This is a genomic window from Citrobacter sp. Cb004 (genome assembly GCF_030337065.1).
GTDB classification, from domain to species: domain Bacteria; phylum Pseudomonadota; class Gammaproteobacteria; order Enterobacterales; family Enterobacteriaceae; genus Citrobacter; species Citrobacter braakii.
The window spans coordinates 1-57,671 of the sequence record NZ_JAOWCH010000063.1 but is presented as its reverse complement, the minus strand read 5'-3'; the positions used below and the strand labels follow the sequence as shown (position 1 = coordinate 57,671).

45 protein-coding genes (1 of these 45 running past the window's edge) are annotated in these 57,671 nt (G+C 53.3%); 26 read left to right on the top strand and 19 right to left on the bottom strand.

The genetic code is table 11. From position 1 onward, the window contains the following. Positions 1-544, bottom strand: partial view of a ubiquinone-dependent pyruvate dehydrogenase gene (gene poxB, locus OGV65_RS15185; protein ID WP_016156946.1) — the beginning only. 1,175 nt of this gene lie to the left of the window's left edge; 544 of the gene's 1,719 nt are visible here — the first part of the coding sequence; its start codon is at positions 542-544; its stop codon lies beyond the left edge, outside the window. Between the two features lie 152 nt (positions 545-696). On the opposite strand from poxB, the gene OGV65_RS15180 reads away from it, so the two are divergent. Continuing rightward, the gene (locus OGV65_RS15180) at positions 697-1,131 is read left to right on the top strand and encodes a DoxX family protein (RefSeq protein WP_047501022.1); all 435 of its coding nucleotides are present in this window, start codon (positions 697-699) and stop codon (positions 1,129-1,131) included. Positions 1,132-1,203: 72 nt separating this feature from the next. Here the strand turns inward: OGV65_RS15180 and OGV65_RS15175 are convergent, their stop codons facing one another. The 5 genes from OGV65_RS15175 to aqpZ form a co-directional block, all read right to left on the bottom strand. Next, positions 1,204-2,820 (bottom strand): FAD-NAD(P)-binding protein, encoded by a 1,617-nt coding sequence (locus OGV65_RS15175; protein ID WP_047501024.1) that lies wholly within the window; start codon positions 2,818-2,820, stop codon positions 1,204-1,206. Positions 2,821-3,021: 201 nt separating this feature from the next. Further along, positions 3,022-3,990 carry an NADH oxidoreductase gene (gene hcr, locus OGV65_RS15170; RefSeq protein WP_016153658.1) on the bottom strand — a complete coding sequence of 323 codons (969 nt, stop codon included), beginning with the start codon at positions 3,988-3,990 and terminating at the stop codon, positions 3,022-3,024. A 10-nt stretch (positions 3,991-4,000) separates the two neighbouring features. Then, complete coding sequence (hcp, locus tag OGV65_RS15165; protein ID WP_016153657.1) at positions 4,001-5,653, bottom strand: hydroxylamine reductase; 1,653 nt, start codon at positions 5,651-5,653, stop codon at positions 4,001-4,003. A 155-nt stretch (positions 5,654-5,808) separates the two neighbouring features. After that, positions 5,809-6,708, bottom strand: coding sequence for a LysO family transporter (locus OGV65_RS15160; protein WP_016153656.1), 900 nt, complete (start codon positions 6,706-6,708; stop codon positions 5,809-5,811). 142 nt (positions 6,709-6,850) lie between these two features. Beyond that, complete coding sequence (gene aqpZ, locus OGV65_RS15155) at positions 6,851-7,546, bottom strand: aquaporin Z (protein ID WP_003840208.1); 696 nt, start codon at positions 7,544-7,546, stop codon at positions 6,851-6,853. 372 nt (positions 7,547-7,918) lie between these two features. Between aqpZ and OGV65_RS15150 the strand changes: the two genes are divergently transcribed. Continuing rightward, positions 7,919-9,577, top strand: a complete 1,659-nt coding sequence (locus OGV65_RS15150) for an ATP-dependent endonuclease (RefSeq protein ID WP_016153655.1) — start codon at positions 7,919-7,921, stop codon at positions 9,575-9,577. Here OGV65_RS15150 and OGV65_RS15145 read toward each other — a convergent pair. Continuing rightward, positions 9,574-10,524, bottom strand: a complete 951-nt coding sequence (locus tag OGV65_RS15145) for a VirK/YbjX family protein (RefSeq protein WP_286455126.1) — start codon at positions 10,522-10,524, stop codon at positions 9,574-9,576. The two genes, OGV65_RS15150 and OGV65_RS15145, sit on opposite strands and share 4 nt — an antisense overlap. A gap of 160 nt (positions 10,525-10,684) precedes the next feature. Here OGV65_RS15145 and macA point away from each other — a divergent pair, with 160 nt between their 5' ends. Continuing rightward, positions 10,685-11,800, top strand: a complete 1,116-nt coding sequence (gene macA, locus OGV65_RS15140; protein WP_016156938.1) for a macrolide transporter subunit MacA — start codon at positions 10,685-10,687, stop codon at positions 11,798-11,800. Then, positions 11,797-13,743 carry a macrolide ABC transporter ATP-binding protein/permease MacB gene (gene macB / locus OGV65_RS15135; protein ID WP_065554100.1) on the top strand — a complete coding sequence of 649 codons (1,947 nt, stop codon included), beginning with the start codon at positions 11,797-11,799 and terminating at the stop codon, positions 13,741-13,743. The genes macA and macB overlap by 4 nt, the downstream gene beginning before the upstream one ends. A 74-nt stretch (positions 13,744-13,817) precedes the next feature. Here the strand turns inward: macB and cspD are convergent, their stop codons facing one another. Next, the gene (gene cspD, locus OGV65_RS15130; protein WP_003036813.1) at positions 13,818-14,042 is read right to left on the bottom strand and encodes a cold shock-like protein CspD; all 225 of its coding nucleotides are present in this window, start codon (positions 14,040-14,042) and stop codon (positions 13,818-13,820) included. Between the two features lie 323 nt (positions 14,043-14,365). On the opposite strand from cspD, the gene clpS reads away from it, so the two are divergent. Then, positions 14,366-14,686, top strand: a complete 321-nt coding sequence (clpS, locus tag OGV65_RS15125) for an ATP-dependent Clp protease adapter ClpS (protein WP_003036810.1) — start codon at positions 14,366-14,368, stop codon at positions 14,684-14,686. 30 nt (positions 14,687-14,716) lie between these two features. Then, a complete protein-coding gene (clpA, locus tag OGV65_RS15120; RefSeq protein WP_016153651.1) occupies positions 14,717-16,993 on the top strand; it encodes an ATP-dependent Clp protease ATP-binding subunit ClpA in 2,277 nt (758 codons plus the stop codon). A 259-nt stretch (positions 16,994-17,252) separates the two neighbouring features. On the opposite strand, the gene trhP is transcribed toward clpA, so the two are convergent. The 8 genes from trhP to OGV65_RS15080 all read right to left on the bottom strand — a co-directional run bounded on the left by trhP (position 17,253) and on the right by OGV65_RS15080 (position 30,223). After that, positions 17,253-18,614: a prephenate-dependent tRNA uridine(34) hydroxylase TrhP gene (trhP, locus tag OGV65_RS15115; protein WP_006683890.1), complete on the bottom strand. Its 1,362-nt coding sequence runs from the start codon at positions 18,612-18,614 to the stop codon at positions 17,253-17,255. Positions 18,615-18,773: 159 nt separating this feature from the next. Next, the gene (locus tag OGV65_RS15110; protein ID WP_019077150.1) at positions 18,774-19,106 is read right to left on the bottom strand and encodes a YegP family protein; all 333 of its coding nucleotides are present in this window, start codon (positions 19,104-19,106) and stop codon (positions 18,774-18,776) included. A 135-nt stretch (positions 19,107-19,241) separates the two neighbouring features. Beyond that, entirely contained in the window at positions 19,242-19,964 is a 723-nt protein-coding gene (gene baeR, locus OGV65_RS15105; protein WP_019077149.1) for an envelope stress response regulator BaeR, read from the bottom strand. Continuing rightward, positions 19,961-21,364: an envelope stress sensor histidine kinase BaeS gene (gene baeS / locus OGV65_RS15100; RefSeq protein ID WP_016153606.1), complete on the bottom strand. Its 1,404-nt coding sequence runs from the start codon at positions 21,362-21,364 to the stop codon at positions 19,961-19,963. The genes baeR and baeS overlap by 4 nt, the downstream gene beginning before the upstream one ends. Next, entirely contained in the window at positions 21,364-22,776 is a 1,413-nt protein-coding gene (locus OGV65_RS15095; RefSeq protein ID WP_286455125.1) for an MFS transporter, read from the bottom strand. Before OGV65_RS15095 ends, baeS begins: the two co-directional genes overlap by 1 nt. After that, positions 22,773-25,853, bottom strand: a complete 3,081-nt coding sequence (gene mdtC, locus OGV65_RS15090) for a multidrug efflux RND transporter permease subunit MdtC (protein WP_286455124.1) — start codon at positions 25,851-25,853, stop codon at positions 22,773-22,775. Before mdtC ends, OGV65_RS15095 begins: the two co-directional genes overlap by 4 nt. Continuing rightward, positions 25,854-28,976, bottom strand: coding sequence for an MdtB/MuxB family multidrug efflux RND transporter permease subunit (locus tag OGV65_RS15085; protein WP_016153603.1), 3,123 nt, complete (start codon positions 28,974-28,976; stop codon positions 25,854-25,856). Beyond that, a complete protein-coding gene (locus OGV65_RS15080) occupies positions 28,976-30,223 on the bottom strand; it encodes an MdtA/MuxA family multidrug efflux RND transporter periplasmic adaptor subunit (protein WP_286455123.1) in 1,248 nt (415 codons plus the stop codon). Before OGV65_RS15080 ends, OGV65_RS15085 begins: the two co-directional genes overlap by 1 nt. A 279-nt stretch (positions 30,224-30,502) precedes the next feature. Between OGV65_RS15080 and OGV65_RS15075 the strand changes: the two genes are divergently transcribed. Then, positions 30,503-30,562: a type I toxin-antitoxin system Ibs family toxin gene (locus tag OGV65_RS15075; protein WP_109017525.1), complete on the top strand. Its 60-nt coding sequence runs from the start codon at positions 30,503-30,505 to the stop codon at positions 30,560-30,562. A gap of 99 nt (positions 30,563-30,661) precedes the next feature. Here the strand turns inward: OGV65_RS15075 and yegD are convergent, their stop codons facing one another. After that, positions 30,662-32,014: a molecular chaperone gene (gene yegD, locus OGV65_RS15070; protein ID WP_046275425.1), complete on the bottom strand. Its 1,353-nt coding sequence runs from the start codon at positions 32,012-32,014 to the stop codon at positions 30,662-30,664. A gap of 136 nt (positions 32,015-32,150) precedes the next feature. On the opposite strand from yegD, the gene alkA reads away from it, so the two are divergent. Next, positions 32,151-33,020: a DNA-3-methyladenine glycosylase 2 gene (alkA, locus tag OGV65_RS15065; protein ID WP_279265666.1), complete on the top strand. Its 870-nt coding sequence runs from the start codon at positions 32,151-32,153 to the stop codon at positions 33,018-33,020. Here alkA and OGV65_RS15060 read toward each other — a convergent pair. After that, entirely contained in the window at positions 32,988-36,317 is a 3,330-nt protein-coding gene (locus OGV65_RS15060) for a diguanylate cyclase (protein WP_032931985.1), read from the bottom strand. The genes alkA and OGV65_RS15060 overlap by 33 nt on opposite strands. A 315-nt stretch (positions 36,318-36,632) precedes the next feature. Here OGV65_RS15060 and udk point away from each other — a divergent pair, with 315 nt between their 5' ends. The 3 genes from udk to asmA all read left to right on the top strand — a co-directional run bounded on the left by udk (position 36,633) and on the right by asmA (position 39,823). Further along, positions 36,633-37,274: a uridine kinase gene (gene udk, locus OGV65_RS15055; protein ID WP_003036776.1), complete on the top strand. Its 642-nt coding sequence runs from the start codon at positions 36,633-36,635 to the stop codon at positions 37,272-37,274. Between the two features lie 91 nt (positions 37,275-37,365). Then, positions 37,366-37,947, top strand: coding sequence for a dCTP deaminase (gene dcd / locus OGV65_RS15050; RefSeq protein ID WP_016153598.1), 582 nt, complete (start codon positions 37,366-37,368; stop codon positions 37,945-37,947). A 25-nt stretch (positions 37,948-37,972) separates the two neighbouring features. Next, positions 37,973-39,823 (top strand): outer membrane assembly protein AsmA, encoded by a 1,851-nt coding sequence (gene asmA, locus OGV65_RS15045; protein ID WP_279265667.1) that lies wholly within the window; start codon positions 37,973-37,975, stop codon positions 39,821-39,823. Between the two features lie 44 nt (positions 39,824-39,867). Here asmA and OGV65_RS15040 read toward each other — a convergent pair whose 3' ends face one another. Continuing rightward, a complete protein-coding gene (locus OGV65_RS15040; RefSeq protein ID WP_019077138.1) occupies positions 39,868-41,451 on the bottom strand; it encodes a TerC family protein in 1,584 nt (527 codons plus the stop codon). Positions 41,452-42,103: 652 nt separating this feature from the next. Between OGV65_RS15040 and OGV65_RS15035 the strand changes: the two genes are divergently transcribed. The 15 genes from OGV65_RS15035 to cpsG form a co-directional block, all read left to right on the top strand. Beyond that, entirely contained in the window at positions 42,104-43,243 is a 1,140-nt protein-coding gene (locus tag OGV65_RS15035; RefSeq protein WP_029139591.1) for a polysaccharide export protein, read from the top strand. Positions 43,244-43,248: 5 nt separating this feature from the next. After that, complete coding sequence (wzb, locus tag OGV65_RS15030; RefSeq protein WP_016156925.1) at positions 43,249-43,698, top strand: low molecular weight protein-tyrosine-phosphatase Wzb; 450 nt, start codon at positions 43,249-43,251, stop codon at positions 43,696-43,698. Beyond that, positions 43,695-45,857: a tyrosine-protein kinase Wzc gene (gene wzc, locus OGV65_RS15025; RefSeq protein ID WP_046275965.1), complete on the top strand. Its 2,163-nt coding sequence runs from the start codon at positions 43,695-43,697 to the stop codon at positions 45,855-45,857. The genes wzb and wzc overlap by 4 nt, the downstream gene beginning before the upstream one ends. Before the next feature lie 120 nt (positions 45,858-45,977). Beyond that, positions 45,978-46,820, top strand: coding sequence for a colanic acid biosynthesis glycosyltransferase WcaA (gene wcaA / locus OGV65_RS15020; RefSeq protein ID WP_016153592.1), 843 nt, complete (start codon positions 45,978-45,980; stop codon positions 46,818-46,820). Positions 46,821-46,822: 2 nt separating this feature from the next. Next, complete coding sequence (wcaB, locus tag OGV65_RS15015) at positions 46,823-47,311, top strand: colanic acid biosynthesis acetyltransferase WcaB (RefSeq protein ID WP_016156923.1); 489 nt, start codon at positions 46,823-46,825, stop codon at positions 47,309-47,311. After that, positions 47,308-48,525 (top strand): colanic acid biosynthesis glycosyltransferase WcaC, encoded by a 1,218-nt coding sequence (gene wcaC / locus OGV65_RS15010; protein ID WP_286455122.1) that lies wholly within the window; start codon positions 47,308-47,310, stop codon positions 48,523-48,525. The genes wcaB and wcaC overlap by 4 nt, the downstream gene beginning before the upstream one ends. Then, the gene (wcaD, locus tag OGV65_RS15005; protein ID WP_200080112.1) at positions 48,500-49,717 is read left to right on the top strand and encodes a colanic acid polymerase WcaD; all 1,218 of its coding nucleotides are present in this window, start codon (positions 48,500-48,502) and stop codon (positions 49,715-49,717) included. Before wcaC ends, wcaD begins: the two co-directional genes overlap by 26 nt. A 5-nt stretch (positions 49,718-49,722) precedes the next feature. Then, positions 49,723-50,469, top strand: a complete 747-nt coding sequence (wcaE, locus tag OGV65_RS15000; RefSeq protein WP_019077134.1) for a colanic acid biosynthesis glycosyltransferase WcaE — start codon at positions 49,723-49,725, stop codon at positions 50,467-50,469. Between the two features lie 9 nt (positions 50,470-50,478). Continuing rightward, positions 50,479-51,033 (top strand): colanic acid biosynthesis acetyltransferase WcaF, encoded by a 555-nt coding sequence (wcaF, locus tag OGV65_RS14995; RefSeq protein WP_016153587.1) that lies wholly within the window; start codon positions 50,479-50,481, stop codon positions 51,031-51,033. Between the two features lie 24 nt (positions 51,034-51,057). Beyond that, complete coding sequence (gene gmd / locus OGV65_RS14990) at positions 51,058-52,179, top strand: GDP-mannose 4,6-dehydratase (RefSeq protein WP_016156920.1); 1,122 nt, start codon at positions 51,058-51,060, stop codon at positions 52,177-52,179. Between the two features lie 2 nt (positions 52,180-52,181). Beyond that, positions 52,182-53,147 (top strand): GDP-L-fucose synthase, encoded by a 966-nt coding sequence (gene fcl, locus OGV65_RS14985; RefSeq protein ID WP_153690221.1) that lies wholly within the window; start codon positions 52,182-52,184, stop codon positions 53,145-53,147. A 2-nt stretch (positions 53,148-53,149) separates the two neighbouring features. Then, positions 53,150-53,629 carry a GDP-mannose mannosyl hydrolase gene (locus OGV65_RS14980; protein ID WP_286455121.1) on the top strand — a complete coding sequence of 160 codons (480 nt, stop codon included), beginning with the start codon at positions 53,150-53,152 and terminating at the stop codon, positions 53,627-53,629. Further along, the gene (gene wcaI / locus OGV65_RS14975; RefSeq protein ID WP_103766500.1) at positions 53,626-54,852 is read left to right on the top strand and encodes a colanic acid biosynthesis fucosyltransferase WcaI; all 1,227 of its coding nucleotides are present in this window, start codon (positions 53,626-53,628) and stop codon (positions 54,850-54,852) included. Before OGV65_RS14980 ends, wcaI begins: the two co-directional genes overlap by 4 nt. Continuing rightward, the gene (gene cpsB, locus OGV65_RS14970; protein WP_286455128.1) at positions 54,852-56,288 is read left to right on the top strand and encodes a mannose-1-phosphate guanyltransferase; all 1,437 of its coding nucleotides are present in this window, start codon (positions 54,852-54,854) and stop codon (positions 56,286-56,288) included. Before wcaI ends, cpsB begins: the two co-directional genes overlap by 1 nt. Positions 56,289-56,415: 127 nt before the next feature. Beyond that, positions 56,416-57,671 (top strand): phosphomannomutase CpsG (cpsG, locus tag OGV65_RS14965; RefSeq protein WP_286455120.1); only part of this gene is annotated, 1,256 nt, incomplete at its 3' end.

Sequence of the window (57,671 nt, the reverse complement as noted above, 5' to 3'; positions counted from 1 at the left end):
GGAGCGGCGCATGATACCAGTGAGTGCTGGCGCTTTCAGGTGCTGGCTTCAGCGCAACGTCGCCGGGTAATACCACCACGGAGACGCCGCGGTTGAGCACCGCTTTACGCATCGCAATTGCCAGCACCTGTGGGATCTGTTCAGGGCTGGAAACCAGCTCGCAATAGTGGCTACATTCGCGAAACAACTCTTGCGGGTGGGTCTCCTGAAAATAACCGCTGCCTATCTCACTGGATGGAATGTGTGCGGCAATTGCCAGTACCGGGACGTGGTTGCGGTGGCAATCAAACAGGCCGTTAATCAGGTGCAGGTTGCCTGGTCCACACGAGCCAGCGCAGACGGCCAGTTCTCCCGTCAACTGCGCTTCAGCGCCCGCGGCGAAGGCCGCAACCTCTTCATGACGGGTTGGCATCCAGTCAATCGTTCCCATACGATTCAGACTGTCACTAAGGCCATTTAGCGAGTCACCCGTCACACCCCAAATGCGTTTAACGCCAGCTTGTTCAAGTGTTTTAGCAATAAAAGCGGCAACCGTTTGTTTCATGGTTTTCCTTCTCCTTTAATGTGATACCGGTTACAAGTTTAGATGAAGATAATAGTTATGCTTATCATTACCTCTTATTTCCGGCAGGTTTCATTAAGCCTGTATTAAGCGTAGTTTGTTATTGGACATGGTGAAACAAGGAATAAATTCAAATGGTTATAAAACTATTAAATACAGTTAACCGGGTACTGACTCATGAAGATTTTGGCAAGTTTTTGTTACGTATTGCCGTGGGGGGATTAATGCTGTTTCATGGGCTGCATAAACTGTTCGCGGGTATTGATGGCATCGGTGGCATGCTGATAGCGAAAGGTTTCCCCGGCTTTATTGCGTATGGCGTTCTGCTGGGAGAGGTTGTGGCACCGTGTCTGATTATTCTTGGGATCCTGACGCGTCCGGCGGCGTTGGGGCTGGCGTTTACGATGGTGGTGGCATGGCTGATGGTCGGGATGGGTGAAACCTGGTCACTGGATAAAACCGGCGCATGGGCAATTGAAAGTCTGGTGTATTTCTTCATCGGCGCTCTGGCCGTGGCATTTTTGGGCGCGGGGCGATTCTCCGTTGCCGGAAACTCGGCCTGGCGATAGTTTGCCATCCGAGAATCAATACAGAGGCGGGAATGCGTTAACCTATCTCCGCCTCGCCATTAAATCTGGCCGCTAATCCATGTCGACACTGCTCCACAGTTTGTGCCGACGTCTCAGTGCACGTTGCGTCAATGCCTTTGCCATCGCGGTGCCTATTTCAGCGCTAACCACCAACCCCTGAATAAAGGGACGGTCGTGCATCAACCACGGCAGTCCGCCAAAGGCGATGCGGTTGCGGGCGTTTTCCGGCGCTTGCAGCGTGTAATCTTCGCCGATATCCGGGATCTCATCGCCACAGGCCAGCAGTTGATCGCGTAGCGTTGGGAACGGAATATCTTTGCTCTGTAATGCCCGTTGCCCTCGGGCGTCAATGAATACATCAAATTCACTGCGCTGACCGTGGTGGTAAATGACCGTCATTTCCTGCTCATTTGTACGCTCATAATCTTTGCCGAGTGCGAGGATCTCAATCAGCCCGGCATCGTGCAGAGCCAGCAATCGGCGGATAGATTCAGACGGGATTGCCGCATAGTTATCAATAAAGACGCGCGCCAGTCCGTGCCTGAAACGTTTTTCGTCGCGAGCATCAAGATGAGGAACGATCTCTTCAATAACCTCATGGAGGCGCAATAAGGTATAGCGCCAGGCGACGGTATGTTGTTCCTGCTTGTTGCGTTCAACCTCCACCAGGTTACGCCTCGCCCAGTCAAAAGGGTCATGCTTGAGCCTGTCGGCAAAATAGACCTCGGGGAATGTGTCGGCGTTAAGCGTTGCAAGTGCAACCTGTTGGCACCACCCTGGGGCCGCGTCTTGCAGTTGTTGCACAATAAGCCGGAAGATGCGGTCCAGTAATCCGTTTTGGCCCTCGGCAATGGCGTCTTCAATCGCTTCTTGCGTCGCGATATTCAGCGGTTCATAGGGAAGAGGGCAGTAAAAATCCGCTTCAGGCAGCACACCGCTGCGCGACATCAGGGTCAGCTTCAGGTTTTGGCTGTCGGGTTTACGCGTGAACTGCAGTGAACGGTCGGTATTGGTGGTGAAGGTACCATGCTGACTGACCACGGCCATCGCCGCGTCGATAGCGCTTAGCGAGGTGCCCAGAATACCCACCCTGCAAGCGCTAATCTGCGCCTCCATCAGGCCGGTCCACGGACTGGGGAAAAACTTGCGTGCCTGAGCATCAGTTTCTGGCCACAGATGGCCGCTGGCGATAGCGGCGAAATCCACTTCGACGGGCTGTGACGCGTGATTGATCCACAGGGAGACCCCAGTCGGGTTTGCTTGCAGGTCGGTGACTTTACTTGATTCATATACGCGAATTGTGAACCCGGATCTTTGCGCTTTATCGACAATGGCTAAAAAACGATCGCGATAATAGTCGCCGAGGATCACGCGGGGCAAAAATTGCCGCTCATGCAACGATGTACGTTCAAGCCGAAACTGCGCCAGGTATTCATCGCTTTGATTCTGTAGCCACGTCAGATAACTGATATAAATCGGCGGGATCTCAATGCTGGCTATATTGGCCAGCATGTGGTCTGCGTTGTTGTCGCTGTTATAAGGCATGCCTACGCCAGCTTCCTCAGCTTGCTCATAAAGCTGTATCTCCAGCGGTTCACCGCGCTCAACGAGGGCATGAAACGTATAAATTCCGGTGGGACCTACGCCGACGATGGCCACTTTTTTCATGGGGATCCTTTGTAGAAAGTTCGACGCGGTAGTCGGGGTTTTGCTTAACCTGTGCCAGGTAAGTGTGGTCGATAATTCGCAGGAGGAGGACGGTATTTTGCCTGGGAGGGTGAAAAAATCGGAATTTTGCAGCGTCTGACAACATAAAAAAAGGCCACCCGATATAACCGGGTAGCCTTTTGTACATCAGATATCGGCCAATTACGCCAGCACTAAATCACCCTGCGGATGACAGGAGCAAGCCAGCACATAACCTTCAGCAATTTCTGCGTCGGTCAGCGTCATGGTGCTACTGACCGTGTAGTTACCGTCAACCACTTTGGTTTTGCAGCAGCCGCAAACGCCCGCACGGCATGCGGCGACAACCGGCACTTTATTGCTTTCCAGCGCTTCCAGCAGCGTACTGCCTACCGGCGCATAAAACTCTTTTGCCGGCTGCAGTTTGGTGAACTTCAGACCGCTGGTGGCGGCTTCAGCTACCGGGGTGAAGAACTGCTCTTTAAAGAAGCGTGTCACGCCCAGCGCGTTGACTTCTTTCTCGACCAGATCCATATACGGCGCCGGGCCGCAGGTCATCACGGTGCGCGAAGCCAGGTCCGGTACGCTTTGCAGCAGTTCGGTGGTCAGTCGGCCGGAAACAAAACCGTCAGTGGCATTGTTTTCAGCAACTAAGGTCACCGGATACTCGCGCCATTCGTCGGCAAAAATGACATCTTGCGGTGAACGAACGTTAAAGATCACCTGCACATCTGCTTGTGGGCGGTATTTTGCCAACCAGCGACGCATTGACATGATTGGCGTGACGCCACAGCCAGCGGCCAGCATCAGGAACCTGTCTTCCGCTTTATCTTCACAGGTGAATTCACCCATTGCATCGGACAGCCAGATATAGTCGCCGCGCTTCACGTCGCGGGTTAACCACTGTGAGCCTGCGCCATCGTCAATGCGGCGGATGGTCAGCGTGATGTATTCGCTAACGCCCGGCGTTGAAGAGAGGGTGTAAGCACGCAGCGTGTCCGCTGAATTACGTACGCTGACCAGTGCATACTGCCCGGCGCGGTACGGATAATAGTCGTGGCACAGCAACGAAATTGTCCATACATCCGGCGTTTCCTGATGGATGTGATGAACCTGCATCCGCCATGGGCACTGATGAGTTGGCATTGTCATTCTTTACTCCTTACGCGCTCAGCAGTTGCTTCATATCTTCTTCAACGGTGGTCACGGAGCGCAGACCGAACTTCTCGTTGAGAACTGCCAGCAGGTCCGGCGTGAAGAAGCCAGGCGCAGTCGGGCCAGTGACGATGTTTTTCACACCCAGAGACAGCAGGGTCAGCAGAATGACAATCGCTTTCTGTTCGAACCAGGAGAGCACCAGAGACAGCGGCAGATCGTTCACGCCACAGCCCAGTTTCTCAGCCAGGGTTACCGCCAGGATGATGGCAGAGTATGCATCGTTACACTGACCTGCATCGACCAGACGCGGCAGGCCTTCGATATCGCCGAACTCCAGTTTGTTGAAACGGTATTTACCGCACGCCAGAGTCAGGATCAGGCAGTCGTCCGGCACGCTGGTGGCGAAGTCGGTGAAGTAGTTACGTTCGCCACGCGCGCCATCACAACCGCCAACCAGGAAGATGTGACGCAGTTTTTCGCGGCTTACCAGGTCGATCAGGGTATCAGCAGCGCCCAGCAGAGTCTGACGACCGAAACCAACGGTGATCAGGTGCGGAATTTCGCTGTATGGGAAGCCCGCCATCTGCTGAGCCTGAGCGATTACCGGAGCGAAGTTGTCGCCTTCGAGGTGGCTTACACCCGGCCAACCGACGATGCTACGAGTCCAGATACGGTCATCGTAGGCACCAACAGTTGGGTCGATGATGCAGTTAGAGGTCATTACGATTGGGCCCGGGAAGCGGGCAAATTCAACCTGCTGATTCTGCCAGCCGCTGCCGTAGTTACCGATCAGGTGTTTGAACTTACGCAGTTCCGGGTAGCCGTGCGCCGGCAGCATTTCACCGTGGGTATAGACGTTAACGCCGGTACCTTCGGTCTGCTCCAGCAGGTTGTACAGATCTTTCAGGTCGTGACCGGAGATCAGGATGCACTTACCTTCGGTTGCTTTGACGTTGACCTGAGTTGGCGTCGGGTGGCCGTATTTAGTGGTTTCGCCAGCATCCAGAATGCTCATCACTTTGAAGTTCATCTGGCCGATTTCCATTGAGCACTCCAGCAGAGCGTTCATATCGGAAGGCCAGGTTCCCAGCCATGCCATGATTTTGTGGTACTGAGCGTAGATGTCGTTGTCGTACTGACCGAGAACGTGCGCGTGCTCCATGTAAGCTGCCGCACCTTTCAGGCCGTACAGGCACAGCAGACGCAGGCCGAGAATGTTCTCGCCAATGGCTGCTTTGTCTTTGTTCGGGGTAAATTCAGCGGCCTGACGTTGCAGGTCGCCCAGATCGTCGCTGACCAGTTGCAGATCGGCCATCGGGTTAGCGACCGCTGCGTTCGCGTCGATGTTCAGGCATTGCGCTTTCAGGGCGTCGCGCATGGCGATAGCTTCACGGGCATAGCCAACAATACGCGGGGAATCGAAGTTAACGTTGGTCAGCGTGGAGAAGAATGCACGCGGCGCAAAGTTATCAACCTCATGGTCGATGATGCCGTATTCACGTGCCTTAACAGCCCATGCAGACAGACCTTGTAGGGAAGCAATCAGCAGATCCTGCAAATCGGAGGTTTCAGCCGTTTTACCGCACATACCCTGCGCGTAAGAGCAGCCGTTTCCTGCCGGAGTACGGATGGTTTGTTCACATTGCACACAAAACATGGTCACACCTTTTAAAGTTATATTTAATATACATGTTTAAGGTTATGCCTGTGCGCGAAGGGATAAAAGGGATTTCTGCTACAACTTGCAGGGAGATTGATTTAGCGCAATTTTGGCGGTAGATGACTACCGCCAGAGAGGTATTTGTCCTGACGTCAGGCGGAGAAAAACGCCATCAGCAAAGGCACTAACAGACTCAGAATAAAGCCGTGGACGATGGCTGCCGGAACCATCTCCAGACCGCCGCTGCGTTGGAGCACCGGTAAGGTGAAATCCATTGATGTCGCGCCACATAGCCCCAGCGCGGTTGAGCGGCTGCGGCCCACCATTCCAGGAATCAACATAATGGCAATCAGCTCGCGGGCCAGGTCATTAAAGAAGGCGGCGCTACCAATCACTGGCCCGAACGATTCGGTTAACAGAATACCGGACAGGGAATACCAGCCAAAACCTGATGCCATCGCCAGCGCGGTTTTCAGCGGTAAGCCGAGGATCAACGCATTAATAACCCCTGCCAGCATCGAACTGGCGACGACGACCACCGCAACAATCATCCCCCGGCGATTCAGCACAATTTGCTTTAAGGTCATACCGCTATTGCGCAGTTGAATCCCGACCAGGAACAGTAAAAAGATTAACGTATATTCGCTGGCTTCGGTGGCGTGCTGCAGAATAGGAAGACCGGTGAGGCCGAGCAGAAAACCCACGACGACGACGCCACAAAGCTGGAGCGACTCAAGCGCCATCGCAATTCGCGAGGGTAGCTTTTCTTGCTTGTGGTTATGTCGCCAGGGCAGCGAACGCTCCAGCCAGAACAGCGCCGCGATATTACACAGCAAAATGACCGTCACGCTGACCGCAGAATAATGAAGAATGGCTAACAGGTTGCTGGCGAGATTATCCAGAAACGCCAGGCTGATACCCATAAAAAAGAGAATAAGGTAGACGATCCAGCTCAACAGGCGATTGATGAGTTTTAATGCAGCCCTGTGCCGAAGCGGAATAAGGTAGCCCACAATAAGGGGAACCAGAATGATTAACAGCCCTGAAAACATGAAAACCAGATCCTTGCTGAGAGTAAGACGAAATGCGCCAGCACACACTACTCAATGCAAAGAAGGGAGTAAAGTTGCAAATAAAAGGAAATATAGCGGGGAAAAAAAGACCTGACTTGCGCCAGGCCTTTTTTGTTATCGATTAATCGCGTTTTTCCAGCAAAGTGCGGTAAATAAGACCGCCGAGGACCCCACCGATAATCGGCATAACCCAGAAGAACCACAATTGCTGTAATGCCCAGCCGCCCTGGAAGATGGCTACAGCGGTACTACGTGCCGGGTTAACGGAGGTGTTGGTAACCGGAATACTGATCAAGTGGATCAGGGTTAACGCCAGACCAATCGCAATAGGTGCAAAACCTGCCGGAGCATGTTTATCGGTCGCACCGTGGATCACTAATAAGAAACCAGCGGTCAAAATAATTTCAATTACGACGGCAGAAAGCATTGAATAGCCGCCAGGTGAATGTTCACCAAAGCCGTTCGAGGCAAAACCACTGGCAGTTGCGTCAAAACCAGCTTTACCGCTGGCAATAAGATACAGTGCCGCTGCTGCAACAATACCGCCCACAACCTGAGCGATAACATAACCAATAACGTCTTTTGCCGGGAAGCGACCGCCCGCCCATAAACCGAAGGTCACCGCCGGGTTAAAGTGTCCGCCGGAAATATGACCTACGGCGAATGCCATGGTTAATACGGTCAAACCAAACGCCAGCGCGACACCGGCAAATCCAATACCCAACTCCGGGAATGCTGCGGCCAGAACTGCGCTCCCGCACCCACCAAAGACGAGCCAAAACGTACCGAAGAATTCGGCTGCTAATTTCCTGAACATAACCACCTCAATTAAAAGTTCCGGGTTCGTGTTCCTTACCCGGTAATTCATCGCTAAAAGGGACGATGATGAAAGAGCCGGTATTTTAGAAAAAAACATCATCCCTTCGCCAGTTAAATTGATGAAAAAATTTGATTTAAGGCAATATGTTGTGATTCCTTTTTGAATATTGGATGAATGAAGCATAGTTCAATTAGCAAAACGGCGATGATTGAGTTCTGAAATAATATTCCGGGGAAAACATAAGAAGAATATTCTTATATTTTTTGATTTCTGCGACTAACCTCCTGATCATATCGGGTGTCTTGAGCGCCCGCTTGCCGTTATACTCCTGATAACTTGAAGGAAAAAGTTAGCATTTCCGGAGGCTATATGATTCTCGAACGCGTTGAGATTGTTGGATTTCGTGGTATTAACCGTCTGTCGTTGATGCTGGAGCAAAGCAACGTACTGATTGGGGAGAACGCGTGGGGTAAGTCCAGTCTGCTGGATGCTTTAACCCTGTTGCTGTCGCCGGAAACTGATTTGTACCACTTTGACCGCGAAGATTTCTGGTTCCCGCCGGGCGATATACAAGGCCGGGAACATCATCTGCATATCATCCTGACGTTTCGTGAGTCTCAACCAGGTCGCCACCGCGTGCGCAGGTATCGTCCTCTGGAAGCCAGTTGGACGCTGTGTCAGGATGGCTATCACCGCATATTCTATCGGCTGGAAGGTGAATGTGCGGACGACGGTAGCGTTCTGACGTTACGCAGTTTTCTGGATGGCGAGGGCCATCAGCTTCCCCTCGACGACATTAACGATCAGGCGCGGCACCTCGTGCGTTTGATGCCAGTACTGCGCCTGCGCGACGCGCGTTTTATGCGACGGATCCGTAACGGTACGGTGCCGGATTCGGCGGATGTCGAAGTGACCGCGCGGCAACTGGATTTTCTGGCACGTGAACTGGCTACCCGACCGCAAAACCTGACAGATGGGCAGATACGTCAGGGGTTATCGGCCATGGTACAGCTATTGGAACACTATTTTTCTGAGCAGGGTTCCAGTCAGTCCCGCTATCGTCTGATGCGTCGACGTTCCAATAACGAACAACGTAGCTGGCGCTATCTGGATATTATCAACCGTATGATTGATAGACCGGGCGGACGCACGCACCGCGTGATCCTGTTGGGACTGTTTTCGACGCTGTTACAGGCCAAAGGTACGCTGAGGCTGGATAAAGACGCCCGGCCGTTACTGTTGGTAGAAGATCCTGAAACGCGTTTACATCCGATTATGCTGTCGGTTGCCTGGCACCTGCTGAATTTGCTTCCACTGCAACGGGTGGCGACCACCAACTCAGGTGAGTTACTGTCCCTCACCCCCGTGGAACATGTTGTCCGCCTGGTGCGTGAGTCCTCCCGCGTCGCCGCCTGGCGGCTTGGACCAGGTGGGATCAGCGCAGAAGATGGTCGGCGTATTGCCTTTCATATTCGTTTTAACCGTGCATCGTCGTTGTTTGCCCGCTGTTGGCTGCTGGTGGAAGGCGAAACGGAAACCTGGGTCATTAACGAACTGGCCCGCCAGTGTGGGCACCACTTTGATGCGGAAGGTATCAAAGTCATTGAGTTTGCCCAGTCCGGCCTTAAGCCGCTGGTTAAGTTCGCCCGCCGGATGGGTATCGAGTGGCATGTGCTGGTTGATGGTGATGAAGCCGGGAAAAAGTATGCTGCTACGGTGCGGAGTTTGTTGAATAACGACAGAGAAGAAGAGCGCGATCATTTAACCATGCTTCCCGCACTGGACATGGAACACTTTATGTATCGCCAGGGGTTCGCTGACGTTTTTCACAGGGTGGCGCAAATCCCCGAAAACGTGCCCATGAATATGCGCAAAATTATCTCGAAGGCGATTCACCGGTCGTCAAAACCAGATTTAGCCATTGAGGTGGCGATGGAAGCCGGTCGGCGCGGCGTTGACGCGGTGCCAACGCTGCTGCGAAAAATGTTTTCCCGCGTGCTGTGGTTGGCACGCGGCAGAGCGGATTAGTTGCGAAACATCGACGACAGCTGCGAGTGGATGCTGTCCAGTAACTGGTAGCGACGGCGGTATTCCGCGCGTTTTTTGCTGGCAATGTCCGCTTCGCTTTTTCGCGCCATTGTGCGTGGGATATGGTAATAGCCGTGACTGTCGCACTCACCGCCAACCGACTCCCAAAATGCGTTGTAGTCGGAAAGTATCACCTTGTTTTTATCGTGGTAACGCGGGCTGCGAAAGATATGCTGTTCATTGCTGACAGCCAGAATTTGTTTGATATTCAATTGTTCTGCAAAACAGCAAATGGCTTCCATCACAATACGTTTAGGGAAAATTCCATAGCATGATTTGGTCGCTTTTTGAATTTCTTCATGTGGCAGTAATCGACTGCCTCCCTGTAACCCGCCAATAAACAGTGTGCTGCTTCCTTGATAATTGCACAGCGTAAACGTCATTTCCGCTAAAGTCTCGCCAGCGCTATTGCGTACCAGAATGGTACTTTCACCTTCTTTATCCAGTGAGATAAATGAGCCCAGTATTACGCTAAATATTTCGCTATTTTTGCCTTCAATTTGTGCCAGTTGTAATCCATCCGCACTTAAATAAGCTTTATATTCAGGGGCTGAAAAAGAGCTGCGGATAGCATTGTAATGAAAACGCACAGCATCCAGTTTCATTTTCCGATCAAGGTTTTGTGCGAGATAGGCGCGATGTAGGCGAACCGGCAGACGAGGCTGGCGTGCCAGTACGCTATCGAGATCAGGCCATTGCGCCAGTTCAGTCATCCATTCATGCATTAATCGTGGCATAAGCGCTGAGCGCAACAAAAACTTACGACGGAAGCTACGCTGATGCCAAAATTTTCCAGGGCGCCAATGTCCGGTCATCAGGCTACAAAAGAGGCTAAAACTTGTGGCGGGTTTTGAAGAATGAAAAGTGCTGTCAGTTAGCTGGCTCATAATAACAATCCGATGGATACTCTGGTACTAATTTCAACACAGCGGATCTTAACCATTCATCAATAACTCTGTTATTCTTGCGTTTTTCAACGGTTATTTATTTAACGTTGATGTTTACCACTCCACTCTGGTGGACGTATTGGGGGAAATTGGGACATTTATGAAGCTCAAGGGAAAAATCAAAAAGCGCTATTTTCTCTTCGCCATCATCATTATTGTGGCGATAATTGCACTTTGGCGAACGCTTAATGCGCCTTTACCTCAGTATCAAACGTTAATTGTGCGTCCGGGCGATCTGCAGCAAAGCGTACTGGCAACCGGCAAACTGGATGCGTTGCGTAAAGTTGACGTCGGGGCGCAGGTAAGCGGGCAGTTAAAAACGCTGTCGGTCGCCATTGGCGACAAAGTAAAAAAAGATCAACTGCTTGGCGTTATCGATCCTGAACAGGCGCAAAACCAGATTAAAGAGGTTGAAGCGACGCTGATGGAATTACGCGCTCAGCGTTTACAGGCTGAAGCCGAGTGGAAGCTGGCGCGGGTAACGCTTTCCCGTCAGCAACAGCTGGCGAAAACCCAGGCTGTCTCGCAGCAGGATCTCGACACGGCGGCTACTCAGATGGCGGTCAAACAGGCGCAAATCGGCACAATTGATGCGCAAATTAAGCGTAATCAGGCCTCTCTCGATACGGCAAAAACCAACCTTGATTACACCCGCATCGTCGCGCCAATGGCAGGCGAAGTCACGCAAATTACTACCCTTCAGGGGCAAACCGTTATTGCTGCCCAGCAGGCGCCTAACATTCTGACATTGGCAGATATGAGCACCATGCTGGTGAAAGCGCAGGTTTCCGAGGCGGATGTGATTCACCTGCATCCCGGGCAAAAGGCCTGGTTTACCGTACTGGGCGATCCTCAGACGCGCTACGAAGGTAAGCTCAAAGATGTTCTTCCGACGCCAGAGAAAGTGAATGATGCAATTTTCTACTATGCTCGCTTCGAAGTTCCCAACCCGAAAGGGATCCTGCGTCTGGATATGACCGCGCAGGTCCATATCCAGCTCACCGATGTGAAAAATGTCCTGACGATCCCGCTGTCGGCGCTGGGCGATCCTATTGGCAACAATCGTTATAACGTCAGGCTGCTGCGTAACGGTGAAACCCGTGAACGTGAAGTGGTTATCGGCGCGCGTAATGACACCGATGTGGAGATCGTGAAAGGGCTGGAAGAGGGGGATGAAGTCATCACCGGTGAGGGCAACGCTGGAGCGCCAAAATGACGGCATTGCTTGAACTGAGCAATATCCGCCGCAGCTATCCGTCAGGCGAAGGTCAGGTCGAGGTATTGAAGGACGTATCCTTGAGCATTCAGGCCGGGGAAATGGTGGCGATTGTCGGGGCGTCTGGCTCGGGGAAATCGACGCTGATGAATATTCTCGGCTGTCTGGACAAACCCACCAGCGGTACGTATCGGGTTGCCGGGCGCGATGTCTCCACGCTGGATAGCGATGCGTTAGCCCAGCTGCGTCGCGAACATTTCGGTTTTATCTTCCAGCGTTATCATTTGTTGTCGCATTTAACCGCCGCGCAAAACGTTGAGGTGCCTGCAGTCTACGCTGGTACCGAACGTAAGCAGCGCCTGGCCCGTGCGCAAGAACTCCTGCAGCGACTGGGCCTGGGCGACAGAGTTGACTATCAGCCTTCCCAGCTTTCCGGTGGTCAGCAGCAGCGGGTCAGTATTGCGCGTGCGCTGATGAACGGGGGACAGGTCATCCTCGCCGACGAACCCACCGGCGCGCTGGACAGCCATTCAGGCGAAGAGGTGATGGCGATTTTGCATCAGCTGCGCGATCGCGGGCATACGGTGATTATCGTCACTCACGACAGCCAGGTCGCCGCACAGGCCGAACGCGTCATTGAAATTCGTGACGGCGAGATTGTGCGCAATCCGCCGTCGCACAAACCCTCTACCGGGCGCGATATCGCGGAGCCGACGGTGAAAACGGCGTCCGGTTGGGGGCAGTTTGCCAGCGGTTTTCGCGAAGCGCTCACTATGGCCTGGCTGGCAATGGCTGCGAATAAAATGCGAACGCTACTGACCATGCTTGGGATCATCATCGGTATTGCTTCAGTGGTGTCGATTGTGGTGGTAGGCGATGCGGCTAAACAGCTGGTGCTGGCAGATATTCGCGCTATCGGCACCAATACCATTGATATCTATCCTGGCAAAGATTTCGGCGACGACGACCCACAATATCAACAGGCGCTGAAGTATGACGATTTAACGGCGTTACAGAAGCAGCCCTGGGTCAGTTCGGTGACGCCTGCGGTGTCGAAAAACCTGCGGCTACGCTATGGCAATATCGACGTGGCAGCCAGTGCTAATGGCGTTAGCGGCGACTATTTCAACGTCTATGGCATGACGTTTAGCGAAGGGACTACTTTTAACGCTGAACAACTGGCGGGGCGCGCTCAGGTGGTGGTGCTCGACAGTAATACCCGTCGTCAATTGTTCCCCAACAAAGCGAAAGTTGTCGGCGAAGTCGTGCTGGTGGGGAATATGCCTGCCACGGTGATTGGTGTTGCAGAAGAGAAACAGTCGATGTTTGGCAGTAGCAAGATCCTGCGGGTCTGGCTGCCTTACAGCACCATGTCCGGGCGAATTATGGGGCAGTCGTGGCTGAACTCGATCACCGTGCGGGTGAAAGACGGTTTTGATAGTGCCCAGGCCGAGCAGCAGCTCACCCGACTACTGACGTTACGCCACGGTAAGAAGGATTTCTTCACCTGGAATATGGACGGTGTCTTGAAAACCGCCGAAAAGACCACACGTACATTACAACTCTTCCTGACGCTGGTGGCCGTGATTTCGCTGGTGGTCGGTGGGATTGGTGTGATGAATATTATGCTGGTTTCGGTAACCGAACGAACGCGCGAGATTGGTATTCGTATGGCGGTTGGCGCCCGCGCCAGTGACGTACTGCAGCAGTTCTTAATTGAAGCGGTGCTGGTGTGTCTGGTTGGCGGCGCGTTGGGCATTAGCTTGTCGATGCTGATCGCCTTTACGCTTCAGCTATTCCTGCCTGGCTGGGAAATAGGTTTCTCACCCGTAGCCTTATTGACGGCGTTTCTGTGTTCGACTGCGACCGGGATTTTGTTTGGCTGGCTACCGGCGCGAAATGCGGCGCGGCTGGATCCGGTAGATGCTCTGGCGCGGGAATAATACCATCGAGATAAAAATGCCAGCCGCAAAGGCTGGCATTTTGACTGCGGGATGTACACAATGAAACAGAAGAGCTATGCGACAGCTTCTGCTTCAATGACAGGCACGATGACACTGGCATGATTGCCTTTTGGCCCCTGGTGGACATCAAACTGGACAGACTGCCCGGCTTTTAGCGTTCTGTAACCATCCATCTGAATGGTGGAGTAATGGGCGAAAATATCTTCGCCGCCGCCTTCGGGGCAGATGAAACCAAACCCTTTGGCGTTGTTGAACCACTTAACAGTACCCGTTTCCATGCTTCGACATCCTTCGTAAATCTTATATAAGTAAGATGGAATGAACCGGTGGCGGAGTGGGGGCTGTTCAAAACCTCGCCAACTCTCGAAACTACAATTTAGAGAAATCAGGCGAGGCGTCAAGCGCCAGGCTGACGGAATAGGGTAAAAATGCATCAAAATTTGAAGCAGTTAACGCTATTGTCGGTTATGTGACAGATGTCGCGGATGGCACTAATAGATGATAGTTATCTAATACTTGAGGTAGATTGATTGTGCGCATAGGCTGCTTGTCAGCGGCAAGATTTTCTGCCGGAAACCGTAACTGAAGATGACGACTGACAATGGGTAAGACTAACGACTGGCTGGATTTCGATCTGCTGGCGGAAGATAAATTGCGCGACGCGCTAAAACCGCCATCTATGTATAAAGTGATATTAGTCAATGATGATTACACTCCGATGGAGTTTGTTATTGACGTGTTACAAAAATTCTTTTCTTATGATGTAGAACGTGCAACGCAACTGATGCTTGCCGTTCACTATCAAGGTAAAGCGATTTGCGGCGTATTCACTGCCGAAGTGGCTGAAACCAAAGTTGCGATGGTGAACAAGTATGCGAGGGAGAACGAGCATCCGTTGCTGTGTACGCTAGAAAAAGCCTAAATGCAGGCATAAATATTGGGGGAGGTGCCTATGCTCAATCAAGAACTGGAGCTCAGTTTAAACATGGCTTTCGCCAGAGCGCGCGAGCACCGACATGAGTTTATGACCGTCGAGCACTTGCTACTGGCATTGCTCAGTAACCCATCGGCCCGCGAAGCGCTGGAAGCGTGTTCTGTGGATCTGGTGGCGCTGCGTCAGGAACTCGAAGCCTTCATTGAACAAACCACACCCGTATTGCCTGCCAGTGAAGAAGAGCGCGACACGCAGCCCACGTTGAGTTTTCAGCGTGTGTTGCAACGCGCGGTCTTTCATGTTCAGTCCTCCGGGCGCAATGAAGTTACCGGTGCTAATGTGCTGGTCGCCATCTTCAGCGAGCAGGAATCTCAGGCGGCTTATCTGCTGCGTAAGCATGAAGTGAGTCGCCTTGATGTGGTGAATTTTATTTCTCATGGCACGCGCAAAGACGAACCAAGTCAGTCCTCTGACTCTGGTAATCAGCCGAATAACGAAGAGCAAGCTGGCGGGGAGGACCGTATGGAGAACTTCACGACTAACCTTAACCAGCTTGCCCGTGTGGGCGGAATTGATCCGCTCATTGGCCGGGACAAAGAGCTGGAACGCGCCATTCAGGTACTGTGCCGTCGTCGAAAAAACAACCCGCTGCTGGTGGGTGAGTCTGGCGTCGGTAAAACCGCTATTGCGGAAGGCCTCGCCTGGCGTATCGTCCAGGGCGACGTGCCGGAAGTGATGGCTGATTGTACCCTTTACTCTCTGGATATCGGCTCGCTGCTGGCGGGTACCAAATACCGTGGCGATTTTGAAAAACGCTTTAAGGCGCTGCTGAAACAACTGGAACAGGATACTAATAGCATTCTGTTTATCGATGAGATCCACACCATTATCGGCGCGGGTGCGGCATCGGGCGGCCAGGTGGATGCAGCTAACCTGATCAAACCGTTGCTCTCCAGCGGTAAAATCCGTGTGATAGGCTCCACAACCTATCAGGAATTCAGCAATATCTTTGAAAAGGACCGCGCGCTAGCACGCCGTTTCCAGAAAATCGATATCACTGAGCCGTCGGTTGAAGAGACCGTGCAGATCATCAACGGTCTGAAGCCGAAATACGAAGCGCACCATGACGTTCGCTACACCGCCAAAGCGGTGCGTGCAGCGGTCGAACTGGCGGTGAAATACATTAACGATCGTCATCTGCCGGACAAAGCGATTGACGTGATCGATGAGGCGGGCGCGCGGGCGCGTCTGATGCCGGTCAGCAAGCGCAAGAAAACCGTCAACGTGGCGGATATCGAGTCCGTCGTGGCCCGCATTGCGCGGATCCCGGAGAAGAGCGTTTCGCAGAGCGATCGCGATACGCTGAAAAACCTGGGCAACCGTCTGAAAATGCTGGTATTCGGACAGGATAAAGCCATTGAGGCGCTGACTGAAGCGATCAAAATGAGCCGTGCTGGTCTGGGACACGAGCATAAACCTGTCGGTTCGTTCCTGTTTGCCGGACCGACTGGTGTAGGTAAGACCGAAGTCACGGTGCAGTTGTCCAAAGCGCTGGGTATTGAGCTGCTGCGGTTTGATATGTCCGAGTATATGGAACGTCACACCGTCAGCCGCCTGATTGGTGCGCCTCCGGGATATGTCGGTTTCGACCAGGGCGGTTTGCTGACAGATGCTGTCATTAAGCATCCGCATGCGGTACTGCTGCTGGATGAAATCGAAAAAGCGCATCCGGACGTCTTTAACCTGCTGCTGCAGGTGATGGATAACGGTACGCTGACCGACAATAACGGGCGTAAAGCGGATTTCCGCAACGTGGTGCTGGTCATGACCACCAACGCCGGCGTGCGTGAAACCGAGCGTAAATCGATTGGGCTGATTCATCAGGACAACAGTACTGATGCGATGGGCGAAATCAAAAAAGTGTTTACGCCGGAATTCCGTAACCGTCTCGACAACATTATCTGGTTCGATCATCTCTCTACTGAGGTGATTCATCAGGTTGTTGATAAGTTTATCGTCGAACTTCAGGTTCAGTTGGATCAAAAAGGTGTCTCTCTGGAAGTGAGTCAGGAAGCCCGCGACTGGCTGGCTGAGAAGGGCTATGACCGCGCAATGGGTGCACGCCCGATGACGCGCGTTGTCCAGGATAACCTGAAAAAACCATTGGCTAACGAACTGCTGTTCGGCTCGCTTGTGGATGGCGGTCAGGTGACCGTTGCGCTGGATAAAGAGAAAAATGAGCTGACCTATGGTTTCCAGAGTGCGCAAAAGCACAAGCCAGAAGCAGCGCATTAATATCTAACCACCTAATGAACCGGGCGTAATGCCCGGTTTTTTTTCGCCTGAAAGTCGTGATTTGAATAGGGGGGATTAAACGGCAGGCAAAAAATAAGCCTGCGTAAGGGAGATTACGCAGGCTAAGGAGGTGGTTCCTGGTACAGCTAGCATTTATGGGTTATGTTTTTCAGCGGATGGGATAATACCCTTAATGAACGAAGCGGTATGTGATCGATTTCTAAGAATCTTCCGAACGCTGAAAAATAACCGTAATTAACTACTTAGCATGTGGGTTGCGCGTGGACTCACCGGCAAAATTACGCATCAACAATGCATAATTCAGATCGATATCCTCCGGTACAGGCATCCACACGGTGTAACCATCGCCCGGCGCAACCGGCATCGCTTCGCCTTTCGCGTTTTCCATCTGTTCGAGGGTAAAGTTGATGTTGCCTTGTGGGGTCATTAGCTCCAGGCTGTCGCCGACGGTGAATTTATTTTTCACCAGCACAGCCGCCAGTTCACCTTTACGTTCGCCAGTGAATTCGCCGACAAACTGCTGACGCTCGGAAACAGAGAAGCCGTATTCGTAGTTCTGATAGTCGTCATGCGTATGGCGGCGCAGGAACCCCTCGGTGTAACCGCGATGCGCCAGACCTTCCAGCGTTTCCAGCAGTTGCGGGTCGAACGGTTTCCCGGCAGCGGCATCATCAATGGCCTTGCGATAAACCTGCGCGGTACGTGCACAGTAATAGTATGATTTAGTACGGCCTTCAATTTTCAGCGAATGCACGCCCATCTGAGTCAGGCGCTCAACGTGGGCAATGGCACGTAAATCCTTCGAGTTCATGATGTAAGTGCCGTGTTCGTCTTCAAACGCGGTCATGTACTCACCCGGACGCTGGGCTTCTTCGATCATAAAGACTTTGTCAGTCGGCGCGCCAATACCCAGCGTCGGCTCAACATTTTGTACCGGGATAGGCTCGTACTTATGCACGATATTGCCCACCACGTCTTCTTTGCCTTCCTGCACGTTGTATTCCCAGCGGCAGGCATTGGTACAGGTACCCTGATTTGGGTCACGCTTGTTGATGTAGCCAGAGAGCAGGCAGCGGCCGGAGTAAGCCATGCACAGCGCGCCGTGAACAAAGATCTCAATTTCCATATCCGGCACCTGGGTGCGGATCTCTTCAATTTCTTCCAACGACAGTTCGCGGGACAGGATCACACGGGTCAATCCCATCTGCTTCCAGAATTTCACCGTCGCCCAGTTTACGGCGTTAGCCTGTACTGAAAGGTGAATGTCCATGTCAGGGAAGTTTTCGCGCACCAGCATAATCAGACCGGGGTCGGACATGATCAGTGCATCCGGCCCCATTTCCACCACCGGTTTCAGGTCACGAATGAAGGTCTTCAGCTTGGCGTTATGCGGGGCAATATTAACCACCACATAGAATTTTTTACCCAGTTCATGGGCTTCATTAATGCCTAGCTGCAGGTTTTCGTGATTGAATTCGTTGTTGCGTACGCGCAGTGAGTAACGCGGTTGGCCCGCATATACAGCGTCTGCGCCATAGGCGAAAGCGTAACGCATGTTTTTCAGCGTTCCCGCCGGGGAAAGGAGTTCCGGTTTAAACATAATTTTCTCGTTCTGATGACAGGTCAGACTCGCCTCACTCAATGAGGCGGTTAGGGGAGTGCCCCCATATTAAGGGCGGGCATTGTAGCGCTGCGGGGAAGACAGGTAAAGAAAAACGCCGGGCGACAGCGTGGCGTTACCCGGCTGAGCGAGTCATTATCAGGTTTTATCTTTTATCGTCTGAGTTACACCATTGGTCTTAACTGAAGCAATACCGGTCTCGCGCGACTGTTCATTCGCATACAGTTGACTGCTACCAATAATCTGGTGGTTTGCTGCTTTCAGATTGAAATGCAATTTGCCATTAGCTGCCGTTTTTTTCTCGTAACGCTCGGCCAGAGGGCTGTTAGCCTGGACAGATGCGATCCCTTTTTCTGCCGCGCCTTTTGTCGTGTAAAGCTCACTGGTAAGGATCGTTTCCCCGTTTCCAGCCTTAAGAACAAAGCGGTACTGATCATCGCTACTCTTGCTTAATTCAAACCAACCAGCCATATGAACTCCTTGATTAAAGTTTTATATCAAACAGTTATTGACGACAGTGTTGCCACAAAGAGTATGAGCGATATTTGGAGAGTTGCTAGTCAACAGAACTCCACGAAGCCGCGGAGTCCTGCAGGACGGGAGTGTTTACGCAATTCGACAGGCGTCGGCTTCCCAGCGATACCCTACGCCATAGACCGCGCGGATAAACGACTGCTCCGCATCCAGCGATTCCAGCTTGCGTCGCAGGTTCTTGATATGGCTGTCGATGGTTCGGTCGGTAACGACACGGTAATCGTCATAGAGATGATTGAGCAACTGTTCACGGGAGAACACTTTTCCCGGTTCATGCGACAACGTTTTGAGTAAGCGAAATTCAGCAGGCGTTAAGTCGAGCATTTTCCCACGCCAGGACGCCTGAAAACGACCTTCATCGACGATCAACGGGCTGTCAGCATCCATCTGTTGCAGTTCGCGCTGCGGCTTGCAACGGCGCAGAATCGTCTTCACGCGAGCAACAACTTCACGCGGGCTGTAGGGTTTGCAAATATAATCATCCGCACCGATCTCCAGCCCCAGCAGGCGATCAATTTCTTCTATCTTGGCGGTTACCATCATGATGGGGACTTCAGAGAATCGGCGGATTTCCCGGCACAGAGTCAGGCCGTCGGTACCAGGCAGCATCAGATCCAACAAGATCAGGTCGGGCGGCGTCTGACGCACGTAAGGAAGAACCAGATCGCCATGGCTGATGAGCGTAGGAGCGTAGCTTGCCGCGCGCAGGTAGTCGATAAGCAGTTGCCCCAGCTTGGGCTCGTCTTCCACGATCAGAATACGCGGCGTGTTTTCATCAATGGGTAACTCAGTCATACATCTCTCTGTAAATCGCGTTCCAGCGGTAATGTTACTGTAATGCTCACCCCGCCAAAAGGCGAATGGGCGGCGCGAATCAGACCATTATGCGCCTGTACGATATTGACGCAAATTGCCAGCCCCAGCCCGGAACCACCGCTGGCACGGTTACGCGAGCCTTCGGTGCGATAAAAGCGTTCAAACAGCTTCTGTAACTGGTCGTCACTTACGCCGGGAGCGGAATCAGCGAAGGTTAATAAAACCATACGCTCGCGTTGTTCGGCGCTGATGTGCAGCCCGCCGCCGCTGTCGGTGTAGCGCAGACTGTTTTCCAGCAGATTGTTGAACAACTGCATCAGACGATCCCTGTCGCCAAATACCGTCATGCTGTCCGGGAGTGAAAGTTGTATCGTCAGTCCACGGCTGGCAAAGCGTTCACGAAATGCGCCACTTGCCACTTCCAACAGCGGGATGAGATCCAGCGATGTTTTCTGGTAGGCCAGCGCGCCTTCATCGGACATGGAGAGCTGATGCAGATCGTCCACCAGCTTGGTGAGCGTACCCACTTCAGCCTGCAAAGAGGCAACGGAGTCAGGGGTGAACTGGCGTACGCCATCCTGAATGGCCTCCAGTTCACCGCGCAACACCGCTAACGGCGTACGCAGTTCGTGAGAAATATCGGCCATAAAGTCACGACGCATCTGCTGGTTTTTTTCCAGCGTACTGGCAAGCTGGTTGAAGTCCTGCGCCAGCTTGCCCAGCTCATCCGTACTGGTCGGCGCAACGCGAGTGGTGAAATCGCCAGCCGCCAGTTTGTGCGTGCCTTCCACTAACCGCTTGACCGGGGCCAGCAGGCTGCGCGCCAGCGTAAACGTTGCCAGCGCCGCCAGGATCGTGGAGAGCGCGACGATGAGCCAACTGGAACGTCTTTGCTGCATGTCGAAATTGATATCCGTATTGCGCGTTAAGCGTTCCACGGGAGAGGCAATCACGGCACCGACTTCGCTACCGTTGACGCGGATCGGATGGCGCATACCGTCACGGGGGACCGGAGCACGCGGACCGACCAGCACGCGGGCATTTTGGTCGACAACCCAAAACTGCGTACGCCAGCCGTGCGGCGGCATGCCGGGGCCGGGTTTATCATCGTCGTTGTCGTGTTCAAAAGAGCGCAGGATCTGAAAAACAAACCGATCGTTATTGCGTAAGAATCGCCAGTTGCCGTGCTGTTCATACTGCTCGCTTAATGCGTCGCTGAGCATTTGCAGCCGCTGTTCGTTACCGTGCTTGATATAGTCAATAAAACCGCGTTCGAAGCTTATGCGTACGGCCCAGTGCATGCTGATCAGCAATACGATGCAGGTGGCGAAAATCGCCAGAAACAGTTTGCCGGTGATACCGGGCCGCCAGAACTTCATCAGGTGCTCCTTTTGCGCCGTGAAATCACCGCGTTGGTTTGCGTGTCGTTCGGCACGCGGGTAAAAATAATGGCAGGCAGCGCGATAATGAATGCGATGCACAGCCAGGTATACATAAAGACGGTATGCGTACTTCCGCTGTCGATGACGCTATGCTGCTGACCGAACATGCCTAGCAGCAGTCCCGCGATGGTCACCCCGATACTCATCGACAGCTGCATGATCATTGACAGCAGGCTGTTACCACTGCTGGCGAGATCGTCAGGCAGGTCTTTTAACGTCAGGGTGTTCATGGATGAAAAGCGCGTTGAGTTGACCATTCCCTGTAAGAACAGTACGAAGGGCAGGGCGTAATACCAGCCGAGCAGCGCGGTGGTCATCAGCAGCAGACTGACCAGCGACAGGCCAAGCGTTGTAGCGACCAGTACGCGACGGTAGCCAAAGCGGTTAACGACCTGCACCACAATGCGCTTCATGCCCATACTGCCGAGCACCATCGGGATCATCATCAGCCCGGCATGAAAGGGGGAAAAACCGAGGCCTATTTGTAAAAACACCGGCGTCATAAACGGCAGCATACCGCTACCGATGCGTCCGGCAAAACTGCCGAAAAGACCCAGCGAGAAGGTCGGTGTGCGAAACAGATTCAGGCTGAACAGCGCGCGTGGATTACGATGGGCGTGTTTCAGATACAGCGCAATAGCCAGCACTCCGCAGATAACCAACGCTGCCAGCGAGATACTGGAGATGCCGGTTCCTTTACTGCCATCAAGTGCCAGCGTCAGTACCGCCATGCCGACTGCCAGCATCGCAAATCCGGAGAGATCGAAGCGTCGGGTTTGCATGGTGTAGTTGGGCATCAGCATTAACGTCGCTATCGCGCCGACAATACCAACCGGAATGTTAATCAAAAATATCCAGTGCCAGGAGGCGTATTCAACCAGAATACCGCCTAATGCCGGTCCCAGTAGCGGGCCAATCTGACCGGGCAATGTGACAAACGTCATCGCCGCCATATATTGCTCACGCGGGACGATTTTCATCACCGTTAGCCTGCCGACCGGTACCATCATCGCACCGCCAACGCCTTGTAAGACGCGCGCCATCACCAGCTCGTTGAGTGTGCTGGACCCGGCGCAAAACAGCGAGCCAAGCGTAAACAGGATGATGGCGGTGAAGAAGATATTACGCACGCCAACTTTGTCCGCCAGCCATCCGCTGGCGGGCAGCATCACAGCAACGGTTAAAACATATGACACAATGACCATATGCATGTGTAACGGGCTTTCCCCGAGGCTTGCCGCCATCGAGGGAAGCGCAGTATTCACGATGGTGGTATCCAGTGACTGCATAAAAAAGCCGAATGCCACAATCCAAAGTTGCCAGCGGGTGCTGTCGGGAAGTTCTGTCATAACTCTGCTACCGGTTTGCTGTTTTTACGCGAAAAACGCAGACGCAGACGGTCGAAAAAGAGATAGACCACGGGCGTGGTGTACAGCGTCAGGAGTTGACTCACGACCAGCCCGCCGACAATGGTTATCCCCAAAGGTTGATGTAGTTCGGAGCCATCCCCGGCGGATAACACCAGCGGCAGCGCGCCAAATAACGCCGCCAGCGTGGTCATCATGATTGGGCGAAAGCGCAGCAGGCAGGCCTGGAAAATGGCTTCTTCTGGCTGCAGCTTGCCATTTCTCTGCGCTTCCAGCGCAAAATCGACCATCATGATGGCATTTTTCTTCACAATGCCAATTAATAGCATTATCCCTATCAGGGCGATTAGGCTGAACGGGGCATTGAACAGCTCCAGCGCCAGCAAAGCCCCGACGCCAGCTGAAGGTAGCGTGGAGAGAATGGTCAGGGGATGAACATAGCTTTCATACAGCATACCCAGAACGATGTAGACCGTGGCGATGGCGGCGATAATCAGGATCACCTGTGAGTTCATGGTGTCCTGAAATACCTGTGCCGTGCCGGCAAAGCTACCGCGAACCGTGGAGGGGACGCCGAGCTGGGTCATGGTTCTGTTGATAGCCTCTGTCGCCTCTGACAGTGAAGAACCTGTTGGCAGGTTAAACGACACGGTTGAGGCAGCGGACAAGCCCTGATGGTTTACCGACAGCGGGGCATTCGCCGGTTGCCATTTGGCAAAGTACGATAGCGGGATTGCCTTACCGTCATTGTTGATGACGAACATTTTATCCAGCGCGCTGATGTCCTGGGTGTAACGTCGATCGACCTCCATCACCACTTTGTACTGGTTCATCGGTTGATAAATAGTTGAAATTTGCCGTTGTCCAAAAGCGTTGTTCAACAGGCTGTTAGCGGCTGCAACGTCGATCCCCAGACGAGACATGGTGTCGCGATCGTAGACCAGGTTCATTTCCGCGCCATTGTCCTGCTGATCTGAGTTGACATCCGCCAGTTGGGGCAGGGCGGCAAGCGCCTTACGGATCTTCGGTTCCCACTCGCGCAGTGCCGCCAGATCGTCGGAAAGCAATGTGTATTGATAGCTGGCATTGGCCTGGCGGCCGCCGACGCGAATATCCTGCACCGCCATCAGAAACAGATTCGCGCCAGGCTCTTTTGCAAGCGCGACGCGCAGGCGGTCGATCACCTGCTGAGCGGTTTCACCGCGCTCATCGCGTGGCTTGAGGGTGATAAACATCATCCCGCTGTTAACCCGGGAACCGCCGGTAAAACCGGTGACGTTATTCACCGCCGGGTCGTCGCGGATGATCTTCATAAAGTCCTGCAGTTTGCCGCGCATCGCCTGGAAAGAGATGCTTTGGTCGGCCTGAATCCCCCCCATCAACACACCCGTATCTTGCTCCGGGAAGAAAGTTTTGGGGATGGAAATATAAAGCCAGATATTCAGCGCAATGGTGCCAAGTAACACCACGCCCACCAGTCGCGTATGGCGCAGCACCCATTTAAGCGAAGTGCCGTAACTCTGTTGCAGTGCCACCAGCACACGACCAAAACCTCGTTTACGAGACTGTTCACGCGGGGCGCTGGATTTGAGCATCCAGCCACACATCATTGGCGTCAATGTCAGCGACACCAGCAGCGAGATACCGATAGCAACTGACAGCGTGACGGCAAATTCGCGCAGCAAGCGCCCAGGCAATCCGCCCATTAACAGCAGCGGGAGGAACACCGCTACCAGCGACAGGCTCATTGAGAGCACCGTGAATCCCACTTCGCGCGTACCTTGTAGCGCCGCCTGCAGTGGCTTCATTCCCGCTTCCAGGTGGCGGGCAATATTTTCCAGCACCACGATCGCGTCATCTACGACAAATCCCGTGGCAATGGTCAACGCCATTAATGACAGGTTGTTCAGGCTGAACCCGCACAGATACATGGCGGCAAAGGTACCGATCAGCGAGACCGGAACCGCTACCGCAGGGATCAGGGTCGCGCGCCCGGAGCGCAGGAAAACAAAGACCACCAGAATAACCAGCGCAACGGAGATAATCAGCGTCTGTTCGACTTCCTCCAGCGAGGCGCGAATGGTCGGTGAACGGTCCTGGGCAATTTGCAGATCGATGGCGGCCGGGACCAGCGTTTGTAACTCCGGTAATTTGGCCCGAATGCTGTCTACCGTCTGAATAATATTGGCTTCTGGCAGCTTGCGGATCATCAGCAGGATAGCCGGTTTAGCGTTGGTCATCCCCGCGTTACGTACGTCCTGCACCGAGTCGCTCACAGACGCAACATCGCCCAGCCGCACCGCAGCGCCGTTATTGTAGTGGATGATAATAGGCTGGTACTCGGCGGCGGTTTTCAGCTCATCGTTGGTTTGTACCTGCCAGCGATGGGTATCATTCTCGATAGCTCCCTGCGGCTTACGCACATTGGCGTTAGCAATCGCGCTACGCACGTCGTCCAGCGACACCCCCTGATTAAACAGCGCTTGCGGATTAAGCCCTACGCGCACGGCAGGCAGAGAGCTGCCCCCAACGTCGACGTCACCCACGCCGTCGATTTGCGCGATGGTCTGTGCTAATTGGGTTGATGCGAAATCGTACAGCTCACCCTGCGAGTAAGTGTCCGACGTGAGCGTCAGGATCATGATTGGCGCATCGGAAGGGTTGGCTTTGCGGTACGTGGGGCGGCTTGGCATGCCGCTGGGTAGCAGGCTTTGCGCTGCGTTAATCGCGGCCTGAACATCCCGCGCCGCGCCATTGATGTCACGGTCGAATTTGAATTCAAGAATAATGCGCGTACTGCCAAGGGAACTGCTCGAGGTCATTTCGTTCACGCCCGCGATGCGCCCCAGTGAGCGCTCCAGCGGGGTGGCTACCGAAGACGCCATCGTTTCAGGGGAAGCGCCGGGTAATGATGCGCTGACCATGATCACCGGGAAATCCACCTGCGGCAGCGGAGCTACCGGCAGCAGACGAAAGCCCAGTATCCCGCACAGGGTGATGGCCACCGAAATGAGAATGGTCGCCACCGGACGATGAATGAAAAGCGCGAAAAATTTCATTTACGCTTCCTCTTCCTGGCGCGGGAAGCGGCTTTTCACGTACAGCGACAGACGGTCAAACAGCAGATAAATCACCGGGGTGGTAAACAGGGTTAATACCTGGCTTACCAGCAGACCACCGACCATACCAATTCCTAATGGACGACGTAATTCGGCCCCCACGCCGGTACTTAACATCAGCGGCAACGCACCGAGCAGTGCCGCCAGCGTAGTCATCAGAATCGGGCGAAAACGCAGCAGACAGGCCTGGAAAATAGCGTCGCGTGGGGTCATGCCCTGTTCGCGCTCCGCGGCAAGGGCGAAGTCGATCATCATGATGGCGTTTTTCTTGACGATACCGATGAGCAAAATAATGCCGATAATCGCGATGACGTCCAGTTCACTGCCGGCAATCATTAACGCCAGGAGGGCGCCGACGCCCGCCGTGGGTAGCGTGGAGAGAATGGTAATCGGGTGAATAAAGCTCTCATACAGCACGCCGAGGACGATATACATCGCGACAACCGCAGCCACAATCAACCAGATGGTATTACCCAGTGCGGCCTGGAAAGCGAGCGTACTGCCCTGGAACTGGGTGGTAATATTTGCTGGCAGATTGAGCGTTTTTTCGGCATCCAGAATTGCCTGCACCGCATCGCCCAGCGAATGACCGTCCGGTACGTTGAACGAGATGGTGGTGACCGGGAACTGATCGAGGTGGTTAATCGACAGCGGAGCGAAACGCTGTTCAATGCTGGCGATTGCGCTAAGCGGAACCACGCCGCCGTCGCTGCTGGTCAGACGGATAGTGTCCAGTGCAGCAAGCCCCGGCGTACTATTGGTGTCATGCTCTAACACGACGCGATACTGGTTGGCTTGGGTGTAGATGGTTGAAATCAGTCGCTGGCCGAAGGCGTTGTACAGGGCGTTATCGACATCCGCCATGCTGATGCCTAAACGGCTGGCGCTATCGCGATTAACGTTCACATACGCCACCAGCCCTTTGTCCTGCCAGTCGCTACTGACATCGGACAGTTGCGGTAGCTGGTGTAGTTTTTCTAACAGCTGTGGAACCCAGGTGCTGAGGGCATCAAGGGACGTTGCTTGCAGCGTAAACTGATATTGCGTCCGGCTGACCTGGGTATCAATCGTCAGGTCCTGGGTGGGCTGAAGATAGAGATCAACGCCGGGTACTCTGTCAACCGCGTCCTGTAGGCGTGCGATCACTTTCTGCACGCGATCGTCGCGATCGTCCAGCGGCTTAAGGTTGATTTGCAGACGCGCGCTGTTTAATGCCGGATTAGTACCATCCACGCCGACAAAAGCGGTCAGGCTCTCTACCGCCGGATCTTGAAGGATGACATCGGAAACCTGGCGCTGGCGCTGGGCCATGCTGGCAAATGAACTGGACTGCGGCGCCTGCAGCGTACCCTGGATGATGCCGTTGTCCTGGATCGGGAAGAATCCTTTGGGGATAAAGACCCATAACATAACGCTCAGTGCCAGCGTGCCGAGCGCCACGCCCAGCGTGAGCCACGGATGGTTCAGCACTTTTGCCAGCCAGTGACCGTACCCGGCAATGACGCGATCGAACATACGCTCCGAGGCACGGGAAAAGCGGTTTTGCTTGCGCAACGAGGCCTGATTAAGCATGCGCGCGCACATCATCGGCGTGAGGGTGAGCGAGACGACGGCGGAAATCAGAATTGCCACGGCCAGCGTAACGGCAAACTCGCGGAATAATCGGCCAACGATATCACCCATAAACAACAGCGGGATCAGCACGGCAATTAGCGAAAATGTCAGAGAGATGATGGTAAAACCAATCTCACCAGCCCCCTTCAGGGCGGCAGTCAGCGGTTTTTCGCCTTTTTCGATATAGCGTGAAATATTCTCGATAACCACGATAGCGTCATCCACTACGAATCCTGTCGCGATGGTTAGCGCCATTAGGGTCAGGTTATTGATGGAGAAATCAAGAAATACCATCACCGCGAAAGTACCGATGAGCGACAATGGAACGGCGACCGCAGGAATAATCGTCGCCGGAATATTGCGCAGGAACAGGTAGATGATCATCACCACCAGCGCAATCGCCAGCATTAGCTCAAACTGGGTGTCTGCAACGGACGCACGAATATTGGTCGTACGATCCGAAAGCACGCTGACCTTAACTGATTTGGGCAGGCTTTCGGTGAGCTGCGGCAGCATTTGACGGATACTGTCTGCCGTGGAGATGATGTTCGCCCCAGGCTGGCGCTGAACATTCATTACAATGGCTTGTTGCTTATTGGCCCATGCGCCCAGCCAACTATTTTCTGCCCCTTGTTCGACGGTGGCGACATCGCCCAGACGAACCGGCGCACCGTTTTTATAGGCCACGATGAGCTGGCGATATTCGTCTGCGGACTGCATCTGGTCGTTGGCGGAAAGGGTGACAGCACGCGTTGGGCCATCAAGACTCCCTTTTGCCGAATTGACGTTAGCCCCGGTAATGGCTGTACGGATGGTTTCGCTGGTCAGACCGAGTGCGGCAATAGCCTGTGCGTTAAGCTTCACGCGGACCGCCGGTCGTTGCCCGCCGGAAAGTGTTACCAGACCGACACCGGAAACCTGAGAGATTTTCTGCGCGACGCGGGTTTCGACCATATCTTCCACCTGCGTCATCGGCATGGCGCTGGACGTGACCGCCAGCGTCATGATCGGTGGATCTGCCGGGTTTACCTTGCTGTAGACTGGCGGATTGGGCAGATCGCCCGGTAATAAATTGGTGGCGGCGTTAATCGCAGCCTGAACTTCCTGCTCGGCAACATCCAGCGGGAGTGTCAGTTGAAACTGCAACGTGACGACCGATGCGCCGCCGGAACTTTGCGAGGACATCTGTTTTAAGCCGGACATCTGTCCGAACTGACGCTCAAGCGGCGCGGTTACCGCCGAGGTCATGACGTCCGGGCTGGCGCCCGGGTACAGCGTAACGACCTGAATCGTGGGGTAATCGACTTCCGGTAAGGCAGCGATCGGCAGGAAACGATAACCGATAATACCGGCAAGCAAAATCGCGACCATCAGCAGCGTGGTGGCGACAGGTCGCAGAATAAACAGGCGTGATGGCCCGCCTGTGTTGTGCGGAGGTAACACCTGCATCAGGAGTTAGCTCCTTTTTTGCCGTATCCGCGGGGCGCAGTTTTCTCGTCCTGAGCTGAGGCGTCATGCGCCTCTACAACTTCTACTTTTGCGCCTTCCGTCAAGCGGTCAATACCGTCGGTTACGACCCGATCGCCTGCGGACAACCCTGCGGCGATCACTACTTTTTGGCTATCCTGAATACCTGGTTTAACCAGATGTTTGCTCACTTTATTCTCGCTGTTCAGCACCCAGACAAAATGGCCCTCATTGCCCATCTGCAGGGCGGCCGTTGGGATCACCACGGCGTTTTGTTCCGTGTCGACCAGCATGCGGGCGTTAACGAACTGGTTAGGGAATAAAGCATCATCCTGATTGTCAAAACGGGCTTTAACTTTGATGGTTCCGGTCGTGGCATCAATCTGATTGTCGAGACTGAGCAGGACGCCTTCGCTCAGTTTTTGCGAATTGGTTCGGTCCCAGGCTTCGACCTTTAACGGAGTCCCCGATTTTTGCGCCCGCAACACGGTGGCAATGTCGTTTTCAGGCAAGGTGAATATCAGGTCGATAGGATGGGTTTGCGTAATGACGACGATTCCGGTGGTATCGCCGCTGGAAATTTGGTTACCGACGTCGACCTGCTTCAGACCGACACGCCCCTCTACAGGCGCGGTTATCCGGCTCCAGTCAAGCTGCAATTGGGCGCTGGCGACGCTGGCTTCATCGGCTTTGATTGTCCCTAACGTTTCATTTACCAGCGCCTGCTGGGCATCCAGCTCCTGGCGGGAGACCAGATTAGTTTTCACCAGCTGTTGATAGCGGGCAAGATCGCGACGGGCATTTGCCAGCGTGGCTTTATCTTTGGCCAGTTGGCCTTGCGCCTGAGCCAGAGCAACTTTGAACTGGCTGGGATCTATCTCTGCCAGCAGGTCGCCGGCTTTTACCTGCTGTCCTTCCTCGAAGTGTAAGGCAATGAGCTGACCATCCACCCGGCTACGTACCGTGGCGGTATTTGCGGCAGTAATGGTACCCAGCCCTGTCAGGTAACGCGGAACGGCTTCCATGGCGGCGGTGGCAGCCTGAACGGGAGCCAACGGCTCGGAGCGCATTCCACGCCGTCCCGAACCTGGCGTGTGCTGCGCTGGTTTGGTCGCGCCCGGTGCGTTTTCCTGGGCGTCGTTACGGCTTTGCCAGAACCAGATGGCGGCGACGGTGGCCACAACGATCGCGATTGCTATCACCCAGCGGGATTTTTTACTGCCTTTCATTGTTATAAGTTTCTCATCCTGAAACGATTCGCGGAATGATACTAGTTTAGCCAGCGAACAAGGGAGAAAAATGGAGGAATTATGAAACACTGTCGGGATTCGTCTGAATGCTGATGCGGCTTTGCGAAGCGTTACGCAACAATCGGTGGTGAAGATAGCGAATACGTGATTGTGCGTTAGAGTGCTGACAAGGCAAAAAGGAGGAGAGCCAGAGATTTCAGCGGGACGCTGGAACGGAAAAGCCCCTCCCGAGGAAGGGGCCAAAATAGAGAAAGGGTTATGATGAAGCAGGTCATCATCCTGGTGATACTCTTAGTGATTAGCTTACCGGCTTACTAAGACACCAGGGGGAGGAGAAGCCCTCCCTAACCCTCATTCCTGTAAATAAGCTACAGCAATGGTGATGTCAATACGCGTACTTTTCAGCATGCGAGCCGCTTAGCGGAAAACAACGTCAGCCCAGCGGGCCAGTCCGGCAGTAACGGAACCGAAATCATCGCCCCCCGCGATCGGAATCCCGGGAAGTTGCTGGGCGAGGGCTTTTTTAATCAGCGGCGAACGCGCACTACCGCCGGTCAGGTAAATCACGTCCGGTTTTTCCTGCGCGTTTTCAAGCGCCAGTTGAACCTGCTCCAGAATGCGCGCCAGGGGCTGATTGAGCGCAGCTTCCAGCCCGTGTTGACTGATATCGGTTGCCAGCGTGTCGCTGATAAACGGTATCGCCGCCGTCACAATGGTCTGATCGGAAAGCGCGATTTTGCTCTCTTCTGCGCTGCGCACCAGGCGATAGCTCAGACGCTCGCGCCAGACTTTAAGCAGTAGGGCGACTTTATCGGCTTCTTTCGCGTCACGGACAAGATCGTTGAGCAAGCGACCGTTGGCGCTACTGTAGAAGTCACTTTGCGCGGGAACATCGTTGATCGCGACCGCGTTCCACCAGGGCAGGATAGGTAAGGCGATCCCTTTTTCCGTTTCTCCCCCCATACCGAGCAGCGGCATCAGATGTTTAAACGCCAGCGCAATATCCAGATCGTTCCCGCCAACGCGGCAGCCGCTGTGCCCCAGCAGGCTGTTTTCGCGATCGGCGCGCTGATGCCATTGCGGCCCCATCAGCAGCAGTGAACAGTCGGTTGTACCCCCGCCAATATCCACCACCAGCACGCGTTTTTCTTCCTGCAGCGTGGCTTCGTAATCCAGACCAGCCGCTACCGGCTCGTACTGGAAGACGACATCCTGAAAACCGGCGCGTTTAGCCGCACGTTCAAGAATACCCTGCGCCTGGGCGTTGGCGTCATCGCCCCCTAACCCCTGGAAGTTGATGGGACGACCAATAACGGCCTGGGTGATGGCTTCCGGCAACTGATTTTGTGCCTGGTTGCGTATGTGCAGCATCATCGCGCAGACCAGATCTTCAAACAGCGCAACCTGCTGCGGCTTCAGACCGCTGGCACCCAAAAATGATTTTGGCGATTTAACGAAGTACACCTCTTCCGGGTCTTCAATATATTGACCCAGCGATGCCAGACCGAACTGCACGCTGTTGGCGTTAACGTCGATGTCTTCTTCGCGGTTATAGCGCATCGCGCGGCGAAGCAGCGCCTGCGTTTCGTCGTCCGTGGTTGGGATGTCGTGATGGCGATACAGCCACTCGCTGACCGCTTCGCGCGTTGGCGCGCACAGCATTGAAGGCAGAAGCGTGCTGTTATTTTCCATTTTGAGCAGGTGAGGCTGCCCGTCACGCATAACGGCCACTGAACAGTTTGCCGTACCGTAGTCAAAACCAATAAACACCGTAAAAATCCCCATGCCAGTGAAGAAGGGGCGTGACTTTAACGAAATGTTGACGCTCCGACAACTGGAATATGAAAGCAAGGCGCATCGATTGAATACCGTTTATGCTGTAGGTTTGCATAAAAAGGAAAACTGAATGTTCGCGCTGAGCTGGCAACCGCCTTATGACTGGCCCTGGATGCTGGGATTTCTTGCCGCCCGTGCGGTTGACGGTGTCGAAACGGTGGAGGAACTGAGTTATACCAGAAGCCTGTCCGTAGGGGAGCATCGGGGTCTGGTGCGCGTCGTACCGGATTTGCATGTCAATGTGCTACACGTGACGTTAAGTTCGGGATTACAACCCGCCGCCCCCGAGTGCCTGGCGAAAATAACCCGTTTGTTTGATCTTACCTGTTGCCCGCAGCAAATTGTCAGCGCGCTGGGAAGCCTTGGTGCGGCGCGTCCGGGACTGCGCCTGCCGGGATGTGTCGATGCTTTTGAGCAAGGGGTACGGGCGATTTTAGGGCAGTTAGTCAGCGTGGCTATGGCGGCAAAACTGACAGCGAAAGTCGCGCATGCTTATGGCGACACGCTGGAGGATGCGCCAGGGTATGTTTGTTTTCCCATGCCTGAAGCGCTTGCTGACGCCGAACCGCTGCACCTGAAAGCGTTAGGGATGCCGCTCAAACGCGCTGAAGCGTTGATTCACCTGGCGCGTGCAACGCTTGAAGGAACGCTTGCGACAGTAGCGCCTGACGATATTGAGCAAGGTGTTAAGCAACTACAAACGTTTCCCGGAATAGGGCGCTGGACCGCCAACTATTTTGCGCTGCGTGGTTGGCAGGCGAAGGATGTTTTTTTGCCGGATGATTATCTGATTAAACAGCGTTTTCCCGGCATGACGCCAGCCCAGATCCGGCGGTATGCAGAGCGTTGGAAACCCTGGCGCTCCTATGCACTCTTGCATATCTGGTACACGGATGGCTGGCAACCGTCAGTTGATGGCGAAATTACTGGTATTCAGTAGCAGATCCAGCGGTTGGGCGTTGGCAATAATGTCGCCATAAATCATATCAATACCGATGCCGGAAAGCGCATCCATAATAAGCGGCAACTGCACCGGACCGGCGATGCTTTTAATGTCCAGACGCTGGGCATGGCCCTGGATAATGGACACCCACATCTCGTCAATCAGGTCTCCGTGAGCGCTGGCGCTTAACTCGCTGTCAAGCAACAGGTAATCGACAATGTGGTATTTCAGATTGTCAAAAAGCTCTAAATCACGACCGACCTGACTTAACACAATTCGACAACCGAACTGACGTAGCCGATGCAGGGCGGATATCGCCTGCGTTGGATTCGTTTTGATGACGCTGGCCGGAACGGTCAGGTGCAGCAGGCGTGGCGGTAACGGGCTATGTTGCAATTGTTCCAGCAGCTCATCAACAAGTTCTGAATTGAGCAGCCCGGCGGCGGAAAGGGGGAGCGCAACACTGAGGCCTTTGCTGGCGACTGCCGGGGCAGCATTCTGGAAGAATTCGCTGAATACCCGACGGTCGAGCGCTTGATTCAATGTGGGATCGACCAGCCCGGTACGGAATGTCTGCTCTTCAATCACTTCGCCTTCAGCGGTCCCTAAGCGTAGCGATATAAGCCAGAAGCTAAACGTCTCAGGTATACGTGGAGAAGCCACGCCTCTGGCGATCATCAGCATCGGGCTGTGCGTAATGGTATGCTTTTGTTCGTCCAATGACAGTTGGCTACGCGCGGCATGCGCCTGGCTTTGCTGGGGTTCATAGACGCAGACACGCCCACGTCCGCTGTTTTTCGCCGCGTAGCAGGCGATATCCGCCTGAGACATGACGTCAGTCGCAATATGGTTTTTGTCATCAATCAGCGTAATTCCCGCACTGGCGCCAATGCGGTGCAAGCGGCCATCCCACATGAAGTGGTAATCGTTAATAGCACTGATGATGCGACCTGAGATGAAGCGGGCGCTTTCGATATTACAATCCGGCAGCAACAGACCAAACTCGTCGCCGCCAAGGCGCGCCAGCATATCGCTGGACCGCAGCATGCTTAGCATCAGTGAAGAGAGTTCGCGCAGCAGGGCATCGCCAGCGGCATGCCCTGCGCTATCGTTCACCGCTTTAAAACGATCAAGATCGATAAAAACCAGCACATGACTCTGGTGCGCGTCGTGTACCGTATGCAGCAACTGTTTGAGATGGTTTTCAAAGCTGACCCGATTGGCCAACTGCGTCAGGTCGTCATGCGAAGCGCTGTAGCTAAGCTGGCGCAGCATCTTACGTGACTCGGTGACATCCTGAATGACCAGCACCGAGCCAATGCTGCCGCCATCAAGGGTACTGAGGGGCGTGATGCTGTACTGAATGTCATAACTGTTGCCGTTGCGACAATGCAGGACGACTTCTTGTTCCATTGCCTTACGCGACATGTCGGCGCTGTAGATATTTTCCATCAGCGGACCGTTATCGCCGAAAGTAATACGCAGTACCGTCAGGAGCGGAATGCCAATTGCGTTTTCCTGCTGCCAGCCGCTCATTTTCTCAGCGACCGGATTCATAAAGGTCACATTCATGTCGACATCAATACAAATCACCGCCTCGCCGATGGAGTCCAGCGTAATATGCAAACGCTCTTTTTCTTGAAACAGCGCTTCGTTGAGCTGCTTCACCTCGGTCATATCCATATTGATGCCAAGTAAGCGTTCAACTTCACCGTCTTTATTCAGTACCCGGTTGGCCAACGAGCGGATATGCCGTATGCCACCTTTTACTGCGATACGAAACTCAAGCTTAAACGGGGCTCGTGCGGCCAGCGAATCGCGAATCACATTTTCGGCGTGTTCGCGATCTTCAGGCACAACGCATTCATACCAGACTTGCCAGCTGGGCTTGATATGTGCCGGGACTTCGTAGAGATCGAACATACGCTTATCCCAGCTGATCACATCAGGCTGCAGTTCCCATTCCCAAATGCCGATCCCCCCGGCTTCATTAGCGAGCGTAATGCGCTCCATCAGCCGTTTGTTCATCCACTCGGTATGCTTCAGATCGTTAATGTCCTCAATCTGCGCAATAAAGTAGAGTGGGGTGGTGTCGCTATGGCGCACCAGCGAAACGGCCAGCAAGGCCCATACCACCTCGCCTGCGCGCGTGTAATAGCGTTTCTCCATGGAATAGCTGTTAATTTCCCCGCGCGCCAGCATGTTTAACTGTTCGAGGTCATTGTTCAAATCTTCCGGCCAGGTTAATTGCTGGAAGGTGAGCGAACGTAGCTCCTCCTGGCTATAGCCCAGAAACTGGCACAAGGCTTTATTGGCCTGTAGCCATTGCCCCTCGGTCCCGACCAGCGCCATGCCAATTGCGGAATATTCCATAGCATTGCGAAAGCGCGCTTCGCTTTCTGAGATGTGCTTGCGTTCTGCCCGAAACGCGTACATCACCATGGTCATCATATTGGCTGGCAACAGGATCATCAAAAACGGCAGCCACGGTATGCTGGTCATCATGTTCTGTTTGGGGGTGTAGAGCAGCGAAGGGTCAGCGGCCAACATCAGCGAAACCATCATCACGGTGCTGAGGAAAATTAAAAACGCCTCCATACGCGGCAGACGGACAGCGCTCCACATCAACAGGACAATAACGCAGGTAAACGGCCATGGAATGAACATCATCGACAGCCAACTGAACGTTAACGTCACCAGAAGCGTAATCAGAGTTTCAAGCAGTAATCGCGGATTGCGGTGGCGCAGCAGATAATGTGGCTTAAACAGTAAACCTAATGGTACCAGCGCCAGCGCGCCGATGGATTCTGACAGCACCCAAATGAGGAAGGTATTTAACGACGTTTCTTGCGGTAATAATAACCAGAGTAATACGCCGCCCAGCAGCGGAGGGACCACTGCGCTGCCGAATGCCAGGCGCGCCCAGTCGTTGAGATTTTGTAAAGGATTGTACCAGGGCAGCAGTTTGCGCAATAACATTGCCCCCACGACAGCCTCAATAATGTTGATGGCCGTGTAGGTAAAGCTAAGCGACTCTCCGGGGAAGAAGAGCAAAGAACCCGCGATGTTACCCAATGAGCACGCCAGCGCGATCCCCGGCCACATTTTTCCCGCATGACGGTAAAAAGCCACCATCATGATTGAGGTCGGAAACCACAGCGGCGCCAGCTGCGCACCGAAACGAGACAGTTCCAGCGAGAACAGCGTAAAGATGAAAGCCACCAGACCTAAACTGGCCAGGCGCAGTAGAGGATGAGGTAAGGTAACTAAAACATGTTGGGATTGTTTACTCATTACCACTCTACCCAAATAGCCGTTGTCGCCCAGTAGAGATGCCGGACGCATCACATTTAATCTGGGTTTATGCTAGTACAAATAATTTACAATTTATACGCCAGCTGCTCATAAATTAACACTCTCAAGCTATTAATTACTAAGGCTGGCGAATAAATGTAGCGCATGCTTTAAATATGACCGTTTTAATTTGCGACAGGGAAGGCATTGGTGCAGCCTGGGCTGGCGTCGCGCCGCTGAAATCCCTATAATTGCCGCGTTTGGCGTTTCGGCGCCGCCCTTCCTAACATCCAGGTTAATCAGGTCGCTAAATTTATGACTGATCAGTCCCATCAGTGCGTCATTATCGGCATTGCCGGCGCATCGGCTTCCGGCAAGAGTCTTATTGCCAGTACTCTTTATCGCGAATTGCGTGAACAAGTCGGTGACGAACATATTGGCGTTATTCCCGAAGACAGCTATTACAAAGATCAAAGCCATCTATCGATGGAAGAGCGTGTAAAAACCAACTACGACCATCCGAACGCGATGGATCACAGCCTGCTGTTCCAACATCTGCAAACGCTGAAACGCGGTAGTGCCATTGAGCTGCCAGTGTACAGCTACGTTGAGCACACGCGCACGCAAGACACTATTCATATCGAACCCAAGAAAGTCATCATCCTGGAAGGCATTTTGCTGCTGACGGATGCGCGTTTGCGTGATGAGATGAACTTCTCTATTTTTGTTGATACCCCGCTGGATATTTGCCTGATGCGCCGTATCAAGCGCGATGTGAACGAACGTGGTCGTTCAATGGATTCAGTGATGGCGCAATATCAGAAAACCGTCCGTCCGATGTTCCTGCAATTTATTGAGCCTTCAAAACAATACGCCGACATCATTGTGCCGCGCGGGGGTAAAAACCGCATCGCCATCGATATTCTGAAGGCTAAAATCAGTCAGTTCTTTGAATAAGTTCAGCGAATTGTGTACCGTTCAGTGATAACCTGGTTCACCCTTAATGCACCTGGCATTAAGGGGTTGAAGCACGAAAGGAGAAAGTGCCATGCGTTTATGTGACCGAGATATTGAAGCCTGGTTGGATCAAGGTCGTCTGTCGATCAATCCACGCCCTCCTGTCGAGCGAATCAACGGCGCCACGGTAGATGTGCGCCTTGGCAACAAATTCCGTACGTTCCGCGGGCATACGGCGGCGTATATCGATCTGAGCGGACCGAAAGATGAAGTCAGCGCCGCGCTGGATCGCGTGATGAGTGATGAAATCGTCCTCAAAGACGGCGAGGCATTTTTCCTGCATCCGGGCGAACTGGCGCTGGCAGTGACGTTCGAATCCGTGACGCTGCCTTCCGATCTTGTGGGTTGGTTAGATGGCCGTTCTTCGCTGGCGCGTCTGGGACTGATGGTACACGTCACCGCACACCGTATCGATCCGGGCTGGTCTGGCTGCATCGTACTGGAGTTTTACAACTCCGGAAAACTACCGCTGGCCCTGCGTCCTGGCATGCCGATTGGCGCATTAAGCTTCGAACCGCTTTCCGGTCCGGCGGCGCGACCTTACAACCGTCGTCAGGATGCAAAGTATCGCGATCAGCAGGGCGCCGTTGCCAGCCGGATCGATAAAGACTGAGTATTTTCAGTCCATTGGGGATAGCATGAGACGATTTCTGACGACGCTGATGATTCTACTGGTCGTGCTGGTGGCCGGTTTTTCTGCGTTAGTACTGTTGGTTAATCCGAATGATTTCCGCGCATATATGGTCAAGCAGGTTGCTGCGCGTAGCGGATATCAGCTGCAGTTGGATGGCCCGCTGCGTTGGCACGTATGGCCTCAACTGAGTATCCTCTCGGGGCGCATGGTGTTAACGGCTGAAGGCGCCAGCGAACCCCTGATTCGTGCCGACAATATGCGTCTTGACGTCGCGTTGTGGCCGCTGTTGAGTCACCAGCTCAGCGTGAAGCAGGTGATGCTCAAAGGCGCGGTGATTCAACTGACCCCGCAAACTGAAGCGGTGCGCGGCAAAGATGCGCCCGTTGCCCCAAAAGACAATACGTTGCCCGACCTGGCTGAAGACAGAGGATGGTCGTTTGATATTGCCCGCCTGCGTGTTGCCGATAGCGTTCTGGTATTCCAGCATGAAGACGATGAACAGGTCACGGTTCGCGATATTCGTCTGGACATGGAACAGGATAACCAGCACCGTGGCACGTTTGATTTCTCCGGGCGCGTTAACCGCGATCAGCGTGACCTCGCATTATCCTTCAACGGCAGCGTTGATGCCTCCGACTATCCGCATAACTTATCCGCGAATATTGAGCAGCTAAGCTGGCAATTGCAGGGGGCCGATCTACCGGCGCAGGGGATCAAAGGCCAGGGACAGTTTCAGGCGCAGTGGCTGGAAGAGAAAAAACAGCTCGCGTTTAGCCAGATTCATTTGACCGCTAACGACAGCTCTCTCGCCGGGCAAGTTCATGTGACATTGTTGGATAAACCAGAATGGGCCGTCGACCTGAAGTTTGGTCAGCTCAATCTGGACAATCTGCTCGTACAACGTGAGGCTGTGACGACGAACGGTGAGGTTCAGCAAGGTCAGAGTCAGTCAACGCTGGCGCGCCCCGTCATTGCTTCCCAGGTTGATGCCGTTTCGTATCAGGGACTGAAGGGATTTTCGGCAGACATCGCGTTGCAAGCTGACAAAGTGCTGTGGCGGAAAATGGCGTTTGACAATGTCTCGGCAAAAATTGACAACCAGTTCGGCTTGTTGAACGTTACGCAGTTGCAGGGGAAAAGTGACGGCGGGCTGGTGTCGCTTCCTGGTATGCTGGATGCCAGAAAAGGACAGCCGCGAGCGGTCTTCCATCCGCGCCTGGAAGGCGTAGAAATTGGTACTATTCTGAAAGCCTTCAACTACCCCATCGCCCTCACCGGTAAGCTGTCACTGGCAGGGGATTTCTCTGGCTCAGATATTGATGCCCAGGCGTTTCGTCATAGCTGGCAAGGGCAGGCCCATGTCGAAATGAGCGATACGCGAATGGAAGGAATGAACTTCCAGCAGATGATACAACAGGCCGTCGAACGTAGCGGTGGGGATGTTAAAGCTCAGCAAAACCTGGATAACGTGACCCGGTTGGATCATTTTGTAACCGATATGACGCTGGATAACGGCGAGGTTACGCTGGATAACATGGCGGGTGAGTCGGCGATGCTGGCGCTGACCGGCAAGGGAACGCTGGATCTGGTGAAGCTGAATTGCGACACGCTGTTTAACATTCGCGTGCTGGGTGGCTGGGATGGCGAAAGTAAGCTGATTAACTTCCTGAAGGCTACCCCGGTTCCTCTCAGAGTCTACGGTCAGTGGCAGGCGCTAAACTACAGTCTGCAAGTCGACCAGATTTTGCGTAAGCATTTGCAGGATGAAGCGAAACGTCGCCTTAACGATTGGGCCGATCGCAATAAAGACTCCCGCAACGGTAAAGATGTTAAAAAGTTGCTGGATAAACTCTGATTCATATTGCCGGATGGCGGTTGATGCCGCCTCCGGCTCGTGATTTACACTTCGTAATCCATCTCTTCTTCACTGTGCAGCGGTATCAGTTGGACTTTTTGCACGCGATGATTTTCCACCTGCAGGGTTTTTAGTCGATAGTCGCCAACCTGAACTTCCTCCCCGGTTTTCGGGATGCGCTGCAAATACTCCATTAACAGTCCGGCAATGGTGTGATATTCACGCTTATCATCTAACGGGATAGGCACGTACTGCACCAGATCTTCCAGCGGCATGTGTCCGTTTGCGGTCCATGAACCATCCGCGTTTTTCTGAATGTCATGGCGGGCGTCAATCTCCTCTACCTCATTTGGCAGGTTACCGGCGATGGTTTCCATCACGTCACTGAGCGTTACAATCCCTTCAACTGACCCAAATTCATCGGCCACAAAAGCGAAGTGCGTCCGGGCGTTACGGAACTGCTCAAGCGCCGGAAGCAGCGGCAGAGTTTCCGGGAACACCAACGGCTGGCGAATCAAGACGCGTAAGTCGAGCGGCTCGCCGCGAAGAGATTGCTGCAGCAGGTCGATGACATGCACCACGCCCAGCAAGTCTTCCTGCTCATCTTCGCCGGTGACCACCAGACGCGTATGCTGGTTTTTTTCCAGCAAAGCGCGGATTTCTGTTTCCGGCGCATTGAGGTCGATGTGTTCAATATCATGGCGCGAGGTCATGATACTGCTGACCGTACGCTGATTAAGGTTCAGCACACGTTCAATCATCCGCCGTTCCTGAGGGGCAAAAATTTGTCCTTCATGATGGTCTGCCAGCATTGCCGCGGTTTCGGCATCCAGTTCGGCGTCTTCTTTTTGCCCGCTCAGCAGTCGCATTACCGCCTCGGCGGTGCGCTGGCGCAGGGTATGGTTGGCTGACAGGAAGCGACGGCGGTTAAAGATAGCTAACTGGTTCAATGCTTCTATCATGACCGAGAAGCCGATGGCGGCGTACAGGTAACCTTTCGGAATATGGAAACCAAACCCATCGGCGACCAGACTGAAACCAATCATCAGCAAGAAGCTCAGGCACAGAATGACGATAGTGGGATGGCTGTTGACAAAGCGCGTCAGCGACTTGCTGGCAAGCACCATCAGGCTGATGGCAATAATCACCGCAGCCATCATTACTGCCAGGTGATCGACCATCCCTACGGCGGTAATGACGGAATCCAGGGAGAAGATAGCGTCCAGCACGACTATTTGCGCGACGACGCCCCAGAACTTAGCGCCTTTACGCTGGGTCGGGTTCTCGCTGTCTTTGCCTTCCAGCCGTTCGTTTAGCTCCATGGTGGCTTTAAACAGCAGGAAGAAACCGCCGAACAGCATGATCAGATCGCGCGCGCTGAAGCTCAGGCCGCGAATGCTGAACAGCGGCGTGGTCAGCGTTACCAGCCATGATATTGATGCCAACAGCAGCAAGCGCATGACCATCGCCAGCAGTAGCCCGGTAATACGCGCCTTATCCCGCTGGGCAGGAGGCAGTTTCTCCGCGAGGATGGCAATAAAAACAAGATTATCAATGCCAAGAACAAGTTCGATCACGATTAGCGTGACGAGTCCGGCCCAGATTGACGGATCGGCAATCCATTCCATAGTAAATGCTATACCCATAGTTGTATGACAATTGTCACAATTCGATCATGGGTAAAACTGGCGAAAAATGCAATGGCGAGGAGGGATTTCTCTGTAGCCTATTACAACCAGGTACGGGATATTAGCCTTAATGTAACTACAGGAAATAATATTATTTATCCAAAGCTCTTTAAGAAATATCGCAGGTGGGATATTTTTATATTAATGTTGTCAATATCAATAAAATCCTAAAAATATACAAATTCAACGCTTAATATTAATCTTAAAAGCAAGTTGTCGGTAACTTGTTACCTTGCCTGATATTCGCTTAGCTGCAACAATTCCTCCGGTAATAATCAAAAGATAAATATTTCCTTATCAACCAGCGGCGCTATTCCTGATGCGTTCCCGCTGTGAATGTGATGAAAATAAAGGGGAAGATAAAATTTATATTAATCAGTGCATTGGTAGCTAATAAGCCAGGGGCGGTAGCGTGTCTGGTCGCCTGAGACGAGCCTAAATTATTCTGTCAAGAGACCGCAGATGAATTCATTTTTTTTAGGACAGATGCCAGTTAAATTCCTTTTCAATTAACGGCAAGGTAAATGCGTACAGGCGAAGTCGCTATTTAGATCGCACGTGATAATTACTCTGCCAAAGTGATAAATAATCAATGATGAAATCCAAACTTAAATTGATGCCTGTATTGGTATCGGTAATCTTGATAAACGGTTGTACCGTGCTTCCGGGCAGCAATATGTCTACGATGGGCAAAGATGTGATTAAACAGCAGGACGCTGATTTTGATATCGATCGCATGGTGAATGTTTATCCACTCACCCCACGACTGGTCGAACAATTACGTCCCCGACCAAATGTTGCGCAGCCTAATATGTCTCTCGACCAGGAGATTGCCGGGTATCAGTACCGGGTCGGCCCGGGCGATGTCCTGAATGTTACCGTCTGGGATCATCCTGAACTCACCACGCCGGCCGGGCAGTATCGTAGCTCAAGTGATGCCGGCAACTGGGTGCAGCCTGATGGCACCATGTTTTACCCCTACATCGGCAAAGTTAGCGTGTCAGGGAAAACGTTGGCCGAAATTCGTAGTGATATTACCGGGCGCTTAGCGAAGTACATTGCTGACCCGCAGGTGGACGTTAATATCGCCGCTTTCCGTTCGCAGAAGGCCTATGTCTCCGGGCAGGTGAACAAATCCGGCCAGCAGGCCATCACCAACGTGCCGCTTACCGTTCTCGATGCCATTAACGCCGCAGGCGGTCTCACCGAGGCGGCAGACTGGCGCAACGTTGTACTGACTCATAAAGGGCAGGAGCAACGCATTTCACTGCAAGCGCTAATGCAAAATGGCGACCTGAGCCAGAACCGTCTGCTCTATCCTGGCGACATCCTGTTTGTTCCGCGTAATGACGATTTGAAAGTCTTCGTAATGGGGGAAGTGAAAAAACAGAGCACCCTCAAAATGGACTTCAGCGGCATGACGCTCACCGAAGCACTCGGCAACGCGGAAGGTATCGACCTGACCACCTCCAACGCCAGCGGCATTTTCGTTATTCGTCCATTGAAAGGCGAGGGCGGGAACAACGGCAAGATCGCCAATATCTATCAGCTTGATATGTCCGATGCGACATCGCTGGTGATGGCGACGTCATTCCGACTCCAGCCATACGATGTGGTGTACGTCACTACCGCGCCGGTTGCTCGCTGGAACCGTTTGATCAATCAGTTGCTGCCGACTATTAGCGGTGTTCGCTATATGACGGACACGGCCAGCGACCTTCACAACTGGTAATCGTCATGTTTAACAAAATCTTAGTTGTCTGTGTGGGGAACATTTGCCGCTCTCCGACGGCAGAGCGCTTGTTAAGGCAATTTCACCCGGCGTTGACGGTCTCTTCTGCCGGCCTTGGGGCGTTGGTAGGCAAAGGCGCGGACCCGTGCGCCATCAGCGTGGCGCAGGCGCACAACCTGTCACTGGAGAATCATTGTGCCCGGCAGATCTCGGGACGAATGTGCCGGGAGTATGACCTGATCCTGACCATGGAAAAACGCCATATCTCTGCCCTGTGTGAAATGGTGCCGGAGATGCGCGGCAAAGTGATGCTGTTTGGTCACTGGGACAGCGAGCGCGAAATTCCCGATCCGTATCGTAAAAGCCGCGATGCGTTTGACGCGGTGTACGCATTACTTGAACGGTCTGCACGCCAATGGGCTCAGGCATTGAACGCAGAGCAGGGAAAACAATGACAGAAAAAGTAAAACAGTCTGCTGCGCCGGTAACGGGCAATGATGAAATCGATATTGGTCGTCTGGTGGCAACGGTGGTGGAAGCCCGCTGGTGGGTGCTTGGTATTACTGCGGCATTTGCATTATGCGCAGCGGTCTACACGCTATTTGCCACTCCCATCTACAGTGCGGACGCGCTGGTGCAAATTGAGCAAAATACCGGAAATTCACTGGTGCAGGATATTGGCTCGGCGTTGTCGAACAAACCTCCGGCCTCTGAAGCGGAAATTCAGCTCATCCAGTCACGGCTGGTATTGGGGAAAACGGTAGACGATCTCAACCTGGATATCGCGGTTACCAAAGATACGTTCCCCATTTTTGGCGCGGGTTGGGATCGGTTGATGGGGCGCCAGAACGAAACGGTTAACGTGACGACTTTCACGCTGCCAAAGGCAATGAATGAACAGACCTTCACGCTAAGCGTGCTGAATGACAAAAGTTATCAGCTGGTGAGTGACGGAGGTTTTAGCGCCCAGGGGCAGGTTGGGCAGGTGCTGAAACATGACGGCGTGACGATGCTGGTCGAGGCGATCCATGCCAGCCCTGAGAGCCAATTTACCGTCAGCAAATTCTCCACGCTGGGCATGATCAACACCCTGCAAAATAATCTGATGGTGACGGAAACCGGCAAAGACACTGGCGTACTGAGCCTGACCTTTACCGGCGAAGACCGCGAGCAAATCCGCCAGATCCTTGACAGTATTACCCGCAACTACCTGCAACAAAACGTGGAGCGTAAATCTGAAGAGGCCGCCAAAAGTCTGGCGTTTCTGGCAAAGCAGTTGCCCGAGGTACGTAACCGGCTGGACGTTGCCGAAAACAAGCTGAATGCCTTTCGTCAGGACAAAGACTCCGTGGATTTGCCGCTGGAAGCCAAAGCGGTGCTGGATTCCATGGTGAATATTGATGCGCAGCTTAATGAGCTGACCTTCAAAGAAGCGGAGATTTCCAAGCTGTTCACCAAAGCGCACCCTGCGTACCGCACCTTGCTGGAAAAACGCCAGGCGCTGGAAGATGAGAAAAGCAAGCTGAACGGGCGCGTAACGGCGATGCCGAAAACGCAGCAGGAAATTGTCCGCCTGACGCGTGACGTGGAGTCCGGCCAGCAGGTCTATATGCAACTGCTGAACAAGCAGCAGGAGCTGAAGATTACCGAGGCCAGTACGGTCGGAGATGTACGCATCGTCGATCCCGCGATTGCCCAGCCAGGCGTGCTGAAGCCGAAAACGACGCTGATTATTCTCGGCAGCATCATTCTTGGTTTGATGCTTTCAGTGGTGGGCGTACTGCTGCGTTCCCTGTTTAATCGCGGCATTGAAAGCCCACAGGCGCTGGAAGAGCATGGCATCAGCGTGTATGCCAGCATTCCACTATCAGAATGGCAAAAAGCTCGCGATAACGTGCAAACCATTAAAGGCGTGAAACGCTACAAGCAAAGCCAGTTGCTGGCAGTGGGGAATCCGACGGATCTTGCGATAGAAGCGGTCCGCAGCCTGCGTACCAGCCTGCACTTTGCCATGATGCAGGCGCGCAACAACGTCTTGATGCTGACCGGCGTCAGCCCGTCAATTGGTAAAACGTTTGTCTGCGCCAACCTGGCGGCGGTCGTTAGTCAGACCAACAAACGCGTGCTGTTGATCGACTGCGACATGCGCAAAGGTTATACCCACGAGCTGCTGGGGACCAATAACGTTAACGGTCTGTCTGAGATCCTCATCGGCAAGGGGGATATCTCATCCAGCGCGAAACCGACATCGATTCCACATTTCGATCTGATCCCTCGCGGACAAATTCCCCCCAACCCCTCCGAACTGCTGATGAGTGAACGCTTTGGCGAACTGATTGCATGGGCCAGCTCGCACTATGACCTGGTGCTGATCGATACCCCGCCAATACTGGCGGTGACCGACGCGGCTATCGTGGGGCGTCACGTTGGAACCACGCTGATGGTGGCGCGTTACGCGGTCAACACGCTGAAAGAGGTGGAAACTAGCCTGAGTCGCTTCGAGCAAAACGGCATTCAGGTGAAAGGGGTGATCCTGAACTCGATCTTCCGCCGTGCCAGCGGGTATCAGGATTACGGTTATTACGAATACGAGTACACCTCGGATTCGAAATAGATTATGAACATTGCCGGATAGCGGCCCACAAAAACATATTTATACCCGTCATACTTCGAGTTGCAGGAAAGCCAACGCAGATGCAACTCGAAGTATGACGGGGATATCTGGGAAACGAAAATGACGACAGACAACCCGCTAATTTCAATTTATATGCCCACCTGGAACCGTCAGCAACTGGCCATCCGGGCGATTAAATCGGTACTGCGCCAGGACTATCCTCACTGGGAGATGATCATTGTGGATGATTGCTCTTCCTCGTATGAGCAACTGCAGCAATTTGTTGAAGAGCTCAACGATCCGCGTGTGTCGTATACGCGTAATCCCACTAACTCCGGAGCCTGTGCGGTGCGTAATCAGGCCATCATGCAGGCCAGTGGGCAATATATTACGGGTATTGATGATGATGATGAATGGACGCCGAACCGCCTGAGCGTATTTCTCAATTATCGCCATCATCTGGTGACGCGGGCGTTTCTGTATGCCAATGACTATGTCTGTGAAGGCGAAGTATATTCGCAGCCGACCAGTTTGCCGCTCTATCCGAAGGCCGTTTATTCACGCCGTAAATTTTATAAGCGCAATATTATTGGTAATCAGGTGTTTACCTGGGCCTGGCGGTTTAAAGCATGCCTGTTCGATACCACGCTGAAAGCGGCGCAGGATTATGACATTTTCCTGCGCATGGTGGTGGCGTATGGCAAACCGTGGAAGGTAAAAGAGGCAACGCAGATCCTGCATGTGAATCACGGTGAAATGCGTATTACCTCATCCCCGCATAAATTCTCCGGCTACTTTCAGTTCTACCGTAAGCACAAAGGCAAATTTGACCGGGCCAGCAAGAAATATCAGCTGTTTACCCTCTACCAAATCCGCAATAAACGGATGAACTGGCGCACGTTGCTGACGCTGCTTTCTGTTCGCAATAGTAAGCGCCTGGCCGACGGACTGCGAGGACGCTAAGTATGCTGGAAGATTTACGCGCGAACGGCTGGAGTCTGCGACCCTGCTGCATGGTGGTGGCCTATCGGATTGCCCATTTTTGCTCCGTCTGGCGTAAAAAAAATGTCTTGAACAACCTGTGGGCGGCGCCGGTACTGGTGATGTATCGCCTTATCACTGAATGCGTGTTTGGCTATGAAATCCAGGCCGCTGCATCTATTGGTCGTCGTTTCACCATCCATCATGGCTATGGGGTGGTGATCAATAAACACGTGGTGGCGGGGGATGATTTCACCCTGCGCCACGGCGTCACCATCGGCAATCTTGGCGGCAACGATCTGTCCTGTCCGGTCATCGGTAACGGCGTTGAGCTGGGGGCCAATGTCACTCTGCTTGGCGGCGTTGCCATTGGCGATAACGTGACGATTGGCGCCGGGAGCGTCGTAGTGGATAGCATCCCGGACAATACGCTGGTCGTGGGCGAGAAGGCACGGGTGAAGGTAATAAAATGAAGATATTACAGTTTAATGTGCGGCTCGCAGAAGGCGGGGCGGCAGGCGTGGCGTTAGATTTGCATCTGAGGGCGCTGGAAAAAGGGTTGTCATCGCATTTTGTCTACGGCTATGGCAAAGGCGGTAAGAAAAGCGTCAGCCATGCGAATTACCCACAGGTTATCAAACATACGCCACGTCTGACGTCGGCGGCGAATATTGCGCTGTTTCGTTTCGCGAACCGCGACATGTTTGGCAATCTCGACAAGTTGTACCGTCCGGTTACCCGCACTTCCGGCCCGCTGGTACTGCATTTTCATGTGTTGCACAGCTACTGGTTGAATCTGGAAGAGGTGGTCGCCTTTTGCCAAAAAGTGAAGGCGCATAAACCGGATATCACCTTCGTCTGGACGCTGCACGATCACTGGAGCGTGACCGGGCGCTGTGCCTTTACCGATGGTTGCGAAAGCTGGAAAACGGGCTGTCAGAAATGTCCAACGCTCAGTAACTATCCGCCGGTAAAAATCGATAAAGCCCATCAACAGTTGCCTGGTAAACGGCAGATGTTTCGCGCCATGCTGGCGCTGGGCTGCCAGTTCATTTCGCCCAGTCAGCATGTGGCCGATGCATTCAACAGTCTGTATGGCACCGGTCGTTGCCGCATTATTAACAATGGCATCGATGTGGCAACGGAAGCCATTCTTGCCGAACTTCCCGCTAAGCATGAGGAAAGCGGCAGACCGAAAATCGCCGTAGTGGCCCATGACCTGCGCTATGACGGTAAAACCAGTCAGCAACTGGTGCGAGCGATGATTGCGCTCGGAGACAAAATTGAGCTGCATACCTTCGGCAAATTTTCTCCGTTTGTCGGGGATAACGTCATCAATCACGGGTTTGAGAGCGATAAGCGCACGTTGATGAGCGCGCTTAACGAGATGGATGGGCTGGTGTTCAGCTCGCGCGTTGATAACTACCCGCTGATTCTGTGCGAAGCGCTTTCCATCGGCGTACCGGTGATTGCTACGCACAGCGATGCCGCGCAGGAAGTGTTGGCGAAATCGGGCGGCAAAACGTTCAGCGAAGCGGACGTTTTGCACCTGGTGCAACTGAAAAGATCAGACATTGCGCAGGCGGTATTTGACACGTCGCTTGCCGCGTTCAGCCAGCGCAGCCGGGTGGCATACAGTGGGCAACAGATGCTGGAGGAGTATGTCTCGTTCTATCAGAATCTGTAGCTATCTGGTGCTACCGCTGCTTTATCTGCTGGTTAACGTCAAACTCGCCCAGCTTGGCGAGAGCTTCCCGATAACTATCGTCACGTTCTTGCCCGTTCTGCTGTTGCTGTTTGTCGAGCGCATCAATATTAAAAAATTAATGATTGCGCTGGGCGTGGGGGGCGGACTGACGGCGTTTAACTATCTGTTCGGACAATCACTGGATGCCAGCAAGTACGTGACGTCCGCAATGCTGTTTGTCTATACCGTGGTGATTATCGGTATGGTGTGGAGTATTCGCTTCAAAACCATTTCGCCGTATAACTACATTAAGATCTTGCGTTTTTTCTGGCTGGTTGTGGGTCTGGTGGTGGGGTTAGCTGCGGTGGAAATGGCGCAGATAATTCTTAGTGGCGGCAGCAGTTTAATGGAAGTTATTTCGAAATATCTTATTTACAGTAATAGCTATGTTCTGAACTTTATTAAGTTTGGCGGGAAGCGTACCACTGCACTCTATTTCGAACCGGCATTCTTCGCTCTGGCGTTAATCTCAATTTGGCTCAGTATCAAACAGTTTGGTATCAAAACGCCTAAGTCCGATGCTATGATTCTGGCAGGGATAATATTATCAGGATCGTTTTCAGGGGTAATGACATTTATTTTGTTTTACCTCCTGGAGTGGGCGTTCCAGTATCTGAATAAAGATGCGATAAAAAAGAAGTTGCCGCTGGCGATAATCTCATTAAGCGTGTTTGTTGTTGGTGTGATATTTGCGTTTCCGTACATCGCGACACGGCTTGGAGATTTAGGAACTGAAGGCTCATCATCGTATTATCGTATCGTGGGACCATTAGTAATGGTCGGTTATTCGTTACTTAACGTTGATGGGGTAGTGAGATTCGGCTCACTTTATGAATATGTTGCGTCATTCGGAATTTTTAACGGTGCAGATGTTGGTAAAACGATAGACAATGGCTTGTATCTGCTGATTATTTATTTCTCATGGTTCGCGGTGATATTAGCCCTGTGGTACATGGGGAAAGTCATGAAGATGATGATCAATGCGTTTGGTGATAATCAGAATTATCGGGTGCAGCTTTATCTTTTTACGCCGCTGTCGCTGTTTTTTACAGGTTCAGTATTTAGTCCGGAATACGCATTTTTAATTGTATGTCCGTTTATTTTGCGCAAGGCGCTGAATATAGCGAGGTAGAACGCATGCTGCTCAGTATTATTACCGTCGCCTTTCGTAATCTGGAAGGGATCGTCAAAACTCACGCGTCGTTAGCTCATCTGGCGCAGGCGGGTGATATCAGTTTTGAGTGGATTGTTGTTGATGGCGGCTCCTCTGACGGTACCTCGGCCTTTCTTGAAGGGCTCAGTGGAGAGCACCGGTTACGGTTTGTCAGCGAGCCGGATAAGGGCATCTATGATGCAATGAACAAAGGTATCGCTATGGCGCGCGGGCGGTTTGCGCTGTTCCTCAACTCCGGGGATATTCTGCATGCAGATGCGGCTCATTTTATCCGCCAGCTAAAAACGCAGAGCGATAAAGCGATGGTCATTGGCGATGCGTTGCTAGATTTCGGTAATGGTAACAAAATTAAGCGGCGGGCCAAGCCGGGTTGGTATATTTATCACAGCCTTCCCGCCAGCCATCAGGCAATCTTCTTTCCTCTCTCTGGACTGAATGTCTGGCGCTATGATTTGCAATATAAGATATCGTCTGATTACGCGCTGGCAGCCAAATTATACAAGTCAGGTTACGCGTTTAAAAAGCTGAGCGGGCTGGTGTCAGAGTTTTCCATGGGTGGGGTGTCAACGACGAATAATCTGGAATTGTGCCGGGATGCAAAAAAGGTACAGCGCCAGATATTACACATGCCAGGGTTTTGGACCGGGTTGTCAGAATATTTACGTCTGCGCACAACCGGTAAAACAAAAACCTTATATGGAAAAGCGTAAGGGTACATTATGCAGGATTTAAGCGGCTTCAACGTGCCGGGAGGTTTTCGCGGCGGCGGTGCCATTAAAGTGCAATTATGGTGGGCAGTGCAAGCCACATTATTTCGCTGGTCCCCACAGGTAATGTATCGCTGGCGTGCGTTTTTATTGCGAATGTTTGGCGCAAAAATAGGAAAAAACGTAGTTATTCGACCTTCAGTAAAAATTACTTATCCGTGGAAATTAACCCTAGGAGATTATTCCTGGGTGGGTGATGACGCGGTTTTATATACGCTGGGTGATATTACGATTGGTGCGCACGCGGTTATTTCGCAAAAAAGTTATTTATGCACCGGGAGTCATGATTATGCCAGTCAACATTTTGATATTAACGCCACACCAATTGTAGTTGGTGATAAATGCTGGCTGGCGACAGATGTCTTTGTCGCGCCTGGCGTGACGATTGGCGATGGCACCGTCGTCGGAGCACGCAGCAGTGTATTTAAATCGCTGCCAGCCAATGTCGTTTGTCGGGGAAATCCCGCAATAGTTACACGCGAACGCGTCGAGAAAGTTACTCCCTGAGGGGATCATTTAAGAGGTAATAACATGTCAAAAGTCGCTCTCATCACTGGCGTAACCGGGCAGGATGGTTCTTACCTGGCAGAGTTCCTGCTGGAAAAAGGGTATGAAGTACACGGTATTAAGCGCCGCGCTTCATCATTCAACACCGAACGTGTGGACCACATCTATCAGGATCCGCATTCGGGCAATCCCAAATTCCATCTGCACTATGGCGATTTGACGGACTCATCCAACCTGACCCGTATTTTACAGGAAGTGCAACCGGATGAGGTCTATAACCTCGGCGCCATGAGTCATGTCGCGGTGTCGTTTGATTCACCGGAATACACCGCGGATGTCGATGCTATCGGCACCTTGCGTTTGCTGGAAGCTATCCGCTTCCTCGGGCTGGAAAAGAAGACCCGTTTTTATCAGGCTTCCACCTCTGAACTGTACGGTCTGGTACAGGAAATCCCGCAGAAAGAGAGCACGCCGTTCTACCCGCGCTCGCCGTATGCCGTTGCTAAGCTGTACGCCTACTGGATAACCGTCAACTACCGCGAATCTTACGGTATGTATGCCTGTAACGGTATTCTGTTTAACCACGAATCTCCGCGCCGCGGCGAAACCTTTGTCACGCGCAAAATTACGCGTGCGATCGCCAACATCGCGCAGGGGCTGGAGTCTTGCCTGTACCTGGGCAATATGGATTCGCTGCGTGACTGGGGGCATGCCAAAGATTACGTCAGGATGCAGTGGATGATGCTGCAGCAGGACAAGCCGGAAGATTTCGTGATTGCCACCGGCGTGCAGTATTCCGTGCGCCAGTTTGTGGAAATGGCCGCCGCTCAGTTGGGGATTAAATTGCGCTTTGAAGGCGAGGGCGTGAATGAGAAAGGCATTGTGGTTTCCGTAACCGGACACGACGCGCCGGGTGTGAAACCTGGGGATGTCATGATTGCCGTCGATCCGCGCTATTTCCGTCCGGCAGAGGTGGAAACGCTGCTGGGCGATCCGGCCAAAGCACATGAAAAACTGGGCTGGAAGCCGGAAATCACGTTGCGCCAGATGATCTCGGAAATGGTTGCCAACGATCTTGAAGCAGCGAAGAAGCATTCCCTGCTGAAGTCGCACGGTTACGAGGTAGCCATCGCGCTGGAGTACTGAGGATGAAGACACAACGTATTTTTGTGGCGGGCCATCGCGGGATGGTGGGGTCCGCCATCGTCAGACAATTGTCGCAGCGAGATAATGTCGAGCTGGTGTTGCGTACCCGCGACCAACTTAACCTGCTGGACGCCAGTGCGGTGCAGGCGTTCTTTGCCACTGAACGTATTGACCAGATTTATCTGGCAGCGGCTAAAGTTGGCGGGATCGTGGCGAATAATACTTATCCTGCTGATTTTATTTATGAAAATATGATGATTGAGAGCAACATTATTCATGCTGCGCATTTACATAACGTGAATAAACTGCTGTTCCTCGGATCATCCTGTATTTATCCAAAGCAAGCCACCCAGCCAATAGCCGAAAGCGAGCTGTTGCAGGGGCAGCTGGAACCGACCAATGAGCCGTATGCGATTGCCAAAATTGCTGGGATCAAGCTGTGCGAATCGTATAACCGCCAGTATGGCCGCGATTATCGCTCGGTGATGCCGACCAATCTGTATGGGCCGCATGACAACTTCCACCCGAGTAATTCGCATGTGATCCCGGCGCTGCTGCGCCGCTTTCATGACGCTCGAGAGCACAATACGCCGGATGTGGTGGTGTGGGGAAGCGGGACGCCAATGCGTGAATTTCTGCATGTTGACGATATGGCAGCGGCCAGTATCCACGTGATGGAGCTGGCTCAGGAAGTCTTGCAGGAATATACCCAGCCGATGCTGTCGCATATCAACGTGGGCACCGGCGTGGACTGCACCATCCGCGAACTGGCGCAAACCATCGCGCAGGTCGTGGGTTACAAGGGGCGCGTGGTGTTCGACGCCAGCAAACCGGATGGAACGCCGCGCAAATTGCTCGATGTTACGCGCCTGCATCAGTTGGGCTGGTATCACGAGATATCACTGGAAGCGGGGCTTGCGAGTACCTGGCAGTGGTTCCTTGAAAACCAGCAGCGCTACCGGGGGTGAGCATGTTTTTACGTCATGAGGATTTTGCCACCGTAGTACGTTCAACTCCGCTGATTTCCATCGATTTGATCGTGGAAAACACCCACGGTGAATTTCTGCTCGGTAAGCGTCTCAATCGTCCGGCGCAGGGTTACTGGTTTGTGCCCGGCGGTCGGGTGCAAAAAGATGAACCGCTGCACGTGGCCTTTGAGCGGCTTACCGAAACGGAGCTGGGGTTACGTTTACCGCTGTCCGCTGCGGAGTTTTACGGTGTCTGGCAGCACTTCTATGACGACAACTTTTCTGGGGATGATTTCTCAACGCATTACATCGTGCAGGGATTTCGTCTGCGGGTGTCGGAAAACGACTTGCAACTGCCCAATGTCCAACATGATGCGTACCGATGGATGGCGTCTACACAGATTCTGGCCAGTGACCACGTACACGACAACAGTCGGGCTTACTTCTGTAAAACAAGTCAAGCCGGAGTACCCGGGCTATGAAGATCCTCGTGTATGGCATCAACTATTCGCCTGAGTTGACCGGTATCGGCAAATACACCGGTGAAATGGTGGAGTGGATGGCGCAGCAGGGGCATGACGTTCGGGTGATCACCGCGCCGCCTTATTATCCCCAGTGGAAGGTAAACGGCAGTTATTCATCCTGGCGCTACCGTCGCGAAGAGGGCGACGCCCTCGTCTGGCGTTGTCCGCTGTATGTGCCTGAGCAACCCTCAACGCTCAAGCGCCTGCTGCATTTGGGCAGTTTCGCCCTGAGCAGTTTTTTCCCGCTACTGGCGCAACGTCGCTGGAAGCCGGATCGCATTATCGGCGTAGTGCCGACGCTGTTTTGCACGCCAGGCATGCGCCTGCTGGCAAAGCTTTGTGGCGCACGTACGCTATTGCACGTTCAGGATTACGAAGTCGATGCCATGTTGGGGCTAGGAATGGCGGGCAAAGGCACGCGCGGTATGGTGGCAAAACTGGCCAGCGCCTTTGAGCGCAGTGGGCTGTTGAATATGGACCATATTTCGACGATTTCCCGTTCCATGATGCACAGCGCCATGGAAAAAGGCGTTGCGCCGCACAAGGTTATTTTCTTTCCGAACTGGTCAGAAGTGACGCGCTTTCGTGATGTGAGCGACGCCGATGCCCAGGCGTTGTCTCGGCAACTGGGATTGCCTGCCGATCAAAAGATCGTTCTTTACTCAGGCAATATCGGTGAAAAGCAGGGGCTGGAGAGCGTGATAGACGCAGCGGTCGAGTTGAGCGAATACCCCTGGCTGTTTGTGATTGTCGGGCAGGGCGGTGGTAAAGCGCGGCTGGAGAGCATGGCCTGCGAACGCGGCCTGAATAACGTGATGTTCTTTCCGCTGCAATCATATGACGCGCTGCCAGCGTTGCTCAAGATTGCGGATTGTCATCTGGTCGTGCAAAAGCGTGGTGCGGCTGATGCCGTACTGCCCTCCAAATTGACCAATATCCTCGCTGTTGGTGGTAACGCAGTTATTACTGCCGAACCTGAAACCGAGCTGGGTCAGCTTTGTGACGCTCACCCTGGCATTGCGGTGTGCGTGGAGCCGGAGTCGGTAAACGCGCTGGTTTGCGGTATTAAACGGGCATTGATGATGCCAAAAGTAAACACGGTGGCACGTGATTATGCCGAACGCACGCTGGATAAAGAAAACGTGCTGAGTCAATTTCTTGCAGATATACGGGGTACATGATGAGTCAAAGCAAACTCTTTCCGGTGGTGATGGCCGGTGGCTCGGGTAGCCGTTTATGGCCACTGTCCCGCGTGCTGTACCCAAAGCAGTTCCTGTGCCTGAAAGGCGATCTCACCATGCTGCAGACGACGATTTGCCGTCTGAATGGCGTGGAGTGCGAAAGCCCGGTGGTTATCTGTAATGAACAACACCGTTTTATCGTAGCGGAACAGTTACGACAACTGCACAAGCTGACTGAGAACATCATTCTCGAACCTGCCGGGCGTAACACGGCACCGGCGATAGCGCTGGCCGCGCTGGCGGCAAAACGTCAAAGTCCGGGTGAGGATCCGCTGCTGCTGGTCTTGGCGGCCGATCACATGATTGCCGACGAAGAGGCATTCCGCGAGGCGGTTCGCAATGCGATGCCCTATGCCGGAGCGGGTAAGCTGGTGACGTTCGGTATCGTGCCGGACCAGCCGGAAACCGGCTATGGCTATATCCGCCGGGGGGAGGTCTCGCCGACGAATACCGACGCCGTGGCTTTTGAAGTGGCACAGTTTGTTGAAAAGCCTAATCTGGAAACCGCGCAGGCTTACGTGACGAGCGGCGACTACTACTGGAACAGCGGCATGTTCTTGTTCCGGGCCGGACGTTACCTGGAAGAACTGAAAAAGTATCGTCCCGACATTCTTGAAGCCTGTGAGAACGCCATGAGTACGGTCGACCCCGATCTCGATTTTATCCGCGTTGATGAACAGGCGTTTCTCGCCTGCCCGGAAGAGTCTGTGGACTATGCGGTAATGGAACGTACAGCCGATGCGGTGGTGATGCCAATGAACGCAGGCTGGAGCGATGTTGGCTCCTGGTCATCGCTGTGGGAAATCAGTGCCCATACCGCTGAAGGCAATGTGCATCACGGCGATGTCATAAGCCACAAAACGGAAAACAGTTACGTGTATGCCGAATCCGGCCTGGTGACGACCGTCGGGGTGAAAGATCTGGTGGTGGTGCAGACCAAAGACGCGGTGCTGATAGCCGATCGCAACGCGGTGCAGGACGTCAAAAAAGTGGTAGAGAAAATTAAGGCTGACGGGCGTCATGAGCATCATATTCACCGCGAAGTTTATCGTCCGTGGGGCAAGTACGACTCAATTGATGCCGGAGAGCGTTACCAGGTGAAGCGAATTACCGTCAAGCCTGGTGAGGGATTGTCTGTGCAGATGCATCATCACCGGGCTGAACACTGGGTTGTGGTTGCCGGTACCGCGAAGGTGACAATCAATGATGATATCAAACTGCTTGCTGAAAACGAGTCTGTCTATATTCCGCTGGGGGCGACCCATTGTCTGGAGAACCCCGGGAAAATCCCGCTCGATCTGATTGAAGTGCGCTCCGGATCTTACCTCGATGAGGATGATGTGGTGCGGTTTGCGGATCGCTACGGGCGCGCGTAACACAACATCATCGTTGCCGGATGGCGGCGTGAACACCTTATCCGGCCTAAAAACTAACGGCTAGTCATTTTGTGAAAAATATCTCCAGTCAGGAGAGGGCTAACTGTTGCCTGAAGAAGGGGAAATCATGACGAAATTAACCTGTTTCAAAGCCTACGATATTCGCGGCAGGCTGGGCGAAGAGCTGAATGAAGAGATTGCGTGGCGCATTGGCCGCGCTTACGGCGAGTTCCTGAAGCCTAAATCTATTGTTCTGGGCGGCGATGTGCGTCTGACCAGCGAGACGCTAAAGCTGGCGCTGGCGAAAGGGCTGCAGGATGCGGGGGTGAATGTGCTGGATATTGGCATGTCGGGCACCGAAGAGATTTACTTCGCCACCTTCCACCTTGGCATTGACGGCGGTATTGAAGTGACCGCCAGCCATAATCCGATGGATTACAACGGCATGAAGCTGGTGCGGGAAGGGGCGCGGCCCATCAGCGGTGATACCGGTCTGCGCGACGTGCAGCGCCTGGCGGAAGCCAACGACTTCCCGGCGGTTGATGCGACAAAACGTGGCCACTATCAGCGTATTACTACCCGCGATGCCTACATCGACCACCTGCTGGGTTACATCAATCCCGGCAGCCTGAAACCGATGAAGCTGGTGCTCAACTCCGGCAACGGTGCGGCAGGTCCAGTGGTTGACGTCATTGAAGCCCGTTTTAAGGCGCTGGGGGTGCCGGTCGAGTTCATCAAAATTCACAATACGCCGGATGGCAACTTCCCCAACGGTATCCCCAATCCTCTGCTGCCGGAATGCCGGGCCGACACGCGCAATGCGGTGATTGAACACGGTGCGGATATGGGGATTGCCTTCGACGGTGATTTTGACCGCTGCTTCCTGTTCGATGAAAAAGGTCAGTTCATTGAGGGCTACTACATTGTCGGCCTGCTGGCAGAAGCGTTTCTGGAGAAGAATCCGGGGGCGAAAATTATCCACGACCCGCGCCTGTCCTGGAATACCGTGGACGTGGTGACGGCGGCAGGCGGTAAACCGGTGATGTCAAAAACCGGGCACGCGTTTATCAAAGAGCGGATGCGCCATGAAGATGCCATTTATGGCGGTGAAATGAGCGCGCATCACTATTTCCGTGATTTTGCTTACTGCGACAGCGGAATGATCCCGTGGCTGCTGGTGGCGGAACTGCTGAGTCTGAAAGGACAGTCGCTGGGTGAACTGGTCCGTGACCGGATGGTGGCCTATCCGGCGAGTGGGGAAATCAACAGCACGCTGGCAGAGCCGGCGGCAGCGATTGCGCGTGTGGAGCAGCACTTTTCCAGTGAGGCGCTGACGGTGGACAGAACGGACGGTATCAGCATGGCGTTTGTCGACTGGCGCTT

What these genes read in the sequence shown, in the direction of transcription:
- wcaB (WP_016156923.1), top strand. Translation starts at nt 46,823, where the DNA reads ATGCTGGAAGATTTACGCGCGAACGGCTGGAGTCTGCGACCCTGCTGC.
- hcr (WP_016153658.1), bottom strand. Translation starts at nt 3,990, where the DNA reads ATGACAATGCCAACTCATCAGTGCCCATGGCGGATGCAGGTTCATCAC.
- wcaA (WP_016153592.1), top strand. Translation starts at nt 45,978, where the DNA reads ATGACGACAGACAACCCGCTAATTTCAATTTATATGCCCACCTGGAAC.
- OGV65_RS15150 (WP_016153655.1), top strand. Translation starts at nt 7,919, where the DNA reads ATGATTCTCGAACGCGTTGAGATTGTTGGATTTCGTGGTATTAACCGT.
- macB (WP_065554100.1), top strand. Translation starts at nt 11,797, where the DNA reads ATGACGGCATTGCTTGAACTGAGCAATATCCGCCGCAGCTATCCGTCA.
- baeS (WP_016153606.1), bottom strand. Translation starts at nt 21,364, where the DNA reads ATGAAGTTCTGGCGGCCCGGTATCACCGGCAAACTGTTTCTGGCGATT.
- wcaC (WP_286455122.1), top strand. Translation starts at nt 47,308, where the DNA reads ATGAAGATATTACAGTTTAATGTGCGGCTCGCAGAAGGCGGGGCGGCA.
- OGV65_RS15095 (WP_286455125.1), bottom strand. Translation starts at nt 22,776, where the DNA reads ATGACAGAACTTCCCGACAGCACCCGCTGGCAACTTTGGATTGTGGCA.
- aqpZ (WP_003840208.1), bottom strand. Translation starts at nt 7,546, where the DNA reads ATGTTCAGGAAATTAGCAGCCGAATTCTTCGGTACGTTTTGGCTCGTC.
- wcaF (WP_016153587.1), top strand. Translation starts at nt 50,479, where the DNA reads ATGCAGGATTTAAGCGGCTTCAACGTGCCGGGAGGTTTTCGCGGCGGC.
- mdtC (WP_286455124.1), bottom strand. Translation starts at nt 25,853, where the DNA reads ATGAAATTTTTCGCGCTTTTCATTCATCGTCCGGTGGCGACCATTCTC.
- baeR (WP_019077149.1), bottom strand. Translation starts at nt 19,964, where the DNA reads ATGACTGAGTTACCCATTGATGAAAACACGCCGCGTATTCTGATCGTG.
- hcp (WP_016153657.1), bottom strand. Translation starts at nt 5,653, where the DNA reads ATGTTTTGTGTGCAATGTGAACAAACCATCCGTACTCCGGCAGGAAAC.
- OGV65_RS15145 (WP_286455126.1), bottom strand. Translation starts at nt 10,524, where the DNA reads ATGAGCCAGCTAACTGACAGCACTTTTCATTCTTCAAAACCCGCCACA.
- gmd (WP_016156920.1), top strand. Translation starts at nt 51,058, where the DNA reads ATGTCAAAAGTCGCTCTCATCACTGGCGTAACCGGGCAGGATGGTTCT.
- cspD (WP_003036813.1), bottom strand. Translation starts at nt 14,042, where the DNA reads ATGGAAACGGGTACTGTTAAGTGGTTCAACAACGCCAAAGGGTTTGGT.
- OGV65_RS15060 (WP_032931985.1), bottom strand. Translation starts at nt 36,317, where the DNA reads ATGAGTAAACAATCCCAACATGTTTTAGTTACCTTACCTCATCCTCTA.
- wzc (WP_046275965.1), top strand. Translation starts at nt 43,695, where the DNA reads ATGACAGAAAAAGTAAAACAGTCTGCTGCGCCGGTAACGGGCAATGAT.
- OGV65_RS15180 (WP_047501022.1), top strand. Translation starts at nt 697, where the DNA reads ATGGTTATAAAACTATTAAATACAGTTAACCGGGTACTGACTCATGAA.
- OGV65_RS15085 (WP_016153603.1), bottom strand. Translation starts at nt 28,976, where the DNA reads ATGCAGGTGTTACCTCCGCACAACACAGGCGGGCCATCACGCCTGTTT.
- wcaD (WP_200080112.1), top strand. Translation starts at nt 48,500, where the DNA reads ATGTCTCGTTCTATCAGAATCTGTAGCTATCTGGTGCTACCGCTGCTT.
- wcaI (WP_103766500.1), top strand. Translation starts at nt 53,626, where the DNA reads ATGAAGATCCTCGTGTATGGCATCAACTATTCGCCTGAGTTGACCGGT.
- cpsB (WP_286455128.1), top strand. Translation starts at nt 54,852, where the DNA reads ATGAGTCAAAGCAAACTCTTTCCGGTGGTGATGGCCGGTGGCTCGGGT.
- dcd (WP_016153598.1), top strand. Translation starts at nt 37,366, where the DNA reads ATGCGTTTATGTGACCGAGATATTGAAGCCTGGTTGGATCAAGGTCGT.
- trhP (WP_006683890.1), bottom strand. Translation starts at nt 18,614, where the DNA reads ATGTTTAAACCGGAACTCCTTTCCCCGGCGGGAACGCTGAAAAACATG.
- clpS (WP_003036810.1), top strand. Translation starts at nt 14,366, where the DNA reads ATGGGTAAGACTAACGACTGGCTGGATTTCGATCTGCTGGCGGAAGAT.
- OGV65_RS15175 (WP_047501024.1), bottom strand. Translation starts at nt 2,820, where the DNA reads ATGAAAAAAGTGGCCATCGTCGGCGTAGGTCCCACCGGAATTTATACG.
- OGV65_RS14980 (WP_286455121.1), top strand. Translation starts at nt 53,150, where the DNA reads ATGTTTTTACGTCATGAGGATTTTGCCACCGTAGTACGTTCAACTCCG.
- udk (WP_003036776.1), top strand. Translation starts at nt 36,633, where the DNA reads ATGACTGATCAGTCCCATCAGTGCGTCATTATCGGCATTGCCGGCGCA.
- OGV65_RS15160 (WP_016153656.1), bottom strand. Translation starts at nt 6,708, where the DNA reads ATGTTTTCAGGGCTGTTAATCATTCTGGTTCCCCTTATTGTGGGCTAC.
- OGV65_RS15040 (WP_019077138.1), bottom strand. Translation starts at nt 41,451, where the DNA reads ATGGAATGGATTGCCGATCCGTCAATCTGGGCCGGACTCGTCACGCTA.
- clpA (WP_016153651.1), top strand. Translation starts at nt 14,717, where the DNA reads ATGCTCAATCAAGAACTGGAGCTCAGTTTAAACATGGCTTTCGCCAGA.
- OGV65_RS15110 (WP_019077150.1), bottom strand. Translation starts at nt 19,106, where the DNA reads ATGGCTGGTTGGTTTGAATTAAGCAAGAGTAGCGATGATCAGTACCGC.
- OGV65_RS15035 (WP_029139591.1), top strand. Translation starts at nt 42,104, where the DNA reads ATGATGAAATCCAAACTTAAATTGATGCCTGTATTGGTATCGGTAATC.
- macA (WP_016156938.1), top strand. Translation starts at nt 10,685, where the DNA reads ATGAAGCTCAAGGGAAAAATCAAAAAGCGCTATTTTCTCTTCGCCATC.
- wcaE (WP_019077134.1), top strand. Translation starts at nt 49,723, where the DNA reads ATGCTGCTCAGTATTATTACCGTCGCCTTTCGTAATCTGGAAGGGATC.
- alkA (WP_279265666.1), top strand. Translation starts at nt 32,151, where the DNA reads ATGTTCGCGCTGAGCTGGCAACCGCCTTATGACTGGCCCTGGATGCTG.
- asmA (WP_279265667.1), top strand. Translation starts at nt 37,973, where the DNA reads ATGAGACGATTTCTGACGACGCTGATGATTCTACTGGTCGTGCTGGTG.
- wzb (WP_016156925.1), top strand. Translation starts at nt 43,249, where the DNA reads ATGTTTAACAAAATCTTAGTTGTCTGTGTGGGGAACATTTGCCGCTCT.
- OGV65_RS15080 (WP_286455123.1), bottom strand. Translation starts at nt 30,223, where the DNA reads ATGAAAGGCAGTAAAAAATCCCGCTGGGTGATAGCAATCGCGATCGTT.
- fcl (WP_153690221.1), top strand. Translation starts at nt 52,182, where the DNA reads ATGAAGACACAACGTATTTTTGTGGCGGGCCATCGCGGGATGGTGGGG.